This window comes from Acinetobacter sp. CIP 102129 (assembly GCF_000368305.1).
Taxonomy (GTDB): Bacteria; Pseudomonadota; Gammaproteobacteria; order Pseudomonadales; family Moraxellaceae; genus Acinetobacter; species Acinetobacter parvus.
The window spans coordinates 226,945-283,661 of the sequence record NZ_KB849341.1 but is presented as its reverse complement, the minus strand read 5'-3'; the positions used below and the strand labels follow the sequence as shown (position 1 = coordinate 283,661).

Here is a 56,717-nt window from a genome sequence, read left to right as displayed (position 1 = left end):
CCATTTCAGGCAATAATTTTAAAGGTTGATCTGGCACAAACTCGGTTGATTCGTCACACATTTGACCCAACTGCCAGCGGCGATGACCATGTCCTTGTACCAGAAAAACATCATAAAAGTCGAAGTGTTTGCCAACTGATCCGCCTTTGGGTGCGTAGGACACCATAATGTCATCACGTCGCCATTGCGGAATAAAAGGAAACTTTTTCCAAAGCTCTGAAATATCAAAGGAATAGTGATCAATCGCTTGAACTAAAATTGTCCATAAATTTGGCAGTTTTTGAAAATCACCTCTGGTTAAAGGTGAGGATTTAACGTGCCATTCATTTGGGTTCTTGTTTTTTTGACGGATCAAACGTGCGCTGACGTGCTCTTCCAATGCCAGTTCCTTAACATCATCAGGTTCAATCAGCCCAACAATTTCGGGCATTGCGTTACGCACCAGCAGTGGTTTTTTTTGCCAGTATTCAGTTAAAAATTGTTCTGCGGTAATACCGCCCAATACCGTTAAAGGTTGTGACATGATGATGAAGCCGAAAATAAATCAATAACGTGTATTGTCCCTTGAGTTGAAAGGCGGTGCAAGCCTTGTATCACAGCCAACAAACCCTAATTTTGATCAATCAGTTCGGGATTCATTCACAGCTTCTTAAAAACACAGTATGCTAAAGCGGCTATAAGGAGTATCCATGTATCAAGTATTGGCAAGAAAATACCGTCCACGTAATTTCAATGAGTTAGTGGGGCAGAATCATGTCTCCCGTGCGTTGACCAGCGCATTGGAGCGTGGAAGATTGCATCATGCTTATTTATTTACAGGGACGCGTGGTGTGGGTAAAACCACAATTGCCCGTATTTTAGCCAAATGCCTGAACTGTGAAACAGGTGTGACCTCAACCCCATGTGAAGTTTGTGCCACCTGTAAGGCCGTGAATGAAGGGCGTTTCATTGATTTAATCGAGATTGATGCTGCGTCACGTACCAAAGTTGAAGATACCCGTGAGTTACTGGACAATGTTCCTTATGCACCAACTCAGGGTCGCTTCAAAGTCTACCTGATTGACGAAGTGCACATGCTTTCAACGCATTCATTTAATGCTTTATTAAAAACGCTGGAAGAACCGCCAGAGCATGTGAAGTTCTTGTTTGCAACCACCGATCCACAGAAATTACCCATTACGGTGATTTCTCGTTGTTTGCAGTTTACCCTGCGTCCTTTGGCTGTTGATGAAATTACCACGCATTTAACCGCTATTTTAAATAAAGAACATATTGAAGCTGATCAGGATGCGATCTGGCAAATTGCTGAATCGGCACAGGGTTCATTACGTGATGCGCTGTCTTTAACGGATCAGGCCATTGCCTATGGTCAGGGAGCTGTACATCATCAAGATGTCAAAGACATGCTGGGGCTGATTGACCGAACCATTATTTATGACCTGATTTTAGCAATTCATCACAACCAACAAGCGCATGTCAGCCAGTTGTTGTTGCAGTTTAGGCAACAGGCTTTAGATGTTTCTCTGGTTCTGGATCAGTTGGTTTCAACCTTGCATGAGTTGGCGTTGTTGCAGTATCTGCCTGATCTTGCCTTGAAATACAGTGAAGAAATCAATCGAAAAATTCTACATTTGTCCAAACTGATTTCTGCTCAGGATTTGCAGCTTTACTATCAGATTGCATGTAAGGGACGATCTGATCTGCAACTTGCAGTCACGCAAGAGCAAGGTTTTGAAATGTGTGTCTTGCGTTTGCTCGCATTTAGACCGTTATCTGCTGGTGAAATTACTGTTGGGGGCACAAACCCACAAAATATTGTAGTTTCTCATCAGCAAGTCGTTTCAACTGAGCCAAGTCCAGCAGAAATTCAGCAATTGCAGCAAGTTACTATTGTTGAAGAACAGCTTGTGGTTCAGCAGGAAATGGTTGGTGTTGAACCTGAACGCATCATTCAGAATGAAAATGTTATGGTTTTTGATGCAGCGGATGGGCAACTGATTGGGTTGGATCATTCAGCTATCCATCAGCAAAATGCTCATTCCAGTGAATTTACAGAATCAGATGAGGTATTGATTTTTCCCGTAGAAGAACAAACTGAAGTTACACAAATCATCAATCAAGCACCTGAGCCAAACGTTAAGGCTGAACCTGAATTGTTTGAAGAAACATTTATTGCTACGGAACAGCAAATTGACAACCAATTTGCCATGCCTGTGGTTGATGTAGTTCAACAGGTTGAAACGATGCATTTGGCAGACCAAGCTAATCTCATGCCTCAAGATATTCTTAAACTTCGTGAACAGGTTTTGGAGGGTGAGTGGAATCTGGATAAATGGGAATACTGGTTTAGAAATAGTGAACTTTCGCCAGCCGTCCAGGAGTTGGCACAGCATGGCATCATGCAGGGGCATATTAATGGCTCATCTGTGTTTCATATTCCGCAGAAATACGAGGGCATGTTGTCACAATTAAGGCAGGCGTTGGAAGATGCACTTAAGTCACAGTGGCCGAATACGCAGTTTAATGTGCAATATCAAGATATTGATTCGATAACACCTTTTACCATGCAGGTCATGCGTAAGGAAAAGGCGTTTCATCGGGCTGTTGAGTTATTACAGCAGGAACCTGCCATTAAAAGTTTAATTGAAACCTTTGATGGTGAGTTACAGAATATTCAACTCAAGTCCTGATGCTTGAGTCCCCTTAAATTTAATATTTGGCTTGTGGTTTCTATCTAACTGCTTGTTGCAAATACTTATTAAACATACAGAATTGTCTATTTATTTTAAGTAATTAAGGGCTGGTGCATAGTAGAACCAAAAAAATTATGTTAAAAAAAGAAAGCGAATAATATACTGAAAATAAGGAAAAATAATAATGCGTCGTTTGCCTGTTTATATTTTATTGGATACTTCGGGGTCAATGCGAGGAGAGCCAATTCATTCCGTGAATGTTGGATTGCAGTCGATGCTTAGTGCATTACGGCAAGACCCTTATGCACTGGAAAGTGTGCATTTAAGTATCATTACCTTTGATTTAGAGGCAAAGGTCTATTTGCCACTGACCCCACTCGATCAGGTTCAATTGAACAATATTGATGTGCCAAGTGCAGGGGCAACCTTTATGGGCGCTGCTCTGGAGTTGTTGGCACAACAAGTGAGCCAGCAAATTCAAAAAAGTAGCGATGAGATTAAAGGGGACTGGAGACCTTTATTATTTGTCATGACAGATGGCTCACCCTCAGATGTGTATGCATATCAGCAAGCAGTTTCTGTGATTCAGCAATTAAACTTTGCCAGTATTGTTGCCTGTGCGGCAGGGCCCAAAGCCAAAACTGAACATTTATTGCAACTGACAGATAAAGTTGTGGTATTGGATACCATGGATGCTGCATCATTTTCAGGATTCTTCAAATGGGTATCGGCAAGTGTGGTGGCAGGCAGCAGCAGTGCAGGCATTTCAAACTCGATTTCATTGCCACCACCACCGCCTGAAGTGCAACTGGTTTTATAGATAACAGTATAAATTATTAAGGATATTCAGTTAGATGCGCCGTTTACCTGTTTTTTTTGTGTTGGATTGTTCTGAATCCATGGTGGGGAAAAATATTGAGCAGATGCAGCAGGGTATTCAACTCATCATGCAGCAGTTACGCAAAGACCCTTATGCCCTGGAAACAGTATATGTGTCAATGATTGCCTTTGCGGGAATTGTGCGTACCTTGGTGCCTTTGGTGGAAGTGTTTGCTTATTATCCAGTGAAATTACCTTTGGGCGGTGGTACACATTTAGGCAAAGCATTGGAACATTTAATGAATGAGTTTGATCGTCATTTGATTAAGACCACAACAGAAACCAAAGGTGACTGGAAGCCAGTCGTATATTTATTTACAGATGGGCGACCAACCGATGAATGCAAGGATGCAATTTATCGCTGGCAAAAAAAGTATGCCCGACGTTGTACACTGATTGCACTGGGAATGGGGAAAAATGTCGATTATCACACTTTAAAGCAACTGACGGAACACTGTATAGCCTTTGATGAGTTGAATGAAAAAGATTTCCAAAAGTTCTTCCAATGGATCAGTGCCTCAGTCGTCGCGCAAAGTAAAAGTGTGGGAGATGGAGAACAGCAGCAACATCTACCGCCTTTGGATGAGCGCTATATGCGCCTGGTTAAAGATGTTCAGCCACGAACTTTGCTGGATGAGCAGTGTGCAACTTTTGTTGGGCGTTGTGGAAAGTTAAATCGCCCTTATTTGATGAAATTTGAACGTGAAATTCAGTATCAGGCCCCTAAAGACTTAGATATTAACCTCAATTTGTATCACTACCAACTGAAAGAGTGCTGCAAAATTGATGAGGATTATTTTACATGGTCAGATCAAAGCCAGCACCAACAGCAAATCAATACCACTTTGCTTGAAGGCGCGCCTGAGTGCCCACATTGTTTGGCAGAAACCGCATTTGCCATGTGTGGCTGTGGTCAATTGATGTGTTATGACGGTTTTAGTGAAGAAGTCAGTTGTCCGTGGTGCCGCCGTCAGGTGAGTTTTGGTTATGGCGGTTCGGATGGGTTTGATGTGCAGCGTGGGCGAGGCTAAGACATTTGTCTTAAAGGTAAAAGGAAATTTTGTTTATGCTTCAGCCATTAACACCAGAATTACAACAGGCCCTTGCTGATACATTGGCACAACTTTTAAATCATAAAACCCAGCCATCGACTCAGATGCAAGATCAGGAGTGGTGGCAGAAATGTGTGCAAAATAAGCGTCTTTATAATGCCTACCATGATTTGGCAGAACAGCTTTATGATGTGCTGGGGTTCCAACTGGAACAATTGCCAGACTTTCAGGGATGTTTGTTGCAACAGATATTGCAACAGGGGCGCTTGGCGATTTATGCGCCTATGCAAAATAGCCTATGTGAAAAGCATGGGGTGTCAAAAAATGCTGTAGAATCTCTGGGCTTTTATCCACAGCCTGATACCGTTCAAGCAGAATCTGTGCACCTTGAATCAGAACAGAAACAACCTTTGACACCACCAAATAATGACAATCAATCCATATTATCCGAAATCACAGATTTGTCTGAATCTAATTCGGTTGAGCCTACACATTTACCGTTGGCCGTAACGACTCCAATCATTGAAAAACAATCCAGCCCTATTCCAGACAATACCTCAACACCCCTGCAAACTGGGGTAAAAACGGTGAAAAAAATGCCTCACTTTCAGATTCCCAACGCTAGAGTGGGACAGGACTATCAAGCCAGCATTCAAATGCAATATCCCGTGAAACAGGATGTGCAGATTCATCATGAAAGTGTCAGGATTCCTGAAAATCTGGGTATTTGTTTTGATGCGGTGACACAGCAACTTTCAGGCATACCCACACAGGCAGGTGAATTTAAACTCATTTTTCAATATAAAACGGCAAATGAGCAGGCAGGATGGTTGTCAGGGGAAGTCACGTTTATTGTCACGGCTGACCCACGTAGTTTATGGCAGGTGAATGAGCCTGATCCAAATGCGATGTATTGGAAAGCAAATAATCGTTGTCAATTGATTAAGGCGGCAGATTTTAATATTGCTGCGTGTAGTCAGCGAGGACGTTCACATGAACATGCAGGAACATTCCGTGATGATGATTTTTTTGTTGCTCAGGTCGCGGATAGTAATTGGTCGGTATTGGTTGTGGCAGATGGTGCAGGAAGTGCCGAATTTTCCCGTGAGGGGTCGAGGGTTGCGGTGAATACTGTTGGTGAGTATTTAAAAGCTTTCATGCAAAAACAATCAGGTGAATCTGACCGATTGCTGGCACAGTGGCAAATCGGAGCCAATGATGATCCTGAAACCAAAAATGCAGCGCATCAGTTAGGCAATCAATTTAGTGATGCGTTTTATTCAGCCGTAACACAAGCCATTGAACAAATTGAACATGAAGCCACTCGACAAGGTGTTGCTTCTAAATTGTTTGCTACAACATTATTGTTTGCAGTGGTACGGCAACAAGACAATAAAACCTTTATAAGTAGTTTTTGGGTCGGTGATGGAGCGATTGCAGTTTATGGTAAGGACCGCGTGCGGTTAATGGGTAAACCTGATGGGGGGGAATTTGCAGGACAAACCCGCTTTTTAGATTATGGTTGTTTGCTGCGAGATTTTAAACAGCGAGTCCATATTGGCTATTTTGATGACGCTCAGGCAGTAATTCTCATGACTGATGGGATTTCTGATCCGCGTTTTGAAACGGATGCAGGGCTGGAAAATCAACAAAAATGGCAGGCACTTTGGCAAGAAATTGAACCACACTTACAACAGGAAAAACCTGAACAGGCTTTACTGGAATGGTCAAAATTCTTTAGTGCAGGACATCATGATGATCGAACATTGGCGATTTTATGGCAAATGCTACAAGATGATCAAATAAGTAATATGACTGTACCAGATGACTCAGTAGGGGTGCTAGATGAGTAAAGTCATTCAATGTCAAACGCTCGATGGCCGTCCAATCGCTTTTGTAGATGAAGTGATTGGTTCGGGTGCGATGAAAGATGTCTATTTTTCGCCTGATAAATCTTACGTTGTATGTTTTTTTAGCAAGGAAAAAAACCATTTTTATCAGTCTCAGGCTGAACTGGAACGGCAGAAAGATCGGTTAAAAGAAATTGTGGGCAATAAATGGCAAGGTATTTTTAACGGTGCGGGTGGTGATTACTGGAAAAATGTGTTTTGCTGGCCTGATGGCTTGGTGGAATACAATGGTTTGCTTGGGATTACAGCACCTACCTATCAAAAACCATTTTTCTTTGAGTTTGGTTCTAAAAATAATGATTTTTTGGGGATTAAAGGGAAAGAAAAAGAGGGAAAATGGTTTGCCAGTGCCAATAACCAGAACCGCTTTCTGGATGAACGAGAAAAAGGCACATGGCTGAACTATCTCAAGATTTGTATTTTAATTGCGCGTGCAGTGCGCCGTATGCATGCGGCTGGTTTGGCCCACTCCGATTTGTCCTATAAAAATATTTTGATTGACCCTGTCATGGGGCGTGCTTGCGTTATTGATGTTGATGGTTTGGTTGTGCCAGGCAAATATCCGCCTGATGTGGTGGGAACACCAGATTTTATTGCGCCTGAAGTGGTGATGACCAACCATCTTAAAAAAGATGATCCCCAACGGCATTTGCCCAATATCATGACGGATCGTCATGCTTTGGCTGTGCTGATTTATATGTATTTGCTCTATCGCCATCCATTACGTGGTGGCAAAGTACATGATGTCAATGACCCACAAAAAGATGAAAATCTGGCAATGGGTGAAAAAGCATTATTTATTGAACACCCAACGGATGCAGGTAATCGGGTTAAAGTGGCGCAGGTTCGTCCGAGTGCCTTGCCATGGGCAGATCCCGAAAAAATTCCATTTACGGTGACAGGGCCGTATTTAAAGGAACTCTTTCTACAGAGTTTTGTTACAGGTTTACATCAACCGCAGCAGCGTCCATCTGCCAATGACTGGGAAACGGCGTTGGTGAAAACGGTTGATTTAATGCAGCCATGCCTAAATTCAGATTGTGGTCAAAAATGGTATGTATTTGACAACAGCACCAAACCTGTATGCCCATTTTGTGGCACGGCATTTCACGGCAAATTGCCTGTATTAAACCTATATTCGGCACGCAGAGAGGGTAACTTTAGGCCTGATAATCACCGTTTGATGGTCTGGACAGGCCAATCAATTTATCAATGGCATGCCAATAACTTAATTGCGCCAAATGAACGTTTAAGTGTAGAGCAAACCAAACGGGTGGGTTATTTTATTTTCCATCAACAGCAATGGTGGCTGGTTAATGAGAATTTACCTGAACTGATGGACGTGGCAAGCAAAGAGATTATTCCGATAGGTGGAAAAATTGAATTGACCGATGGCAAGCAGATTTTATTGTCACGCCAAGATGGCGGACGCTTAGTGGTTGTACAAATGGTGCAATGTGAATGAATGCAACTTTACAAGTGATGGGAACAAATACAGAAATGAATATCGTTGAAAACTCTATTGGAATCTGGTTTACCCAGGCCCATTCCTGTCAGCGAGATTTAATTTTTGCAGCAAAACATACACCTTTTAATCTGCCTATTCATGTGGTGGCCTCCCATCCCGATTGGCGGCCTGAAATCACGTCTGTTGCAGATATTGCGTTACAGGAACCTGCTTTAGCTGAGCGAGTGGAATGGGTGCTACAACAGGCACAGCGCCTAAAGGTAAAGCTAATTATTGCAGGGCGTTTTGGACGAATTTATCTGGAACAGAAACACCGTTTTGAGGCTTTGGGCATTCGGATTATGGCTGGCTGCGATCACATGGAGCAGATTGCCCAATTACATGATAAATCAGTATTTACCCAAACCTGTTTAGACCATCAGATTGCGGTTGTCCCTGCCACCACTGTATATCATGCTGAAGAGTTGCAAGCCGCCTATGAAAGCTGGTCGAAGAAAGGTGAAGTATGTGTAAAGCCTGTGACAGGTGTATTTGCATCAGGTTTTTGGCATCTGGATACAAAGGCGACATCATTTGATATGTTTGCCAATAGTCAGAATTTTAGGGCGCATCCACAAACATTTATTGAAAGTTATCGACAATCACCCAATCCGCCTGCCTATTTGGTGATGCCATTTTTATCGGGTCAGGAATGTTCAGTGGATATGTTTTGTGTGCATGGGCAAGTCCGATGTGCGGTTGTCCGTTGTAAACAGCGCGGTGGCTATCAGCAACTGAAACTCGAAGATGAGGCCATTGAACTGGCTAGACAGGTTGCTGAATTGTTTGGCTGTGATGGTTTGGTGAATATGCAGGCCCGTTATAATGATCGTGGGCAATTATTTATTTTGGAAGTTAATCCTCGCCCTTCGGGTGGAATAGGGCACACATTCTATAGTGGTGTCAATCTGGTACACGCTGCTATTGCAGAAACATTCGGATTGGATTATCAGCCTGAAAAAATTGAAAATACTGTCATGGTTCGACATATTAGCCAAAGTGTTTGTGTGGTATAAAGAACGGTATAAATATAATTTTTAAGCTAGATTTAAGATAAATATGGTTGAGATTGAATTACAGAGGGGAGTATTAAGCTTACAACCCAATGACAATAGCCACTGGAAATGGCAGGATTTATTGGGTTTTGCCGAGCGCATTAATCCAAAGCGTGCATTCTTATTTGTATCAAAAGTATTAGGGCGGCATATTCCCGTCAGTCCTCACATTATGCGCCATGCCTTTACTGATTTGGCTGAGCTGGTTCCTGATGATTTACCTGAACCTGTGTTGGTTATTGGCATGGCGGAAACGGCGGTTGGGCTGGGCGCAGGCGTTCATCAGGTGTTGCAGCAACGTTATCCTGAAGCGATTTATGTGACAACAACACGCCATCCAGTACATGGTGCGCCATTACTGGCACGTTTTTTAGAAGAACATAGCCATGCACAGGATCAATTGTTATATGGTTCACCTGATGCAGAGCTTCAACAACAGATTCTAAACAGCAAAAGCATTGTACTGGTAGACGATGAAGCATCAACTGGCAAGACCTTTGTCAATTTAATCCATGCTTTACAACAGGCAGGGCTGAATCAAATTTCTCATGTGGTGACTGCCACGCTGGCAGATTGGTCATCAGGCATTCATATTGCCGATCTAAACTGTCAGTCTGTGGCATTAATGACAGGCAAATGGCAATGGCGTGATGCTGAGCATCCAATCCAGATCAATATGCCAAAGGTCGATACAGTTGCTTTTGGCGCGTTTGCTACTTTAGCAGAACCGACTTGGGGACGTTTACCCATTCAGGACAGTGGCGCGCATATTCGGTTGGCGGTACAGCCTGATGAACGTATTTTGGTGCTGGGCAGTGGCGAGTATGTCTGGTCTTCTTTCTTGTTGGCAGAGTATTTGCAGCAGCAAGGCGCAGATGTGAAATTTAGTGCAATTACCCGTTCACCGATTGCTGTGGGACATGCCATTCAGTCTGCTCTGGCATTTTCGGATAACTATGGTTTAGGTATTCAGAATTTTGTCTACAACATCAATCCACAGGATTATGACCGAGTGTTGATTACTGTCGAAACCGCAACACATTCAGTCGCGAAAAGCCTACTTGAAGCGTTGCCAAATGCCGAAGTGATCAGTGCTGTGGACTATCCTCATCAAAATTTTAACTTGTGTGTTGTAAATGACTGATTTTTTATTTGACTCCAGTGAAATTCGTACACCCTTAATGCTGGTGGATCTGGATGACACGTTGTTCCAGACCCATCGCCGCATTACACCTGAAGCTGACTTTAAAATGGTCACCACAGATAAACAGGGACAAGCTCTGGCCTATATGAACCCGATACAACAGCATTTTGTACAGTGGCTATTTCATAGTACCCATGTGATTCCAGTGACTGCACGCTGTGCCGAGGCTTTATCCCGAGTTCATTTACCCTTTCAGTATGGGGCGGTCTGTTCTCATGGTGGAACAGTGCTGAATGCGGACCTTAGTGTCAATGCTGAATGGCATGGAGAGATGCAACAGGCTTTACAACCCTATCAGACACGTCAGGAAGCCCTGATTGAAGCTGTGCAGCAGCATTCCAGACATTTTGGTTCAATTCGGACATGGGTGGTTGAGGATCAGGGATTGGGGTTGTATGTTGTGGCAAAGCAAAATACAGAAAATGACAATCCCTATGCACCGAATTTTTTGCCCCAGTTGCTCAATAGCCTTGATGTGAATTTATTGTCAGGTTTTTACTTCCATTTAAATGGCAATAACCTGGCATTGATTCCACAGCCTGTGAGTAAGGCCAATGCGGCCAGGTTTCTTTTGCAGCAACTTGGCGCACAACAACGCCCAATTTTAGGCTATGGCGACAGTTTGTCGGATGTTGAGTTCTTGAATTTATGTCACTGGTGGGGAATGCCAAACCATAGCCAGTTGAATCGTTGGGTAAAACACAATCTAACGCAGCAATATAAACAAGAAGGGTATTATGGCGATTACCAGTAAACCAAAAATTAGTAGGGAAAAAGCATCAGAACTCATTTTAACACAAGGGTTTAGTGGAAGTTATCAGCCTGAGCAAGTCACATTTTTATTAAAACGTACCCAAATTCGACCAACAGACACATTGGAAAAGGAACGCCTGATTCAATCAGGTGAAAAACATTATTCACAGATGATTGGTCAGGAGAATCCACCTACTGAACGTCATTTACAGTTATTTGAACAGGCAATGCAGTATGGGCAGCAACGTTTGGCAAAAGAAGTGCAGCAATTGGCACAAACACTGTCAGCAGAGTTTGCCGAATCCATTGTTCTGGTCAGTTTCGTACGTGCTGGTGTGCCATTAGGTGTACTACTTTATCATGCATTGCAGGATATGGGACGTGACTGTGTGCACTATGGCATCAGCATTATCAGGGATCGTGGTATAGATTTTGCCGCACTTGAAACGATTATTGCCAAGCATGGTCATCAATCTTTGGTTTTTGTGGATGGCTGGACTGGAAAGGGCGCCATTCAGAAAGAATTGCAGCGAAGTCTCGCAGATGACCCTCGTTTCATTGATCGACCTTTGCCCTTGGTGGTGTTGTCAGATATTGGTGGATGTGCTTGGTTGGCAGCCAGTGGTGAGGATTGGTTGATTCCATCAGGTGTTTTAGGCTCAACTATTTCAGGATTAATTTCCCGTAGTATTTGTGAGAATGAGGCTTTGCAATTCAACGAGGTTGAGGAAAGTAATCTTGGTCAGTGGCATGGCTGTATTGAATATACGCATTTAAACAGCTTTGATATGTCACAATCATTTGTTGGACAAATCAATCAGATACGCCGAAAAATTAAATCAGAACAAAATGCTGTTTGGACAAGCGCCCAACAGCAATTACAAAAACGGCAGAGCCAAGCTGTGGTTAAACAGTTGGCAGAACAGTATCAAATTACCAATATCAATCGGATTAAGCCAAGCATTGCTGAAGCAACACGGGCGATTTTAAGGCGTGTACCTGATCTGGTTCTGTTAAGGGATGCGAATGACGCTGACACGGCATTATTACGTCATTTAACCGAAGTGACACAGACACCAGTCAAGGTGGTCGGTGATCAAATCGCACCTTATCGGGCAATTACCCTTATTCAGAAACTGGGAGCAGGTTGATGTTATCGGCATTATCTTTAGGTGCAACACTTTATATGCCTGCGACCAGACCCGATTTATGGCAAGTGGTGAATGGGGAAAAGTACCCTGAGTTACGTTCTCTGGTCATCTGTCTGGAAGATGCGGTTTCCGAACATGAGGTTGAGGCTGCAAAAGTCAACTTAAGGCAGTTGTTGCGACAGGTTCAGGATCAACCACGTCAAGCACAACATCCTAAAATCTTCATACGCCCTCGCCATATTGCAATGGCGGAAGAATTGGCACAGTGGCCAGAACTGATCATGGCGGATGGCATGGTATTGCCTAAATTCTGCTTAAATCAATTACGACAATGGCAGCAGATATTGCCTGACTTTATTCAGGTGATGCCAACGCTTGAAGACGCAGAAACCTTTGATATGGGTGCTATGCGTGAGTTACGTCAGGCATTGCAACAGGACTTTCGTCAGGTTCTGGTGCTGCGAATAGGCGGCAATGATTTACTCAACTGTCTGGCTGTGCGCCGTCCAAGTGATTTGACCCTGTATCAAACGCCTATTGGGGCATTAATTGCAAATCTGGTGGGGCAGTTTTTACCTTATGGCTTTGCACTGAGTGCGCCTGTCTGTGAGCATTTTACTCAGGTGAAGTTATTGCAGGACGAGTTATATCTGGATTTACAACATGGTTTATCTGGAAAAACCATTATTCACCCTGCACAGATTGCGATTGTGCATCAGGCCTATCAAGTCAATGAGATTGAATTGAAACAAGCTCAGGATATTTTAAGAGATTCTGGTCAGGCTGTATTCGCCTGTCATGGAAGTATGTTGGAGCCTGCCACACATCGCCGTTGGGCAGAACGTATATTAGAGCGATCACAAATATTTGGCATGAAGCAATAACACTAAAAAAAGAGGATAATGAATAATGCAACAATTGACTGCGGGTGCAAATCTGGTACTGGCACAACCTCAGTGTCAGATTAAAATCAAAACTGCATTACCTGCACATATTGATTTAGATGTAAGTGCATATTTACTCAATGCCCAAAACAAGGTTCGTGGTGATGCGGACATGATTTTTTATGGACAGAAACACACTCTAAACCGTAGTGTTGAGTTAATTGAGGCAAATGCTAAAACACCTTATTTGGCGCAATTCAATTTAAATACCCAATTGCTGGATCTGGAACTGAATAAGATCGCTTTGTGTGCCACCATTGATGGACAGAGTGCAATCAATGCGCTTCAGAATATTGAGGTTGAGTTATGGCAAAATGGACAATTAAGTGCCACAGCGATTGTCAATAGTGCTGAAAAGACTGAAAAGGCCCTCATTTTGGCAGAAGTATATCGTTATAAGGATCAATGGAAATTCCGCTTTGTCAGTCAGGGTTTTAATGGTGGATTAAAACCCCTTGCCGAATATTTTGGTGTTGAAATCAACGATCAACCCAACACGCCGCCGCCAGCACCTGTTGCTACACCGCCTCAGTCTAAAATAAACCTCAGTAAAATTACGCTGGACAAAGGCAACAGTCGAATTAATTTAACCAAACAGACACAGGGTTTTGGTGAGATTAAAATTAATCTCAACTGGAATCAGCGTTCTATACAGCCCCAATCGGCAGGCTTCTTTAAAAAACTGCTCAACCAGAATCAGGGAATTGATCTGGATTTAGGCTGTCTATTTGAAATGCAGGATGGTACCAAGTCGGTGATACAGGCTCTGGGCAATCGCTTTGGGGATTTTAACGGTTTTCCATTTATTCAGCTTTCTGCGGACGACCGTACTGGTGCATTACAAGGTGGTGAGTGGCTGAGGATCAATGGGCAATATTGGCAAGAGATTCGCCGTGTCGTGTTATTCGCATTTATTTACGAGGGTGTGCCCAATTGGGCTGCAACAGATGCTGTGGTCACCATTTTTGTGCCAGACCAGCCTCCCATTGAAATTCGTTTAACTGAGGGACAGCCCTTGGGTATGTGTGGCATTGTTGAACTGACCAATCAGGCTGGCAATATTCAGGTGCAGCGACATGTTCGTTATGTACCTGGTCATAAAGAACTGGATCAGGCTTTTGGTTTTGGCTTGCGCTGGGTAGCAGGTAGTAAATAAAAACCTATTGACTTTTAACTCCAATTAAATTTCTATCATGATGCAATGAGGGAGAAAAAATATGGCAATTAGCTTAAATAAAGGGGGAAATCTCTCCCTAAGTAAAACAGATCCAACTTTAGTTCGTATTTTAATTGGTTTGGGGTGGGACGAACGTGCAACTGATGGCGCATCTTTTGATTTGGATGCCAGTGCGTTTTTATTAACCGCCTCAGGCAAGGTGCGTGGCGACCATGATTTTATTTTCTACAACCAGTTAAAATCACAGGATGGCTCGGTTGAGCATACGGGTGACAACCGTTCAGGTCAGGGCGATGGTGATGATGAGTCTTTAGTGGTTGATTTATCTAAAGTTTCTCCTGAAATTGAAAAGATTGCCATTACGGTCACCATTCATGATGCCCAAAGTCGTGGACAGAATTTTGGACAAATTGCCAACGCTTTTATCCGTGTCGTCAATCAGGATTCAGGCATAGAAATTGTTCGTTTTGATTTGGCTGAGGATTATTCAACCGAAACCGCCATGGTATTTGGTGAGGTCTATCGTCATAATGGCGAATGGAAATTTAGAGCAGTCGGTCAGGGCTATGCGGGCGGACTTGCTGCAATGTGTCAACAATATGGTATTCAAGTTGGCTAAAACCGATATCTCAAAGCAGACAAGATGTATGTTTTGAGATTTTTTTTGAAAGGGTAACAATGAAACATTTTCGTTTCTCAATTATTTTTACCGTGATTTGTCTGGCGTTATCTGCATGGTGGGGCTTCAGTCATGGACCAGAGGCAGGGGTGCAGGCAATGCTTCGGGTATTGCTGATCACTACGATTTTGGCTGTGATGGAAGTGTCGCTATCTTTTGATAATGCTGTGGTCAACGCATCAATATTGCGTCACTGGGATGAATTCTGGAAAAAAATCTTTTTAACTGTCGGGATTCTGATTGCCGTTTTTGGTATGCGCCTGATTTTCCCAATTGTAATTGTGGCCATAACCGCAGATATGGGAATGGTCGAAGTTGTCCAGATGGCACTCAACGATCCAGTTCAGTATTCTGAAAAGTTATTGGCACATCACGCGGAAATTGCTGCCTTTGGGGGCATGTTCCTGCTTTTGGTTTTCCTTAACTTCCTGTTTGATGATGGTAAGGACACGCATTGGTTTCATTGGCTGGAATCACGTTTAGCAAATTTAGCGAATGTTCCTGCCATGTCAGTTTTCGTTGCAATGATCGCCCTTCTCATTATGGTGGGTTTTGTTGCGCCAGAGACGAAATTGGTGGTGGCGATTGCAGGCATCTGGGGTATTGTGGTTTATGTGGGTGTTCAGGCACTTGGGCATTTACTTGAAAGCAGCCAGTCAGAAGAGGCAGAGGAACCACAGGAAAGCGTAACTAAAGGTGCATCAAGTACGGTTGTCAAGGCTGGTATTGGTGGTTTCCTTTATCTGGAAGTGCTGGATGCATCATTCAGTTTTGATGGTGTGATTGGTGCTTTTGCAATTACAACTGATGTTGTTGTGATTATGCTTGGTCTTGCGATTGGTGCAATGTTTGTACGTTCCATGACCATTTATCTGGTGGAAAAAGGCACATTGGAAGCCTTTATTTATCTGGAGCATGGTGCAATGTATGCAATTGGAATGCTGGCAGCAATTATGCTATACACAGGTACAGGTGGGCATGTGCCAGAAGTGGTAACAGGCCTGATTGGAGTGGCGTTCATTATATGGGCAGTTCTCTCATCAATTGCCTATGAAAAAAGACAGACACAATCTTGATAAAATCCTGGGATATAACAAAACTGTTATATCCATAAAATATAATTTAGCAATGAGATAAGGAGAATAACTCATGGCAATTAGCTTAACTAAAGGTGGCAATGTTAGCTTGACTAAAGAAGCGCCAGGAATCACTAAAACAACAGTCGGTTTAGGCTGGAACCCTCGCGTGACAGATGGTCAGGCGTTTGACCTTGATGCGATTGCATTCCTTGTTGGAGAAAATGGTAAGGTACGTGCAGATACTGACTTTATTTTCTTCAATAATTTGACTTCATCTGACGGTTCAGTAAAACACAATGGTGACAACCGCACAGGTGAAGGCGATGGCGATGATGAAACTTTAAGCGTTGATTTAAGCAAAGTTCCTGCTGATGTGAGCAAGGTGATTTTTGCAGTGACGATTTATGATGGTCAGACACGCAACCAAAACTTTGGTCAGGTTGGTAATGCTTATATCCGTGTGATCAATGACGCAGGCGGTAGCGAAATTGCACGTTATGACTTATCGGAAGATAGCAGCACTGAGACAGCAATGATCTTTGGTGAGCTTTATAAAAATGGCAGCGAATGGAAATTCCGCGCCATTGGTCAGGGTTTTGCAGGTGGTTTGGGGCCTTTAGCAGCCTCTTATGGCGTAGCAGTTTAAGTCGGCAAACCTGCTTGGGAAAAATAGTGTTTAGGCACTATTTTTCCTTACCTGAAAAAATAATGATAAAATAGGCTATTAAAAGAAATGCTGAATTTAATTCGTGGACAAAAAATAAAATTAAATGATTTATTGCAGGGCCAAAACGCTTTTTATATTCAGATTCAATATCAAGCCAGCTTTATACTTGACCTTGCCAGTTTTGGTCTGGATGCTCAATATAAATTGAGTGATGAGCGTTATATGACGTTTTATAACCAGCCTAAAACACCGTGTCAGGCGGTACAGTTACTCGATAATCAGCTACAACAGAGTCGTTTCCTGATCAATCTTGATCAGTTGCCAAACACCATTCAATATCTTGTCTTAACTGCTGCAATTGACGGGCAGGCAGTAATGTCACAGTTGCAACATGCTACGATTCAAATTTTAAATTTACAATTACAGCCGATTGCTGAATTGAAATTAGACGGGCAGCTCTTTGCTCAGGAACGGGCTACGATTTTGGTTGAAATTTATCGTAAAGATAATATTTGGCGTTTGGCTGCAATTGGGCAAGGATTCAATGCAGGTTTGGCTGCATTGATTCAACATTTTGGCGGTCAAGTGGCGGAAGAAAATAGTACGCCACTTGCTGCACCATCACCACAGCCAACTGTAGCACCAACGGCTGTCACTTCCCAGTTGGACTTAAAGAAAAAACTTTCGCTGGAAAAAGCTGAAAAAACAGGCAATGCCTCAATTATTGATCTGACTAAAAAGTCTCTGGTTCAATTAGAAAAGAAAAACTTATTGGGTTTGACAGCACGAGTGGCATTGGTACTCGATGCCTCGGGTTCGATGGACGGACAATACCGCCGTGGTGACGTGCAAAAAGTGGTGAATCGTCTCATGCCACTGGCAATTCATTTTGATGATGATGGTTGTTTTGAATGTTGGGCATTTGCACAAAAAACCACACAACTGGATAATGTCACCCTAAATAATGTCAATGACTTTATCAACACCACCCAGCGTGGCTGGAAAAACTGGCAGGTCGGTGCCCGTTATAATGAGGAAATTCCTGCCATTGAGGCCGTGATTGCGTATTTCCAAAAAATGAAAGACCAGATCCCAACCTATGTGCTCTTTATTTCAGATGGTGGTGTGGGCAGCCGCCGACAAATGCAAAAATTATTAACGAAAGCAGCCGAACTGCCGATTTTTTGGCAATTTGTTGGCATCGGTGGTCGAGATTATGGCGCATTGGAAAAACTGGACGAAATGTCAGGGCGTATTGTCGATAACTGCAATTTCTTCAGCCTTGACCGAATTGAAAGTGTTTCTGACGAGCGTTTATATGAATTGTTATTGGAAGAATTTCCCGATTGGCTTAAAGTAGCTCAGCAAAAAAATATTGTTCAGAACTGAAGGAATAGAGAAATGGCACAATTTAGTCTGGTTGGTTCACCTGAACCATTTTTACATGTGGCAATGCGTCGTGGTGATAAAATCTATTGTGAAAGTAATGCGATGGTCATGATGGAAGCTCCTTTAGAACTGAAAGGACGTTTACAAGGTGGTTTAATGCAGTCATTATTGCGACGTTTTGCCAATGAGGAATCATTATTTCAACAGCATATTGAAGCAGTGCGTGGTGATGGTGATTGTCTGCTTTCTGCTGCACTGGATGGTGATATGCAGATTCTTGATGTTGGCGCAACACAATATATTTTAAGTGATGGGGCATTTGTAGCAGCACATGATTCCGTAGAAATCAAGGCACGTTTAAACAGCAGTATTGGCGGTGCTTTTTTTGGAAATACAGGCGGATTTCTGGTCATGGAAAGCAGTGGGCAGGGACAGGTGGTAGTTGCGGGTTGCGGTACATTGTTCGAACTGGAAGTGGAACCAAATAAAGAGGTTGTGATTGATAACGGTCATGTGGTGTGCTGGGACTCACGCTTAAACTATAATTTATCTGTTTCCACCTCACAAAGTAGTGGTTTGTTGGGAAACCTGATGAATAGCGTCATGAGTGGCGAGGGTATGGTGTTACGTTTTTCAGGTAAGGGTAAAGTCATTATCTGTTCACGTAATCGTCAGAACTTTCTGGCATGGTTACAAAGTAAGTTAGGTCCATCACGTTCAGGTCAGTAATTTTTTATAATGAATGATAAATCATTGAAAACGTTTATTTCACAAAGAGGAGAAAACAATGGCGATTAATCTGGAAAAAGGTCAGAAAATTAATCTTGAAAAAGCGGATGGAAGCAGCTTACAACAAATTTTTCTGGGTGTAGGCTGGGATGTTGCCAAAAGCAAGGGTTTATTTGGCTTTGGTGGTGGCAGTGGAGACATTGATTTAGATGCGTCCGTCATTCTGTTTGATGAAAATAAACAGGTTGTAGATGTGGTTTATTTTGGCCAGTTACGCAGTAAGGATGGCAGTATCGTACACTCAGGTGATAACTTGACTGGTGTAGGCGATGGTGATGATGAAGTGATTCGGGTGAATTTGAATCAAGTTCCAAGTCATGTCAAGTCATTAGCATTTACTGTAAGTAGCTTCCGTGGGCAGACTTTTGAAAAAGTGGAAAACGCATTCTGCCGTTTGGTTGATCAAAGCAGTAATCAGGTGATCGCAAGTTATAAACTATCTTCACAAGGCGCACATACTGGCTTGATTATTGCCAAAATTTACCGCCATAATGGCGCATGGAAAATGCATGCGATTGGTGAAAATGTGAATGGACGTACCTTTCAGGAAATTGTTCCTCATGTGTTACCGTACGTTTAATAATTAAGCAACCCACTTTTCCGAGTCATAATCTGGAAAAGTGGGTTTGATTTACGCCATCAGCATATAGGCGTGTAACACTTCACGCATATATTGTGGAATTGCTGTACTTTTTCTGGTTTGTCGATCTACAAACACATGCACAAAATGCCCTTGAGCGGCTGCTTGTGTTTGACTTTGTTTAAAAATTGCCAGCTCATAACGCAGTGAAGAGTTGCCAATTTTTCCAATGGCTACACCAACTTCAACCATTTCAGGAAAGGAGAGTTCCTGTAAGAAACTACAGGCTGAATCCACCACCAAGCCAATGATCTCACTGTTGTGAATGTTAAATCCCGTTTTTTGGATCAGTAACGAATTAGCCGCGGTATCAAAGTAACTATAGTAAGTGACATTGTTGACATGGCCGTAAATATCATTATCCGCCCATCGGGTCTGAATTGGTAAAAAGAACTTAAACTGTTCGCGTGTTTTTAAATTGGGTTTACTCATGCATAAATCGCCTGATAAATTTGTAAAGCATCTTGTTCGGTCATTTCTCTTGGATTGTTCTGCAACAGTCGGGTTTGCAGCATGGCATCCTTTGCCAACTGTGGTAATTTTGCCTCGGCAATATCCAGTTCCTTGAGTTTCAGGGTAAGACCACTTTGATCCAGATGGTTTTGCATGTGGTCAATGAATAAATCACACAGGCCATCGGTACAGCCTGTACTGCGAGGGTCTAATAGCTGCATTAAATCTGCATAGTGCTGTTTTGCTTTTGGTGCATTGAATTTTAGCACTTCAACCAGCACCAGTGCATTGCTATGCCCATGTGACAGATGGAAATGCCCACCGAGTGGATAGGCCAAGGCATGAACCGCACCCACAGGCGCATTGGCAAAAGCCTGACCTGCCAACATTGAACCGACCAGCATATTTTGCCGTGCATCCAGATCAGCGCCATTTTTTAACACCTTGGCAAGGTTATGGTTAAGCAGTTGCAAGGCATTTTTCGCCAGCATATCGGCATAAAAATTCTTCTTGATATTGGAGGTATAGGCCTCAATCGCATGTACCATCGCATCAATAGCTGTTGCGGCAGTAATATGTGCAGGTAAACCCTGGGTGAACGTTGCATCTAGGATGGCAACATCGGCATAAAGGATAGGAGAGACCACCCCCATCTTGGTGGTTGCACCAGTGGTGACAATCGAAATTGGCGTGACTTCTGAACCCGTTCCAGCCGTTGTTGGAATCAGAATAAGCGGTAAGCGGGGAGCCTTGGCCTGATTAACCCCATAAATCTCACTGAGGTTTTGTTTTTGTTCAGGATGAGCAAGTAGGGCAATGATTTTGGCCACATCCATGGAACTACCGCCGCCAAAACCGATGATGACATCAATTTTTTCCTGTTTGGCGAAATCAACCGCTTCTAAAACAATATGTTCAGGTGGGTCAGCCTGAATATCAGAATAAATGATAGGCTTGAGGCCAACCTGATCCAGAATTTCCAGAATGGGTAAATGAAGCTGGTGCTGAATCATGCCTGCATCAGTGACCAGAAGCACTTTTTTATAATCATGTTGTGACAAGATGGTTTTAAGTTCTTGTATTGAGCCTAAACCCCCAATAATGTTGGGAACGGTCTGGAACTGAAACTGGTTCATACATACATCCTTATTTCTATCTTTTGATAAATCATTGTCCATACCTGACCTATGTCGCAATCCTAGAAAAAATGCCAACAAATTCTAATAAATACAACATTTTTATATAAGGCAACTATAGGTTTCAGTGCACAAATAAATTACCATAAGATGCTCTAAAAAGTGTAGTTTTGAGGTGATTATGCCATCCCCAACGCCCTATAAGGTGTTATGTGTCTGTTTAGGAAATATATGCCGTTCACCCACAGCGGAAGCAATTCTCAGACATTATTGTGATGTGCATGGTTTAAATGTATGGGTCGATTCGGCAGGGACCAGCAATTATCACCCAAACAAGGCACCTGATGCGCGAAGCCAAAAACATGCGCTACAGCGTGGTTATGATTTATCGGGCTTACGTGCCAGACAAATTCGTCTTGAAGATTTTATTGAATTTGACCTGATTCTTGCAATGGACTATGAGAATTTTGATGATATTCAGTCACTTCTGTCGAAAGCGCTACGCCAGTTTGGTGCTGAACAGATTCGTGCCAAAATTGCATTGATGAGTGAGCATGATCCTCATTTTAACCAGCAGGCGGTTCCTGATCCTTACTATGGTGAGGCAGATGGTTTTGATCGGGTTCTGGATCAATGCGAATCAAGCAGTCAGGCATGGATCAACATTCTTAAAAAGCAAATGCAGGCAGGGCAATAGGATTTTTCAACATGCATGTACAACAGCAGGTTCAACTCAAAAGTTTAAACACGCTCAATTTAAATGCCACTGTTTCGCATTATGCCCAGATCAATCATCCTGATGATGTGGTTGAGGCATTGGCATTTGCTGAACAACAGCAGCTCAATGTCATGATTTTATCGGGTGGAAGCAACCTGTTATTACCACAGCATATTCAGGCATTGGCAATTCATTTAAATATTCAGGGCATTGAAGTCCTTGCTCAGGATGACCAAACCATTACAGTTAAAGTAGGTGCGGGGCAGGTCTGGCATGATTTTGTTTTATACAGCACCCAGCAGAACTGGTTCGGTCTGCAAAATCTGGCCCTAATCCCAGGTTTGGTTGGAGCATCACCTGTACAGAATATTGGTGCCTATGGTGTTGAGGTGTGCGAGTTTATTGAGTCGATACAGGTGTATGACCGTGAACTGAAATGCTTTGACTCCATTTTAGCTCAGGATTGTCATTTTGCTTACCGTCATAGTATTTTTAAAGACTTTCCTGATCGTTACATCATCATTAGTGTAACCTTTAAGCTGTTAAAACATGCCAGTTTAAAACTGAGTTATGGTGATTTAAAGCAGGCGGTTGGAGATGAACAAACGGCTGAGAACCTGCAAAATCAGGTGATACAGATTCGTCAAAGTAAATTGCCTGATCCCAGAGCGTTTCCGAATGTGGGCAGTTTCTTTAAAAATCCCGTTCTGACTCAGGCTGAATTTGAAAAACTTTCTCAACACTTTCCCAACATTCCGCATTATCCCCAAGCCAACGACAATGTTAAGGTGGCTGCTGGATGGTTGATTGATCAGGCGGGCTGGAAAGGTAAACAATTAGGCTGTGTCGGCATGTTTCATAAACAGGCACTGGTTTTGGTCAATTATGCCGATGCAACGCTGGAAGATGTGAAAAACACCTATACTGCTGTACAAAATGATGTAAAACAAAAGTTTAGTATTCAGCTTGAACCTGAACCTGTGTTATATAGTGAGCAAGGTTTGATTCAACCCCATACTGTATAAGGAGTGATATGGCACAAGTACACTGGATGGTTAGTTTAGTGCGGATAGTCACCATACTATTTGTGCTATTCGGCTGCTTTGTGCTTTTTTTATATTCTCCATTTTACTCACAGCTTGTGGTGAAAGGGTTAAATTATTTTGTACCTGTTGATGTCAATGAGGTGGCCGCTGAAAGCCAGAAAGCAGCGGCTTTAAGTGAGCATGAGAATCTGGAACCTGGTTCCAACTTATGGATTGCGCGTCAGGCCTATTTAAAGTTGATGGAAAAAACCTTTGAGTCAGAAAAGCCTGAAGATTTAAGGTTGATACAGGCACGCTATAAATTGCTGCAACAAACCATTATTGATGAACAGGAAAAGGAAGAGCAAAAAGAGAAGAAAAACAATATTCCATTATTAAATCAAAAAGCCGAGCAGGATCAGGACAGTTCAGCAGTCGTGATCAGTTCTCCAACAGATTTCTTACAAGGCAATACACCTGATAATCAGGCGCTCATGGGCAAGTATCTGGCATTTTTAGAAACCTATCCTGTTGCATTGCCTGTAAATGAGGATGAAAAGGACGAGACCAATAAAGACCTGGTTGAACTTAAAAAGAATAAAGATGATGGTTTCGAGCCTAAAAATACCTCACAGCCTTATGCAATTGTGGTGCTCGGTGGAGGGTTAACCCTTGCTGAAAATGGTAAAGATATTGTGGTGAACAACTACACACGCTTACGTCTGGAAAAGACCTTGAGTGTGGAAAAAAAGTATAACTTGCCAATTGTGTTAAGTGGTGTGGAAGCACCGTATATGCATGCATGGTTAAAAGAGCGTGGTATTGAGGCTAAGCTGCTTGAGAATAGAAGCATGAATACCTGTGAGAATTCCAGATTCAGCTCTTTGCTTCTGCAAAAGAAAGGTGGTGCACCTACCGTGATCCTGATTACCGATGAGTATCATATGCCACGGACACGCCGTTTATTTGCCTTGAATGGTATAGAAACCGTTCCTGTGTTTGCACCCATGCCAACCAGCTTGACCCGTTGGCGCCCTAGCCAACAAAATTATGACCATAGTCGCCGTGCCAATTATGAAATGCTGGCTACGGTTCGTGATATGTTATTTGGCTCTAGTGATTGTCGGGAGATACCATAATGTCCAATATTCCTTTTTTAAATCCGACAATACTCAAACAACTGGATTTACCTGTTCCGAATCGTGAAACCACACCACAGGTTTTGGAACCACTGGATTTATCAACCACAACTGAACCCTCTAAACCTTTACAGGCCTATCGCAAGCTTTATGGCTTACACTTGCTTGATTGTGAGCATTGGCAGGGTTATGTGGAAATGCCGTTGTTCCGTTTGCATGTACAGGTATTTCAGCCAAGACAACAAAAGATTCAGGGGACAGTCTGCCTGCTGCATGGCTATTTGGAACACAGTGGAATCTATCAGCCGATTATCCAGGAAATCCTGGATCAGGGATTTAGTGTGATTACCTATGATCTTCCTGGGCACGGACTAAGTAATGGTTCACCTGCCAGTATCCAGAATTTTGATCATTACCAACAGGTTTTACATGCAGTATATGAAGCGGTCTGTGGGGCTAAACAGTTGCCTAGACCGTGGCTGGGCATTGGCCAAAGTACAGGTGGTGCAATCTGGATGCATCATTTATTGGAGTTTGCAGAACGCCGTGAAGATCCAATTGTTGATCGGGTTCTGTTGCTGTCACCACTGATTCGTCCCGCTAAAACCGCCTGGTGGCACAACTCAGTTGGTTTGGGTATTATTCGGCGCATTAAAACCCAAGTGCCACGACATTTTCGCCGTAATAACCATAACCCTGAATTTTTGCGTTTTGTGCGTTTAAAAGATCCATTACAACCGCGTATGATGGGTATGGACTGGATTCTGGCCATGTCGAAATGGATGCTGGAAATGGAACAGCGTCCAGCCTGTCGTATTCCTGTGTGGTTAGCGCAAGGCGCACTCGATCAAACAGTCGATTGGCGCTATAACATTGAATATATTCGCCGTAAATTTAGGTTGCAGACTTTATTGATGCTGGAAGAAGGATCACATCAATTGATCAATGAACGTGCTGATATACGTGCTGCACTGACAGGTTTGATTCCTGCTTTTTTACATGCGAAGCCAAATCACCACTATTATTAGTGGTGATTTGTTATTTAAATTCTTCTGTTAAAACCGATCCGCATCTGCCAGTTTCCACATCCGATAATAAAAGTTTTCATCATCATCCAAATTATTTTGTAGTAATTCATTTTCCTTGAGGAAAAAATGAATCTGGGCATAATTTTTAATTTCACGATCATTCAAACGCTGCGCCAAATGATGCGCCTTAATATCTGAAGGATGACGTAAACCCGCGGCGGCGATCATTTCAGAAAGCGCATGCAGTGTATTTTTATGAAAATTAAAAACACGTTCCGCCTTGCTGGGTACATCAATGGCTTTCTGACGGTCTTTATCCTGTGTCGCAACCCCTACAGGGCATTGATTGGTATGGCAACTTTGTGCCTGAATACAACCTACAGCGAACATAAATCCCCGTGCGGAATTGACCCAATCCGCGCCAAGTGCAAATGTACTGGCAATGTCAAACGCGCTGATAATCTTTCCACTGGCGCCGATCTTGACCTGACCGCGTAATCCTGCACCCACCAAAGTGTTATGGACAAAACGTAAACCCTCCCGTAAGGGAGTGCCAATGTAGTCACTAAATTCAATGGGTGCAGCGCCCGTTCCACCTTCAGAACCATCCACCACCACAAAGTCAGGAATGATCCCAGTTGCGAGCATAGCCTTGACGATACTCATAAATTGCCAGGGCTGCCCAATACACAGTTTAAAGCCAACAGGTTTGCCACCAGACAGGTCCCTCAGTTTTTGAATGAAATGCATCATTTCAATGGGAGTGTTAAAGCTTGGGTGACGAGAGGGAGAAATACAGTCGTGGTCTCTGGAAATGCCACGGATACGGGCAATCTCCTCAGAGATTTTATGTTTGGGTAAAATGCCACCATGACCTGGTTTGGCACCCTGTGAAAGCTTAAGCTCGATCATTTTAATTTTTGGATTTTGCGCCTGTAGGGTAAATTTCTCAGGATCAAATAATCCCTCAGGTGTACGACAACCAAAATAACCACTGGCAATTTGCCAGACAATGTCGCCACCATTTTCCAGATGGTAAGGGCTTAAACTACCTTCACCCGTATCGTGGTAAAAGTTGCCCAATTGGGCACCCTTGTTTAAAGCCCGAATCGCATTGGCGCTTAGGCTGCCAAAACTCATGGCCGAGATATTCATGATTGAGGCGCTATAAGGCTGGCTACATTGCGCATTGCCAATCAGAACCCGAAAAGTGGATGGATCGGCAGGTGGGCAGGGTGTCATCGAATGCACAATAAAACGATAGTTGGCTTGATAGACATCAATGATTGAACCAAAGGGTTTGTCTGCATTTTCATTTTTTGCACGCTGATAAACCAAGCTGCGTTGCATTCTGGAAAAGGGCAATGCATCCTGATCGGCCTCAATAAAATACTGGCGAATTTCGGGGCGCACATCCTCAAAAATAAAACGGAAATGTCCCAGAATTGGATAATTTCTTAAAATTGCATGCTTTTTCTGGAGCAGGTCATACAAGCCAAGCACACTGAGCAGGCTTGTCACAAGCCAAAGCCCATTCAATAAAGTGTCGGAAATAAAATAATAAATACTATGTGGCGTATAAATGGTCTTGAACCAGCTAATAGTCAGCGTGATCAGGATACAAAGGAACCAAACCGAATGTCTTGAAAAGAAAGTATTGAGTAGTTTATGTCTTATAGCTTGTGCAGGGCTAGCCATAGGCAGGAGATTCCTATAATTAAGCAATCCACAAACCATGCCAAGAACAGTCTCTAACCACAAGTAATGAATTGTTAGACTTGAGAATTATTCTCTTAAATCAGCTAAAATTCAGTTCAACCTATCTGAATAAATTTTCCGATTTTTTTCAATATACATTTGTTGATAAGGCCCTTAATTTGTTGCACTCCCTGAATATCCAGACCCGTTTGGGTGGTTTCTACCTGTTCTATAATACTACTGTGGATTTGTTTAATTTTATAATTTAATAAATAACAATTAGTTGTTTTGTTTTTTGATAGGATTTTATTAGATAAAAGATGCACCTGTAGACTATTTGTAGACTGTTGAGAAACATGGTTAAATCTAAGTTCGCTAAAACTTTTCTAAACCACCTTAAATGGTGGTAAACGGATTTAAACATGAAACTCAACAAATCTAATGTTGATGCTATTCCATTGGTGGAAAAAGGTCAAAAAATATATCGTGATTCTGAACTTATTGGGTTCGCAGTCAGAGTTACCAATAAAAGCAAAACTTATATAGTTGAGCGTAGGCATGAGGGGGAATTATTTAGGGTCACAATAGGAAAGACAACTGATCTGCCTGCAACAAATGCACGTGCCAAAGCGCAGATGATCCTGGCAAAGATTTCAAACAATGAGTATGAAAAACCGACTAAGTTAAAAAAAATTAACAATCCATTGGATATAACGGTTAATGAAGCTCTCCAGATTTATTTGGATAGGAATGACTTTAAGCCAAAGACCATACGGCAATATAAGAAATATTTTGATCTTTACCTTGGATGGGGTAATAGAAAGCTTTTTGAAATAACTAAGCAAGAGGTATTGGATAGATTTATTGAGGTCTCTAATATCAGTGAATCATCAGCGAATGGCTCCGTATCGTTGTTGGGGACACTATGGAAATATATCCATGTGCTTTACTCAACAGATGAGGAGCCAATACTTAAATCAAACCCTGTAGATATTATTTCCGTTACCAAAGGATGGAATCGCATCAAAAGTAGACAGAGGCACCTACATAAAGATGTGATCCATAAGTATTATCAAGCTGTAATCAACTATCAGGACGAACTTAATTTAGAAAATACTGCACGCTCAAATACTCATCGAGATATGGTTCTGATGTGTATGTATACAGGTTGCCGTAGGCAAGAAGCGTGTCAATTGAAATGGGAAGATGTAAATTTCAAAACAGGTAGTTTGACTTTTCGTGATACAAAAAATGGTACTGATCATCATTTTCCGATTGGCGATCATTTAATTAGTGTATTAAAAGAAAGATGGATGTTGAAAGAAAATGATTGGGTTTTTCCAGCAACCAAGATGCCTACTTCCTGGAATATGCATGCAACCAAGGTAGATACCCTGATAAATAGAGTGGGAGAGCAAGTCGGATATTATGTATCAATGCACGATTTTAGACGAACATTCGCGACGATCTGTAACCTATTGAGATTTAATATTTATGTCACAAAACGACTTCTTAACCATACAGCCCGCCCAAGGATTGATGTAACTGGTGGCTATGTTCAAATACCTGATGAAGAATTACGTGCTTCTATGAATATGATTGAAGCTGTATATCAAGGGAAAATTGATTGTTTTAATTACCAGTCCGTATGGGATGAGCGTCTAAAAGAAATAAAGGCGGGGTAACCGCCTTATACTGTGGCAAGCTGTGCAGTATTTAGCACAGTCTTGCTTTTTTCATATTGCAAGACATCTTTCTTTTTATATGAAACACGTCTACCAATTTTATAGAAAGGCATGGTTGATTGATCACAGCGCATTCTAGCAAGAGTCCAGGGTGAGCAGTCTAAATATAGAGCAACAACTTCCTGGGGAAAATTTTGTTCGTCATTAGCCCGAATAAATCTATCCAAGTGTTCTTGCTGTTCTGCTTCTGTCAAATTTCTAAGGTCTTTTAGCATTCATACCTCCGCGTTAATAAATGCAGATTCGTTCACTAGCAACATAACTTCAAGCCACCAGATAACCCATTCCATGTGATTCACCTTTAACAATATGCAGAATTTCCTTTTCTGCTTTTGCTGTACAAGTCTGTTCAGGTGCACGAAGATGGTTTTCAAATTCAGCCCCAAGCTCATAAGCTGCTTGATTACCTGAAAGGTCTGAGCCAACACGCACATAATGATGTGACTTTTTATATGCTCGTTGTGCTTCTCGACTTTTTGCTCGTGCCACAAAACCACCATCTAACTGCTTCACCTCATACCCCAGTTTTTCTAACCAGATTTTGAAGCCTAAGAAGTTTTTCTGTTTTACTACTGGACGCATAAGGCATTTACCTCAGCTTGGGTGTTATATCCGATAGCTTTAAACAGTGGGTTCAATGCAGAAATATCTAACTGCTTTTTAGCTCGAGTAGCAGCAACATATAAAAGTCGAGCTTCATCTTCGGTTAGGATTTTTTCACCTGGTTCAACTGATTCTTTATAGAAAAAGTCACCACCAAGTTTGACCTTGTTAAACTCCAAGCCTTTAGACTTATGAGCTGTGGTCACAATGCAGTCATAATCACTAGAATTACTTTTTAGTAATGAGCTGATTAGAGCTTCTTCACCCACTTTATTGATTAGGCTAACAAGTGCTTTTAAGTCATTTCCAGAGACTTCATTTGTGTATTCAATGACTTCTTCCCAATTGCTAAAGCCTTCAAATACACTTCCATCGTGGACTTTTATTCCAGATTTAACTTTTTTGGCATCTTCAATGTTTTTGATTAAGGTTTGGGTGTCAACTTCCAGTCTTGGCTCACGCCCAATTTTCACCAACTCGACCATATTGGAAAGTGCGGCCGCATTGGTACGGAAAATGAAAGCATCGGTGATGCTGTCAGGAATTTCGCATACTTGTGAATCAATTTTTTCAAAGCCACGCAAGGGGATTTCCTCATCGAGCACATTGAATAAAATGTTGTTTGCCAGATCAGCAATACCTTGTCCAAAACGAAATGACTGACTTAAACGTGTTTCAGCAATTTCAAGTGACTGCATGGCATTGACCGCACCACGGAATGCATAGATTTGTTGGTGACGATCCCCAACATATATTACCTGTGCACGTTGATTGTTGAGTACATTCAACATGATTGGGTCCGCATCCTGCGCTTCATCAAATAAAATAAAGTCAGTATTGATTACTGGATTGCTCAATGCCCAATATTTTAGGTAATGGTCATGTTCGAGACGGTTAATGCCAGCAGGATTTAAAATGTCATTCCAGTAATCATGTGCCTTAGGTAAAAGAATATTTGCCAATTCAGCACGATATGTATCATCCATCCAATCAGGTAAAGCAGCATAAACTTGTGATAGTTGAATTTCGCTGTAATTAGAACGGCAGAAATAACCAATTGCATTGATCAATGAGGTTGCCATACGGTTTGAACCAAAAAGGCGTTTCTGGTCATCCTCACCACGTTGTTTTGTCAATGCTACAGGCACTTGGTATGACTCAAGATCATGACGATTAGCAATCTGGCTTGGCATCAAGCGACGATTTTTTAATTTATTGGTCAGCCAGCGTGGAACAGAGTTATAAGCTAGGCTGTGAAATGTTTTGCACTTCACATTATGGTTAAATTTAGACTGTGCTTCTGTTGCAATAGCCTTGTTAAATGCCAAGTACATTCCATGTTGGTGATGCTTTGCATTACCAATCAGTTTAAGGGTAGAGGTCTTACCAGCACCAGCGTATGCGGTCACTTTACAAGAATGTCCATGTAATGCCATATCAATGGCATGTTGTTGTTCAATAGTTGGATTCATATTTCTATCTCACTATTGGCACCCTCATGTGTGAGGGCACCACATGCCATTAGTTAAGGTGTAAGTTCTGCTGATTTACGTTCAAATAGTGCGCTAACTTCATCAATCTGTGCATCAGTCAAGAATGATGTATTTGGTTCAAATTGTTTTTCCATGATTGAGTTGATAGCTTCAATTGAAGTTGCTACCTCTAAATCATTAATCAATTGAAGGTAGAATTTCTGGTTTGCGTAAGCCTTTTTAATGTCAGTTTCCGCTGGTTCACCTAAATCTGTTGGGAACGTCTTAGCTAGTGTTTTTAGTTCATCAAGTGAGGTAACTACATTGATTTGATTAATGAGCCCTTCAACATCAAAATTAGGAGCCATATCAATAACTGTTTCTTGAGATTGCTCACGCTCAGCCATTTGAGCTTTAAGCCCACTTGCACCTTGATGTTTTTTTGCCGTTGATTGAGCTGGAGTAACATCCATTTCCTCACGCTCAAGAAGCTCATCAGGCGAATACACACCTAAAATTACATCTGGACAGTACAAACGTGCCCAACGTTTAACTGCCAAGTAAGCTAACTGTTGTTTAGGATCATCAACCCACAATGTACTATTACGAGTACGAGCTTGAGATAACATGATAGTTAATTCACGTGGATTATCTTCACCACGCAAGGTTGCCCACACTTTAACACCTAATGGACGCTCATCATTAATATGCCATTTAGGAACACGGTATTTAGCTGGATTGCCATGTTCATCATTTTTTTTGGTGCTGGTTTTTTCCTCAAAGTTCCCAATAACTTTGTCCCATTGTTCTTGTGTGCCAACCCATTCAAATTGTAAACGCTCTTTAATTGGGGCACGTGCAGTAATGACGGCATTGATTAATTGGGCTTCATAACCTAACACACCCTTGATGCTAAAAGTTTTCTGAGCGACGGCAAAAGGGTTCATGCCCCACTGCATTGACTGCATTACAATAGCCATACAGTCACCCTCATTACCTGCAATATGTGCAGGAACAGTTCCTCGAGCTTTAGCCATTTTTGCTGCGAATCGCTCAATTTTTTCTAGCGCATCAAAATCAAGGATGAGATCAGTAGTTTGGGTTGAGTGCGGTACTTGTAAATCAGTTGATGCGTTCATAATAAAATTCCTTAAATTGTTTCTTTAAATTTGTTTGAAATACGGAAAACACGGGTACTGGATGTTTTGCTGTATTTCGTGAATAAATCAGGTTCTTCTTTTTTCAACAGCGTACTGTCGATACGAGTAGAAGATTGTTCTTTGTAGGTGCAGATGGACTTGCCCTGGCTAATCATCATTTCCGCATCTTGCATCGTTGAGACAATCTTTAACTTGATTTCATCTTCACGAGCCTTATCTGCTTTTAGACGACCTTGAACAGTGATAAGTTCTTCAGCGAGTTTGATATGTTCAAAATCAGCTTCGACTTGTTTACCCACAACATGGTTTGACCAGCGATGTAAAACATCATCAAAACAAGTAGGATCGGGTGGCACATCAGCAATGACATGATTGAACCAAAATGCTTTCACCTGATTGAAAATGGATTGAATTAAATCTTCATCACGTTCAATGCGATACATACGGAATTTGTTGCCACCAATGAGAACGGCAAGATCAATAACTTTGCATCCTGTAATCAGCAGGTACCATAAGCATTGGGTAAGGTAGTAATCAGGGACTTGATCAGAACCTTCTTCACCAAAAAGTTTACTCATGTACTCAGATGCAGTTTTACATTCAAGTAGGCGATCTGTTGTTAAAGCACCATCTTTGAAACGCACATTTCCAGCAATATCAGGATTGATAACTGCGCGGTCTATGTTGCCAAGTGCCCAAGGATGTTCCTCTAAAAATAACTGTTGAGTAACACGTTGAACTTTTACACCTGCACGACGAGAGAACTCTTTAGCAACAACGTCTTCAAGTAGGTTGCCGAAATGGGCAGACTCATTTTGTGATTCTTTACGTTCACTGCGATCAGTTTTGTCTAACCACAATTGGTATGGTGATTTGTATGGGCTGAAACCAAGGATTGCAGCAACGTCTGAACCACCGATACCTTTTTTACGACCTGCAAGAAACTGGTCACGATTAACTTGAGTGTTCATGGATTAAACTCCTAATTTTTCACTGATTGCACTTTCAAGCGCATCATTGATGTTTGAGATTTCGATGCGATCAAGATATGCGTTGATTTCACCCTCATCACCATGAACCGCTTTTGGTTCTATGCGTGTGACTTCAATCGCTTGCCAACTGTGACCTGCGCCATTGCTATCTCTATAGCCCGTATAATCGAACTCGACATCAATCGCATACTGATCATTTTCAGTCCAAACCCGTGCTGTGCAATCAAAACGGCAGTCGTTGTAATGGCCTAAATCAAGGTCGGTAACTGTGTACTCTGGCGAATGGATTTCAATTGGCTGCACAGGCTGCCCAACATTGATTGACGCAAGCGCAAAACTCATTGTTAAAATCATCATTGTTATTCCACCGATTAAATACGATGTAAAACCAGCAGCAGGGTGCTCAATTAACTGCGCTGAGCAAGCCTTAATCTGTTTTGTTTGCTGATTCTGGATCAGCTTGCGTATCAACCATCGTTGCCCCTCGATGTGTTGACTTTGAATATCGTTTTGTTCCATACTGAACCTCATGTGTAGTGGGAAGCCCTGTTTGATGTGAGAGTCGGCAGGGCTTTTTGCTGTGTATGAGGCAAATATTAGGTAAACCTAATTAATTAGTCAATAGGTATTCCTAATTTATTTTTAGGTTTGCCTAATTTTTTGTTTTTGATAAAAGAAAACCTGCATAGAGCAGGTTGAGTGGAGTTTTTTGGAATTTTATTAGATCATTAAGATAGGTGGATTGCCAAATTTGTAATATTAATTTCCCCATTTCTCCCAGTCACGATAGCCAGTTAAGCCATGGTTCAAAATTTTTATAGATGAGTCTTTTTTCATTATTTCTAAGCTTTTTTCATATTGGCTACAGTATTTAAAATATTCGAAAGTTTGGTGTCCTCTTATTACATATTCGATATGATAATTACCAAAACCCTTAACTGTTAAATTGGGGTGCGTGACTCTTTGTAAGTGATTTCTGAGTAAATCAAGTTCACTTGGCTTATTTCTGCGATCAAGCCAAAAAACGATATAAAAAAATATAATTATTAAACCAATAATGCCCAAGTTATATATAAAGTCATGCATTTTTAAATACCTAAATTATAATTATTTAATTTTTTCTTACTCGTTTGGGCTTAAAACACTTATACCTTCAGGTGTTACCATTTTTCCAATTTCGCAATCTGCCAAACCCAACCAATAATTTCAAATTGTTGAGAGATTCTTTCTTCTGCTGTTAGTTCAATTTCTTTATATTCTTCTGAATTATCAGATAACAATCGGATTCCACCAAAGGGTAGGTTATATAAACGTTTGCAGTAATGAAGCCCACCTATACAAATCACATAGATACGACCATCTTTAACCTCTTTGCGACCAAGATCGATGTGAATTGTATCGCCATCATTAATGGTTGGTGTCATTGAGTCACCTGATGCAGTTGCTGCAACAGCATTAGATTCTGTGATTGCTAAATTGCGTAAAGTAGCTTTGGACATTCTTAATTTACGTCTTTCATTAGCAATAGCTTCATTAAATGAACCACCGCCACAAGCAAAAGAAAAATCCTTGAAAAATGGGATTTCTACTTCGTCATCATCTACTGGAGTATTGCTATCCCATTCATTTACTTGGGTGAATTGAGGATTAATTTCACCATCTGGTTTAGGTGAGCCTTTACCAGTCGCCAGCCAAATAGGGTTCACATTCAAGTGATGTGAAGCTCGTAGAAGATTTTCACCTTCCATTGTTTTTGATTTACCAGAAAGCCAGTCACTTACAGATGGTGGCTTAACACCAACAGCACGAGCAAGTTCTACACCCTTGATTTTTTTTGGTGGTAAAACTTCCATTGCATATTTTAGTCTTTCAGCAAGTGTCTTCATAAATAACTCTCAAACCATTAGGAAATCCTAACACGAATAAAATTAGGTATGCCTATTGATTATTTATAAGGAATGCCTAATAATTGCTTTTGTTATAGGAGAGCAACATGAATGACAACCAACTTATAGAAGCCCTTGGTGGATGTAATGCAGTTGCACGGCTTTTAGGTATTACAGGACCTTCAGTGAGTGGTTGGAAAGCTATTCCAACTGACAGAAAAATCCGCCTAGCTGTGATTGCAGAAGATCGTGGAATCTGCACACGCAAAGACCTTTTCCCAGAAGATTATCAGGACATTTGGATTGAACTAAGAGAGCCTGAACAAATTCAATAGGTGAACCTATGGAAACAAAAATAATGTTCGTTTTCAGCAAAAAACTGTTGGCACCCATGTCAACACGTGTACCGCTGGAAGTCCAAGAGATCATTGATACTTTGGCTGAAAGCCAAGGCAGTGATCGTGCGAAATGGTTAAGAGATGCCATAGATAAAAAGATCGAACTGGAGACAGGTCAATCATCATCTGAGCACATAGAAAAATCAAAGAATACAACGTCTACCAGTGTATTCAAGAATGTATGCAGAAATTTAAAAAGTTTTTGGCAGGCATTAAAAAAGCCCGACGTTGCAGGTCGAGCTTCTAGTACAGCAATTCATAATCATTCAGGAAAATGAACATGAATAATTTAACAGAACATAAGTGCGCTGGCAAATGTCCAGAGTTTAAAGGGGAACAGTGCCATCACTGTTTGATACCTGGTAATTCGGAAATTTCAAATGGTTCGGATTTTATTATGGGTGATGACGCTCATATCGAAAACCACATTTCTCCAAAGTGTAAAACCATTTCCAATGATGTGCAGATCCATTTGAGTAATGCATTGGCAGCTCAAAAGGAGGTTTCATGAATCTCGACCCACGCAAATCAGAGCACAGTCTCGCTTCATATTCACCCGTGAAACACAACCAAAGCCAAGCCTTGAAAGATGAAGTTGAAGCATTTTTAGCACAGGGTGGTCAGATTTCAAATCAGACCCATGGTGATTTTGTTAGTCCTTGCTTTGATAAGTCGAAAGAAAGCCTTGCAGCGACTGCAAGGAAAGCTAAACGCCGCTTATTCCTGTTTCACTGTCACCAGCACGGTATTTCGCAGCATCGGGTCAAAGATTTGGCATGTGTGCGCTGCATCAAAGCAAATGCAAAAGGGGGACGGTCATGATTATAGGAGTTGCTGTAAAAGCAGGTGATCTTATGGTCGCTCTACCAAAACCTAATCGCCATGCAGATTGTACCAATATCATTCTGTCACTTGGTTTGGTACCAGATATTCAAAATCAATGGGGGAAATCTGCACATCAGGGTTTCTATTGTGAAAATGGGAAGTTCTATACACGTCCACAAGCATTTTTACATGCAGTTGAATGTGGTCAGTTGGAATTTTGTGCAAATCAACTTGAATTGATAGCCCTTGGTGAGATGGAATTTTCTCGCCTTGGGTTATGTAGTGAAGATTTGTGGTGAGGTGAAATTTATGAATCATCCTCTTATTCGATACCATGGTGGTAAGTTTCGGCTTTCAGACTGGATTATTAGCCATTTCCCTCCTCATGAGACATATGTTGAACCATTTGGTGGTGGAGCATCTGTTCTTTTGTCAAAACTACCAAGCCGTATGGAAGTTTATAACGATCTTGATAGTGATGTCGTAAATTTCTTTGAAGTTATACGTGATCCAAATCTTTCAATTGAATTGGCGAAACAAATTGAGCTCACGCCATATTCACGCACTGAGTTTTTAAATGCTCGAGCTGATACCACATGCAAGGTTGAGCAAGCTAGACGTTTGGTGATACGTGCACAAATGGGATTTGGAAGTGCAGGAGCAACAAAAGGAAATACTGGTTTTCGTTTAGACACAGCTCGAGGTGGTAGTGACATCGTAACGATTTGGCAAAGACAACCAGAAGTAATTCTTCAAGCTGCTGCACGCTTAAAAAATGTTCTTATTGAAAATCGTGATGCTGTCAAAGTTATTCAAGACCATGACAGAGAAAACACGCTTTTCTTTGTGGACCCACCATATGTTTTAGACACAAGAAATATGGGGGGGAAAGCATACCGACATGAAATGACTAATGCAGACCATGAACAGCTTGTAAGCGTATTACAACACTGCAAAGGCATGGTGATTTTATGTGGATATGAACATCCGATATATGAAGCCTTAAAATGGAAAAAAATTAAAAAATCTGTTGCAGCTGCTGGTCAATCAGGTTCGGTTCTACGTGAAGAAGTGCTTTGGATTAATCCACAAGCTGAAAATCAACATGATTTATTCAGTGAGGTGGTATGAGCTACGCAATAACTGACCAGATTCGCAAATTAAAAGTGGGTAATCCGACAGCAAAGGCGGTACTTCTTCGCCATGCTGATTGTACCAATATTATTCTGTCACTTGGTTTGGTACCAGATATTCAAAATCAATGGGGGAAATCTGCACATCAGGGTTTCTACTGTGAAAATGGGAAGTTCTATACACGTCCACAAGCATTTTTACATGCAGTTGAATGTGGCCAACAAGAATGGACTGCAAACCAATTAGAGCTAATAGCCTTAGGTGAGATGGAATTTTCTCGCCTTGGGTTATGTAGTGAAGATTTGTGGTGAGGTGCACTGTGGAGAAACCATTTCACATAATTTTAGGAGACTGTCTCGAGCGCATGAAAGAAATCGAGAGCGGTACTGTCGATATGATTCTTTGCGACTTACCATATGGGACAACGTGCTGCAGTTGGGATGCGGTAATTCCATTTGAACCACTGTGGGCAGAGTATGAGCGTGTAATAAAGCCGAATGGTGCAATTGTATTATTCAGTGCGCAACCATTTACAGCAGTACTTGCAACATCAAATCTAAAGCTATTTCGTTATGAGTGGATATGGGAGAAACCTGCCGCTACTGGATTCTTTAATGCACATTTCCAGCCGTTACGTGCTCATGAAAACATCCTCGTTTTTTACAAGGCTAAACCAACATTCAATCCGATCAAAACGTTTGGACATGAACGCAAGACAGCGAAGCGTAAAGACATTGGGTCAGAGCACTACGGCAAACAGGTAAACATTAAATCTTATGACTCAACAGAGCGGTACCCACGTTCAGTTCAATTATTCAGTAGTGATAAGCAGAAATCGAACTTTCATCCAACGCAAAAGCCAGTTGCTCTTTGTGAGTACTTGATTCGTACATACACAAATGAAGGTGAAACAGTACTCGATAACACAATGGGAAGTGGAACAACAGGAGTAGCTAGTATTAACACTGGGCGACGATTCATCGGTATTGAAAAAGATACAGGCTATTTTGCAACTGCCAAAATTCGCCTTGATGAAGCTGTGACATTCCATCAACAAAAGCTATTCAGTGAGGCAGTATGAGTAACCAAGACGTTGATATTTGGATGCCTATATATATAGGTGACATGCTTGCTAAAACTACACGAATGACCACCGAGCAAATCGGTGCGTCATTTTTGTTGATGATGGATTACTGGCGTAATGGCGCAATACCAGATGACAATAATGTAATTGCCAGCGTAATTCGTTTAAATATTGCTAAAGCAAAGGCATTAAAAAATGCCTTAATAAATTGCAATTTATTTGAAGTGATTGACGGTCAATTAACATCACAATATTTAGATGGGTTAAAGGCACAAGCTGAAAGCAATAAGTCTGCAAAGTCAGACAGAGCCAAGAAAGCAGCCGAAGCACGATGGGGCAACAAGCAAGAATCTAGCAATACTAATGCAAATAACGAGCATGACCCAAGCAATGCTAATGCATATGCACAAGCAATGCAAAACGAATGCACAAGCAATGCTAAAAGTATGCTTGATGAATGCCCGTCATCGTCACCTTCATCTATTAATAACACTCACTCTAATACACGCGAGGAAAATTCTCTCGACGATGATCTGAATCTCTGGAAACCACAACTCGACCAGATCAACGCTTGGCGACAGCGAGCAGGTCTGCCTGTCACGACACAACAAGAATTTGATCAAACCATGATTACGTTCTTGCCGTACTACGCACCACAAATCCGAACGAGTCGAATGACTGAAAACCAGATTTACTCAAAATACATCGCATGGGTGAAGCGTGATAACTCGAATGACAAACCCAAAACAGGTGCGAAGTCTAAACCAGAAAAACCAAAGCAAACAGGCCTGAATGTCAACGATGATTGGAAAGGCCAGCCACGCAACGACGATGAGCCTTTTGACGGGGTGATTGAAATCCCAAGGAGTCTCCTATGAACAGCATGACAAGATTTTCACACGGTTTTAAACAGGCGGATGAGATTTGCTCAGTACATCGGGTTGCAAAGGTTCAGGCAGGTCCGTATCAGATTTGCCCTCAGTGCGCAGTTGAGCAAAACATGGAGACGGAAGAGACTCGAAAAGCTGATCAGGCGCGTGTTGATCGGATGGTTCGTGAAAAACATTTTGGTGGTGCAATGCTTCCTGAACGTCATGCTGAATCTGATTTTATAAATTACAAGGCAACCCACACTGGACAGGCCAATGCGATTAACCAGTGCATGGGTTATGCGGAAGCACTGATCCAGAACCGCTCAAAATTTAAATCCAATTTCATCATGGTTGGTTTCACTGGCACGGGTAAAACTCATCTGGCTTGCTCCATGGCAAAGGCATTGCTCAAAAACGGGTTGTGTGCACGCTACATTACCAGTGAAGAACTGGCGCAGCGCATTATGAACGCCTGGGACAAGGACACGAAAGATCAATCGGAAGCATCCGTGATTTATGAGTTTACCCAATACGATTTACTCATTCTCGATGAGTATGGTTTACATGACCGCGATAAGCGCCTTGAGTTGGTCCATAAGGTTTTAACCGCCCGCTATGACCGTAAAAAACCAACCATGCTCATTTCAAATTTCACCTTAAAAAAACTGCATGATGATTTGGGCGATCGACTCTGGTCACGAATCCAGCATGATGGGCTTACCGTTGTTGAGTGTAATTGGCAGGATTTGCGGATGAGCAGTCAATGAAAAGAAAAATGAAACAGCGCATCACACAGCAACGACGTCAACAGAGAAGCAATGCTTCCATGTTGAAAAAAACAAATTGCCCACATGGTTTTGATATTGCCTGTTTATTTTGTGGTTTTGGCGAGAAAGATGGGAAACGTGTTTGGCACGATTGGACGAATAAAGAAAAGGATGTGGCATGACAAATTATTTATCACAATCTCAAATCAAAAGACTTGTTCATCAACGTGACAAAAAGCCTAAACAGCCTAAGTATGGAAATCACAAGGTGTTGATTGACGGTAAAAAAGTTGCTGATTCAAAACACGAGTATAGCCGCTTGTGTGAATTGAAAGTTTTGCAGCGTGCAGGGGAAATAAAAGAGCTGCATACGCAAGTACGTTACAACCTGATCCCATCTCAGAAAATTTGTGGTGAGAAAGTGCGTGGTACAGATTACATCGCAGATTTTGTTTACTGGACCAAAGATAACCAGTTCATTTGTGAAGATGCCAAAGGCCACAAGACTGCGGATTACATCATCAAACGTAAATTGATGAAATTAATTCACAATATTGACGTAGTTGAAGTTTAAAAACGATTTAGGGGAGTATGACAATGAAGTCTAACGCTGAAACAATTCTTGAGGCGATTGAGGATTTACATAATCAAGAGCAGATCGTTACTAGAGAAACTTTGTCACAATTGACAGGCTTAAAATTATCTATCGTTGATGATCGTTTAAGTTATTTGGTCGATAGTGGCCAGATTATTCGGGTTCAGCGTGGTGTATTCATTCCAGCCCCTAAACATCGTGTAGCACGTTTGATGTCTAAAATGGTTCTACCTGATGGTACCGTTAAAATTGAAATTGGTGATGATCAGATTTTGACATTAACACCACGTGAAGCACGCAACCTTGGCAATCTTATGGTTGCTGAAGCAATGCAATATGCAAATATTGAAATGGGCCATCATATGGCAATACTTCAGAGTGAAGTTTCAGGTCAAGTACGTAAATTATCGAAGCAAGTAGGGGATTTATTGGATATAGGCAAGCAAGGAGAGCTGTTGTAATTTATCAAAACGGCTTCACCCCCCTCTAAGGTTAGACCTCCCCCACATATATACATGATCATTAAACCAATATGAGGTTTCTTGCGGAATATATTCCTCACATGGCTGAAAAAAAAGTAATTGATTGGGAAAAAATTGAACTCGATTATCGGGCTGGTATTAAGTCATTACGTGAAATTGCAACCGACCATGAAATTTCAGAGGGTGCAATTCGTAAGCGTGCCAAGCGTGAAGATTGGGTTCGTGATCTATCTGCAAAAATCAAAGCTAAAGCAGAGGATTTGGTACGCAAAGATTTAGTACGCAGTGAAGTACGCACCCAAAACACTATTTCAGAAAAAGAAACTATTGATGCCAATGCACACCAACAGGCAGCAGTACGATTGTCCCAACGTAAGGATATTCAGCGTTCCCGTTCAATCACAATGAAGCTATTTGATGAACTGGAGCATCAAGTCGGTGTGGAAAATGCTGAACTACTGGAACAGCTTGGCGAGATCATGCGAGATGAGGATGAGAAAGGTCAGGATAAATTAAACGATATTTACCACAAAATCATTTCATTGCCAGGTCGTGTGAAAGCAGCCAAAGATTTAAGTGATGCTCTTAGCACATTGATTCGTTTGGAACGTCAGGCATTTGATCTTGATGATAAGAACAATACAACGATAGACCCACTTCAAGCACTACTTGATCGTATCTCTCAGGGTAATAGTTCAGCACTGTCACCAGTTGCACAGGACAAAGACTATGAGAATTAATGCCGTGTACGTGAATATCACGATGATTGACCCACATCAAAATTATTCTATTCACGTACACGCGTTTATTTTGCCTAAATTTATACAAAATGAGGTGAAATGACGTGTTTAATGCTGCTCTGAAGCCTCTACCAACAAATAAGGAAGAACTGGAACGCTGCCTTGCAGACCCTATTTGGCGTATTTTTTCAGGTTGCCTGTATAAGATTAAAATTAAAGGTGATGATTTTAGGGATGAATATGGCGTATTGCAGGTAGCAGAATCCTTTGAAATGCCATTTAAGCCGAATGAAGCCCAGATTAGGTTTATGGATCGGCTTTGGTACCGCAACATTATTTTAAAAGCCCGTCAGCTTGGCTTTACGACACTGATATGTGTACTTTGGCTTGACCACGCACTTTTTAACGCAAACCAGAACTGCGGTATTATCGCTCAGGATTTACCAACGGTTTATAACATCTTCAAAGATAAGATTAAGTTTGCCTACGATAATTTACCGCCAGAGATACGTGAGCGTTTTCCACTCAAAACCTGTAATAAGTCAGAAATGGAGTTTGCCCATAATGGCTCAACCATTCGTGTAGCAACTTCTTTCCGTTCAGGAACCATTCACCGCTTACATATTTCCGAGTTCGGTAAAATCTGTGCAACAGATCCTGCCAAAGATGATGAAGTTATTGAGGGTTCAATTCCAACCGTACCAACCAACGGTGTTCTTGTTATTGAATCAACAGCAGAGGGCCGTAATGGTTCTTTCTATGAAATGGTGCAGATTGCACAGAAAAACTACGCTTTACGCAAAATACTAAATAGTAAGGAATATCGCTTTCATTTTTATGCTTGGTGGCAAGAACCTAAATATCGCCTTGATGCGTCAGCTATTTTTATTTCACCAGAAGATCATGCTTATTTTGATGAAATTCAAATAAAAGTCAAAGAGGTCATGAACATTGATTGCCGTATCGATCCTGATCAACGGGCATGGTATGTCTTAACACGTGACAATGACCTACGTGGTGATCAATCGAAGATGTGGCAAGAATATCCATCATTTCCTGATGAGGCATTCCAGGTTGCCAAAGATGGAAACTATTATGCCAAGGATATGCTGGCACTTAGAAGACGTGGCGGTGTATGTGAGGTTGAAGTCCTTGATATGCCTGTAAACACTTTTTGGGATATTGGAAATAGTGATGGCTGTTTTATTTGGTATCACCAGTCAATGAACCAACAGGACCGTTTTGTTAATTGTTATGAAGCCCACGGTGAGAACCTACAGCATTATGTTGCAGAGCTAACCAGTCATGGTTATGTATTTGGTACACATTATTTACCCCATGATGCAGCACATCGACGTTTAGGTGATTTCAACAAATCCACACTGGAACAATTAGAGGATTTATTACCTGGGCATAATTTTGTAATCGTACCTCGCATTACCTTGTTGAATACAGGCATTCAATTAACCCGTAAATGTATGAAAAATTACTGGTTTGATAAAAAACGATGCAAATTAGGTATAGAACGGATTGAGGGTTATCAAAAGAAATTTTCCCAGACTGAAAAACGCTTTATTGATGTACCAAACAAGGCCAATGGTTGTAGTGAGGGTGCAGATGCTCTACGACAGCATGCACAGGCAAAGGAATCAGGTTTGTTGGGTGATTATGCGTACACACAAAGCCGTGTAGGTTTAGGTGAAAGTGAAAAAAGACAGGATGATATGCACGATACATATCACGATGAGCCGACAGACTGGCGGCTAGTGTAGAAATATGGAGCTATGAACATGACAGACAATACGCCAGCCGATGACGAGCTTGTACTAAATTTACATGAAGTCCAAGAGATAAACTACGAGATTGAGCACCAGCCGCTTTGGCGTAGTACCGCAGACAAGGAAATGGACTATGCCGATGGTAATCAATTGGATAGTGACCTGCTTAAACGCATGAAAGAGATTGGCATACCGCCTGCAGTGGAGAATTTAATTGGTCCAGCGATACGGGCCATTGAGGGTTTTGAGACAAGCACACGTACAGATTGGCGTGTGACAGCGAATGGTGAGCCAGATGGACATGATGTTGCAGATGCCCTTAACTATAAATTGAATCAGGCTGAACGTCAGTCAAAGGCTGACAAGGCCTGTACTGACGCATTTAGACCGATGATATGTTGTGGCCTAGGTTGGGTGGAAGTTAAGCGAGAATCTGATCCACTGGCTTACCCGTATCGCTGTCTAGCAGTGCACCGTAATGAAATACATTGGGATATGAAAGCCCAGGAATATGATTTAAGTGATGCACGCTGGCTTAGACGTAAGCGTTGGGTGCACCCACAACGTTTGAAAGTTGCATTTTCACAGCATAAAGAACTGATTGAACGTATTGCACAGCATGGTTCATCATGGTGGGAACAGGATGGAGTGCTAGATGGTGGACAGAGCACAAATTTAAGCAATGCTTGGGTGAATCAACGCGCTTGGTCGCTGGAAGAACAGTATTGGTACAATCCATCGTCTAAAGAGATTCTGGTATGTGAATACTGGTATAGACGTTGGGTTGAAGTCATTATGTTGCGATTCAACGATGGTCGCATCGTTGAGTTTGATGATAACAATCCTGCCCATTTATTTGCAGCAGCGAATGGCCATGCAATACCAGAACGTGCAACAGTCGCCCGTGTACGTCGTGCTTACTGGATTGGTCCACATCAGTTGCATGATTCACCGTCACCATATCCGCATAAACACTTTCCATACGTGCCGTTCTTTGCATTTCGAGAGGATAATACACGTGTGCCGTTTGGTTTTATCCGTGACATGAAGTATCCGCAGGACTTGGTAAATAGTACACAAGCCAAGTTGCGATGGGGTATGAGTAGTGTCCGAGTAACAGCAACAAAAGGAGCTACTAATTTAACACCAATGCAAGTACGGCAACAAATCGCTCGCCCTGACAGTTACATTGAATTAAATCAAGCACACATGCAGAAGCAAGGTGCACGCTTTGATGTAGATCGAGACTTTGAATTAAACCAGCATCAATTCCAGTTATTGAATGATGGTCGACAGGCAATTGAACGTACCAGTAGCATTACGTCAGGATTTCAGGGCAAGCAGGGTACAGCAACGTCAGGCAAGCAGGAAGCCATTCAGGTTGAACAGTCTGATCGCTCAATGCAAAAGGTGATGGATAACTTTAGGGAATCACGTACATTGGTTGGCGAGCAACTGATCGCCCTGATCATTGAGGACCTTGGGCAGAAAGAGGAAGTGGTCATCATCGAGGGTGATGCAGTCACGGAAGAACGTCGAGTGCATATCAATAAACCCGAAGTGGACGAGCTGGGGTACTCATATCTTTCCAATGATGTGCAACGCACAAGGCTTATGGTTGCATTGTCCGATGTTCCGAGTTCAAAAAGCTTTATGGAACAACAAATGAATGCGTTGTCAGAGATTACCAAGTCATTACCAGCGAATATTCAGGTTGCTGTATTGCCTTATGTTATTGCGCTTACTGATACCCCGTTCAAGAAAGATGTTATTCAAGCCATTAAGGACGCATCTCAAGCCGCTACACCAGAGCAAATCCAGCAACAAATTCAGGATGCCGTTAAACAGGCCTTGGCTGATGCAGGTAATGAGATTAAATTGCGTGAACTGGAGTTGAAAGAGCGTAAAGCAGCAAGTGAAATTAAGGAAATAGACGCACGTTCAGTACAAATTGGTGTGCAAGCTGCATATTCAGCAATGCAAGGAGGTTCACAGGTAGCAATGATGCCACAGATCGCACCTATTGCTGACGAGATTATGAAAGGTGCAGGCTATCAGCGGCCGAATCCGATTGGTGATGATCCTAATTTCCCGACAGCAGAGCAGACAGCAGCCCGTGATGTGCGTTCACCATATATTGAGGGTGAGGGCGCTCAGCTTGGCAGTGAGGGATTAGCAGAGGTTCAACAGAATACTAGCCCGATGAATCCACCAGTACCACAACAAGGCTCAACAGGAATGCAGGGAATTGAGACTCTACGAACCAGTGATAATTTGTGGTAATATAAGTTATTGGACTAATCCTGAATCTGTAGGCGATGCAGTGTAGCGTAGTGATCGACAGCACAATTGATGCGTATCACAAGTGGGAGATCGCAACCCACCAGGATGTCCAATCCCCACCCCTGTAAGGCAAGAGTAATTTTTATTGTTCGCAGATAATAAGGCAGTCAAATCGACTGTCTTTTTATTGAGGATTAAGCGAATGCCTAATAACAACCAACAACATTGTATGACCTTTAAAATAAATGAAGATGGCAGCCACAACGCTGCTGAGATTGCAGATTTTGTTAAAGCAGATTCATGGGATGTTAATGGTGATAAATTAACATTATTTAATTTAGTTTTAGTGGGTAAAGCACAATTCTCAGTAATAGCTGGCGAAGATATTATTATTTCTGGTCTGAATACTGAACAGCAAATTGAGCAAGAAATTCAATCTAAAAACTTAAATGCGCCACGTTTAACGCCTAATCATATTGATGCGGTGATTGTTGAAGAGCATTATTTTACAGCCGAAGATGGCGCAACAAACTCACCTCCCGAAATGTGTAATCGTGGAGAATTTCCACATTTAGCACAGCTCACATTTTGCGTATTAGTTCTTAAAAATGGATTTACAGTCACAGGTGAATCAGCGTGTGCAAGTCCTGAAAACTTTGATCCTGAAATTGGCAAAAAGGTTGCTCGTGAAAATGCTCGCAACAAAGTATGGATGCTTGAGGGTTATTTGCTGAAAGAAAAATTAAACCATCAAATTAAAATCCAAGAACATTTTGCAAGTCAAGGTGTGGATGTTGGGAAGTTGCAAGACAGCCCTATAGTTTCTGAATTGCCTGAATTAGAAATTAAATATAGTGATGCTGTTAAATCCACCAATCCTACAAATGATAACCAAGCATGTGTCAGTGGTAGTGTTGGTGAATGCATTCATCGAACTAAACTTTTAAATAATCGTGAAAATGCATACTTGCTTACTCAATTATTGAGTTTACCAAATATCAATAATGATTTACGCAAAAAAGCTGAAACCAAAATGACTGCATTATTAGATGAGTTGATTTAAATTTATCGAATAGACTTTTAAACCAGCATCAATATGCTGGTTTTTTATTTCTTGATTTTCCATTCAACGGCATGATTTCCATTGTCGCAATCATGGCTCACACATTCACCTTTGTGATTCACCTGAATTACACCACAACCTTCACAAATAACATTTGCTAGATAGTTCGGCTTACATTCATTGATAAACCCATTACTCATTCCATATTGCTTGGCGCATTGAGCACAATATTCTGCCATTTCTGTACCCCCTGTAAGGCTAACGCCATCATATCTAATTCATTGAAACTTGTCTCATGTTGAGCAATCAGCAGCTAAACGCTAGATAACTCTAGCCATTCAGACCTTAGCGGCTACAGCGATAAGTAGTAGGAACGACATGGACATTACAGAGCAACAACAAGAGTTGATTGAATCAGGTGACATTACACCAGAACTTGCATCGCAACTATTAAGTCAGTCGATGAATGATGGCGATACCGCAGCGCAAGCTGCGGAAATTGGTAGTGAGCCAGACACTACCCAAGCTGGAAATGACAAAACTGATACAGCAGGCGGTACGCAACAGGCACAACAGCAGCAACCAACGGTCGATGAAAGCCAGTTGAATGCTGAAAATGCAGTGATTGTTGCCAGAGATGGTAAGCACACCATTCCTTATGAAAAGTTAGTGGAAGCACGAAACGGTGAAAAGGAATGGAAGCAAAAGTTTGATACTGCACAGCAGCAGCTTGCAGAGCTTCAAACCAGTGCACAGGAACGTAAAGATAACGGTGTAGCCCCAACCGTACAGGATAACCAAGCGAATATCGTTCAACAGGCGATTGATGAGGGTGTAGACCCTGCAATATTTGGTGATTTTGACGAAAAAGGTTTAGCCGATGGTATTCAGAAACTTGTTGATATGCGTGTATCAGCAATGGTGCAGCAGAAATTAGAAACTGCTTTAGCACCAATGCAACAGCAACAACAGGTGAGTGCGGAACAAGCGCATTTTAATGAAATCTTTACAGCACATCCTGATGCTGAATCCATCGTGGAGTCCAAGGAATTTAGTGCATGGCTGGATAATCAGCCGAGCATTACCAAGGATGCGTACAACACAGTTTTAAATAAAGGTTCAGCTTCACAAGTTGTTGAACTCTTGGGACTGTATAAGTCTGGAACACAATCAACTCAGGCTGCACAACAGCAAAATGATGCTGTACGTGTGGCAGCGATGCAAGCTGTGAACAAAGCTCCAACAAACGTTCCGCATAGCGTGACGGATTTTCCTGCTGGCAATCCCACAGGACAATCCAATGATGAGCGTCTAGCTAACCTATCTGGTCCTGAATTACTTGCAGAGATGAGTAAATGGACACCAGAGCAGATCGACGCTTATTACGCACGCAATGCTTAATTACATTGTTGTGGAGAAATAAATCATGCCAGGTAAAACAAATGCCGCTTATGGCGACAAAACAAATGCTGTGCAACAGTCGGTAGGACTATTTGCAAAAAGCTTACGTCGTAAAAGCCTAATCAATAACATGGTAGGCAAAATGCAAAATGGCGAGTCAAGCGCGGCAAGCCAAATTAAAAATGAAACTTCGACTCATATGCCTATCCTTCGTGTGATGGATTTGGGTAAGCAGAAAGGCGATGAAGTTACTTATAACTTGATTCAACCTGTAAATGCATACCCGATCATGGGTAGCGAATATGCAGAGGGCCGTGGTACAGGCATGTCGATTGTGGAAGATCGATTACGAGTAGATCAGGCACGTTTCCCAATTGATCTTGGTAACGTGATGACTTCAATTCGCTCACCAGTTGATTTTCGTCGTATTGGTCGACCAATTGCTCAGGATCTGATGGATCGTTATTCTGATTTATCAACACTGGTACATTTATGCGGTGCACGTGGTTACCAGAATAGTGCTGAATGGGCTGTGCCGCTTACTTCACATCCAAAGTTTAAACAGATCATGGTCAATGATGTTAAGGCACCGACCAAGAATCGGCACTTTATTGTTGCTGGGGATGCAGTTCAACCTTTCAAAGTGAATGCTGGTGAAGCTGATTTTGCAACAACCGACCTGTTCACAATGGATACCGTGGATAGTATGCGTTCAGTTATGGATGACATGGTTTTACCACCTCCATGTGTTCAGGTTGAGGGTGATGAGGCTGCAACCGATGAACCATTGCGTTTATGGATTGTGTCACCTGCACAGTACCGTTGGTTTGCCAAACAGCAGGGCTTCCGTACATTGATCAGTAATGCAGTGGCACGTTCTTCCAATGCGAAAAACCATCCATTGTTCCGTGGCGAAGTTGGTTTGTGGAACAACTTCTTAATCCGCAAGATGTCCCATGCGATTCGCTTTAACCCAGGTGACCCGATTCGCTATTCAACAAGCTATACCAGTGAATCAGAAGCGGATGCTTTAGTTCCTGCTTTGGGTGCTGGTTATGCGGTGGATCGTTCAATTATCTTGGGTGGTCAGGCATTGGCAGAAGCATTTGCCGCACATAAAGGTACAGGCGTTTCGTATTTCTGGTCTGAAAAAGAACTGGATCATGGTGATAAAGCCGAGTTGCTGGTGGGTGCAATTCGTGGTGTGAAGAAAATCCGCTTCAATGTCGATGTAAATGGCGATGGTAGCGAGTTCCAATACACCGATCACGGCATTGTTACGGTTGATACCGTGGTGAAACTGCAAGGTTCTTAATTTACAGGCTGTATGGTCGAAGTGACTGTACAGCCTTTCTTTAATTTTTTGGAGTATTTCAATCATGGCAACAATTAAATGCAAGCGTAATCCGCTTATGTTTGGTGGCGCAGCACCGTTTGGTAACTTAACTGCATTGGCATTTACTTTAGCGACAACCGCAGCAGGCGCAGTAATTGATTCAAATTCTACAGCTGCAGTTGCATCAGGGGATGTCATTGAACTTGGGTTATTACCAGGTGGTATGCGTTTAGATGATGCTCAAGTGATTATCACCACTGCAATGTCTGCAACAGTCACAGGTTCATTAGGCTTTAAATATGCTGATGGCGTTGATTCTACGGAAGCACCGCAGGATGCAGCATATTTTATCAATGCTGGCGCTTTATCTAGTGCAGCGCGATTACGAGCAAATGGAACGAAGCTGGTCACATTACCCAAGGATGCCATTTTGACCTTAACCACTGGTGGTGCTGCCAACGCAAAGGCATCCGATATTAAGGTGGTAGTGTCTGGTGAATTAACTGGTCCTCGTTAATAGGTTCCAGTGGATAAATTATAGGGATAGGTGACTTTTAGATTATCTATCCCTTTGTTTTATTTGGAGAGTTAAAATGAAAATTAGTTTGATTGCAGCAATCGCATACAGTATTAATGTCGCCTACTGTGCATCTATGGGTGATGAACAGCTTGCTTGGGATGATGCGCTAGATTGGCAGCGTAACAGTGCGATTGCTGGTGTAGAAATGCATCTTGCAAATCCTGATGCAACACCTGAACAATCACATGAAGAATGGTTGAAAGACAAGGAAGCAAATGGCTGGGTATATGGTGAAGTCAAAGACTTGGCGAATAAAACCCATCCAAATATTTTACCTTATGCAGAATTGACACCTGAGCAGCGAGCAAAGGACCATCTACTTAAAACCGTAGTTCATTTGCTTAAAGACTTGCCTGATCCAGATGATTATTTAGGGCTAAGTGGCCAATTGGTTAAACTGCAAAAACAGATTTTGGATAGTCAGAAGTCTACTGCGGTACTTACTAAAAAACAGATTGTTGGTGTAGGTGTTCGATATATTCACAAAACACGTGAGCGCTTCAAGGACCATTTGTACGGCACAGGTCTTACTTTTGAGCGTGGAGAAACAGTCGTTCTGCCAGAAGATACTGCATTGAAGTTTTTAGCGCATACCGAGTTTGAACGTGTCGATGCTGGGTCAGAGAATACTGCATTAGTTGAGGATGCGGTTGCTAAAACTTTAGAGCAAAAACAGAAAGAAGAACGTCAGCAAGAAGATAAGATTTTTGATGAAATCGAAGCCATCAAGGGTATGCGAACTAAGGATTCTGTAAAAGAATACATCAAGGCTCGTTATGGTGATGATATTCAGGAAAATCTGAAACTTGCCGACCTACAGGCTATCGCTATTGAGAAAGTACATAGCTTTGGAGTGGTCTGATGGTATTAAGTGAATTGCTACGTCGTTTTCGTGTAGATGCCAATGATAAGGTAGAACCTTATTTCAATGAAGATATTGATGTTATTGCATGGCTAAATGATGCAGTCAATGAAGCATGTATACGTTCACGACTATTGCATGAAAGTCAGAGTCCAGATGTATGTAAAATCGCTGTAACGGCAAGTAGTTCACAATATCAATTACACCCATCACTTTATGAATTAACGCAAGTTTGGTTTGAACCAGATAACGGATTTCGTGGCTCTAGCTTATCTCTTGTTTCTCCAGAATATTTAGATCAGCGATATGGTCCTGAAAATTGGAGGCGTTTAAATGGGATGCCACAGTTTGCTATTCAGGATGATACAACGATTAGGCTTGTCCCTACTCCCGATGTGTCGGGTGAATTGCAGTTAGAGGGCTATCGTGTTCCGTTCTCACCCATGCAGAATGATACCGATATTCCAGAAATTAACCAGATTCATCATGTGCATTTAATCAATTGGGCGTTGTATCGGGCATTTAGCGTACCTGATTCTGAGTTCTTTGACCCGAACCGAGCAGCAATTGCAGAGCAGGCCTTTACTGATTATTTTGGTCCACGCCCTGATAGCGATCTGCGTCGAATGACCCGTGAAGATGTTCCACACGTGGTGCAACCATTTTTTCCATAATTATTTTAACCCCTGTAAGGCGTGAGCATTTAAATATTCCCCTCCATACTTAGCCCATGTTGTTATGAAGATGCACAAGATGGGCAAACTCAACCTAGATATAAAAATTGGCGATACGCTGCATATAGGCGAGACAAAAGTTCAGCTACTTGAAAAATCTGGACGTTTGGCTCGAATTTGTGTTGAAGCAGATAATCATATTGAAATTAAACATGAGCGCATGAGTGCTTCAGATTCAGCTACGGAGACTCAAGCACATGGCAAACACACTATTTGACTTTGCACGGCAGCGTTTTTTAGAGGCACAAATTAACTGGATGACCGACACAATTAAGGTCATCTTGGTTGATACAGGTGCATATACACCACAAACAGCGGTTCACCAATACTTGTCTGATATTCCAACATCGGCACGTATTGCAGGTCCAGTTACTTTGACTGCTAAAGCTACTACTGGCGGTGCAGCTGATGGAGCTGATGTGACATTTACAGCAGTATCAGGTGCATCAATTGAAGCAATTGTGATTTATGCTGATACAGGTACAGAAAGCACAAGTCCGTTGATTGCTTATATTGACACTGCGACAGGCTTAAATTCGGTGAGCCTCTATCAAGTAATTGATAGCAATCGTTTGGCAGCGTGACCGATTACGCCAAACGGTGGGGATAAACGTATTATGTCCCCATAAAACTGGGTGAAATGCTGGAAACCCTTTAGAGCCTTACGACCAAAGCGGAATTTGAAAAGATAAACGTCATGGTTTTAAAAACGGTAAGGATTAGGCAATCAGCAGGTAAGCGTCTAAGTTGCTATTGCAATATGATGAAACCTCAACGACTAGAGTTTTACTCGTAGTGCCAAGCGGCACGAAGCGCCCAGCCCCTAACTTAGGGTGATGATATAGTCTGAACTTATGTGAAAGCATAAGCGGTTCTGAAAGGAACGGGTATAACGTAGCGAACTATACTGAATGCTGTTGATAATCGTAACTTGGGATAATGGTGAAGTTTGCGCCACTTTGTTAAGTGATTAACATTGAAAACTTGGTGAAATGCTGGAAAGCCCTTAGAGCCTTAACCCTACAACGTAGCTAGAAATGGCAAGCGTGAATGGTTGAAAAGTTTAAGGATTGGGTAATCAGCAGGCAAGCACCGTACAGGTGAAGCCTCAACGACTAGCCGCAAGGCGTAGGATTAAGTAATCCGAAGTGCCAAGCCCTCATTAGAGGTGAAGATATAGTCTAATCTGCAATGAAAGTTGCAGCAGCCCTAAAGGCGGTTTGAGCGTAACGAACTCAAGCGAATACAGATGACAAATAAGATTTTTAAGGTTTAAAAGCAGAATCCGCACAAGTCCCATGTTGTTATGTTCGCACAGCAACATGGGAGATTCATTATACCTTGTGAACATTTGGCAGGTTATATACAGCAGCATGAATTGCTTTTAGTACAAAAGGCTTTGGAGGATAAGTTGCATGAGTTTTATATTCAATCAAGTTAAAACCTTGCTGATAAAAAAAAGACTTAACCTAGAGAGCGATAGAATCTGCGCTGTCTTATTAAATGGTTATTTTACGCCAGATAAAGACAATAAATTTTTATCTGAGATACCCAAAATAAATATTTCAAGTGAGCCAGTAGAGCTTAAAAATAAGTCATTTGAAGATTACGTGTTTGATGCTGACGATATTTCCTTTCCTTGCGTTTCTGGAAACGACATAACAGGAATTTTAATTTATCAAGACTGTAAAAAGCATCATCTTATCGGGTTTATCGACAAAGCAGTTTCTTTACCTGTCACCCCAAATGGCGGCAACATTGACGTTACGTGGGATAATTCCGCAAGAAAAATCTTTGAAATGAAAGGGGATTTCATTGATCTTAAAGATGATATAGGTGGTGTAGAAGTATGAGTGAAATTATAAAACCACCTACACAATCCGTAGGTGTCGCAGGTTTTAAGGCTGATTTATATGCCAGTGATATTAAAAAAATCGACTGGCATATTTTGATTCATCTACCCAAGTTTCAAATGTATACAGTAGAGGTTGCAGGTCGCCAATATGGTCATGTTGGTAATGTCATGGAATGGATTATGGGTTATGTGCAAGACCGTATTCACTCTTATGGGGAACAAAACTTTTTTGATGAATATGTAAAATGGCATGATCAAAAAGGCTATTGGAAGAATGAAACCATTTATGGGGAACTGATTGAAAGTCAGTAATTCCGACCAAGCATAGCATCAAAATCATGTCAAACATTAAACCTTTTGTGGAGTAAGTAATGGGAACTGTAAGTACGTTCTTTTATTCAAAAGCTCGCAGTACATTGACCGCTTTGGACATTGCGACTGCGGGCAATACTATATTCGACGCTATTGAAGGCTCAGGGATGATTAAGGTGTCTAATGTCATCATACCTGGTCAATGTAATCGACTTGTTGTTGCAGCCTCTGAAGACCCTTTGGATGTTGTTGTGACAGCTAAAACTCAGAACACGGCTACTCAGCAAAGCTATGAGGTAGGGTATAAGGTTTTTCGCCACCCCCAGCTAAATTTCTATTTAAAAGTTAGTGTTCTGGAGACAGGGGATACACCTAATAGAAGTTGTGTTTTGGCTCGCTTTCAATATGCTCAAGATATTGATGTATACGGTGGTTTTTTAAACCCTATAACACTGAATCCCAAGAACGATAATTGGGGGGGTTATTGGGATGCTTCTTACGGAGGTATTCGCACAGGTGTACAGCTAACTTTACGGGTAAGTTGTTCGTCAGATCATTTCGTTTTTTGTACTACTTCGGACTCTATGAGTTTGGACGCAATACAAAACGGCAATGCTTCTATCGCCCATAAGACAGGTATTTCCACATCGAATATAGCGATCTTCAAATTGAGTGACGCATACAACATTGTGTTCTTACCACGCAATATGAACGCCAATGGGTCATACCTTCAGGAGGTAGGAAACATGTACTTAAATATCGACAGTATGGGGTTACAGCGTAAGTGGTTAATAAACACTGTAGACGGTACATGGGTTTATATGGGTGCGGGTCAAAGCGTCAGTGCTGCTACTGAGTCGGGCGTTGTTTCGGATAAATATGGTGTGCGTGTAGCTCAATTGCTTACCACAGTCGAAGGTGAACGCTTACCTATACCTGCGGGATGTGTCCATGCAGGTGCTGTCGGTGATATGGGTATTGTCACTGTAAATCTTGACGGTAACGGTGATCGACAATATTTCGCATCTTATGGTTTCGGAACAACCAATTGGTTACCAGGTGTAACACCCATAGAAAAAATCCCTGTCATGCTTCTACCTTGGGGTGACTAATGAGCGAGCAAACGTTTTCAGTTGTACCCCCTAACGCTTTCGCATATATCGGCTTTAATCGTCGATATACCCCCTTCATACCCAAAGGCGGTAATGGTTACTTTAGTAGTAGCTTTCCCGACTATTTAATCATTGTTGAGGGGCGACCTTCGGTTGGGGAAATCAGAGTTCTATTGAGAACAGCTACAGTACCTCAGGGTGACGGGGTGTTAGTGGCTAAAACAATGTCAGACAATACGGGCCAGTGGCGCATCGACGGCTTGAACCTGAGCTATCGGTACGATGTGGTTTGTCGTGTGGAGGGTTATAACGATATTATTTTCTCCAATGTAAAACCTAAAGTGTAAGGTCAACCCCCACATGGCTAAGTATGTGCCGAACAATGAAAAATTTACCTTTGAATTTGATACTCGGTACGCTTCGCCTGAGGGTAATCGTTTGGGGTTCAAGTTTAAGACTGTACGTTATACACCTCCCGCAGGCGATAATTTAGGTTTTAACTTTACCGAACCTTATCTACCTTCGGATGGTAATCGCCTTAGTTTTAAATTTAGTGCTAAACCATACACTCCACCAAAAGGGGATGAGTTAGGTTTTCAATTCACAGAACGCTATACACCGCCATCAGGTGATGCAATTGGTTTTCATTTTGAAAGCGAAGAAGGTGAAATTGCACCACCAGCACGTAATACGCAATACGTTTACCCGGAACATTTTGAAAGCAAAACCTTTGGTGATGATGGTGTATTCATTCGCCTGGGTTATCGTCGTGTCAGCGTAAATGGTTTTGCCGATTTCGGTATCGGGGTGCCAGGTGTCCGTAACGATACCCAATATTTAAAACCTTATGGCTTTGATGCACTAGGATTTAGCAATCCTAGAATTTACAACCTACGACAATATATTCAAAATGTTGGCGGTTATGACGCTGCATCTTTTGGCGCTGCTTATGTCTGGAACTTTAATAGAGAAATTAAAGTTAGTGGGTTTAGTGCGTTATCGGTTGGAACTCCATCAAAAGTCTACAACCTGCGACAGTATATTCGTGCTGCTGCATTCACGCCATCACGATACGGTAATGCCTATCTACAAGGTGGCGTAAAATATGTCACAGGTCGAGGATTTAATTCGGAAGTCTTCGGTCAATCAAACGTTTTAAATACGCGTGCTGATCAGTATGTTGATCTACGCTCTCCATCACTTGGTATTGCACCTCCAGTAATACTAGGTCCAAACGTATCACCACGTATTATCTATACATTCGGCATATCACCTGCACCATTTGGCACAGCATGGGTACAACGTAATCCATCTCCTAAAGGTTTTGATGCATCATCTTATGGCGTGGCATGGATTTCACATAGTCCACGCTATATTCAGCCTGCTAAAGTTGAAGCATTTATATCGGGCTATCCGAAAGTATTTGACCCTACTCAAAAAATATATGTAACTGGTGTAAATACAGTAATTGCTGGCGGTGTTTTTGGTGACATTTCGGCAAAAAATACTAGAAGAATAATTAAAGCATCAGGGTTTTATTCGCAAGCATTCAGTGATTGGGGTGTTGTTGAAAGCACTCGACGCACTATTGAAGTAAAGGGTTTTGATTCAAGAAGTTTTGGCATAACCGACATTTACAACAAAACACCGTCTATTACACCGATTGGAATTTATTCTCTTGATGGTTTAAATTCTGCCATTGGTTATCGCATTCGCACCATTAAGCCAAGTGGTTGGTATCAACCAAAACTTGGCACACATACACTTATCAAGACTCCTGAGTTAAAGCCTAGCGGATTTAATCAAAGCACCTTTGGCTCCACATGGGTTTCAAACAAAACTCGTTCTATTTATGCAGGACTTGGACGTGATTCTCTTGCC

64 protein-coding genes (2 of these 64 only partly in view) are annotated in these 56,717 nt (G+C 41.8%); 51 read left to right on the top strand and 13 right to left on the bottom strand.

The window, feature by feature from the left end; translation table 11 throughout:
* A protein-coding gene (locus F973_RS09435) for a ribosomal protein uL16 3-hydroxylase (protein ID WP_004761447.1) crosses the window boundary here: on the bottom strand, nt 1-523 show its start. 638 nt of this gene lie to the left of the window's left edge; only the first 523 of its 1,161 coding nucleotides appear in the window; it begins with the start codon at nt 521-523; its stop codon lies off the left edge, out of view.
* Between the two features lie 166 nt (nt 524-689).
* Between F973_RS09435 and dnaX the strand changes: the two genes are divergently transcribed.
* From dnaX to F973_RS09350, 17 genes are all read left to right on the top strand, one after another.
* Nucleotides 690-2,690 (top strand): DNA polymerase III subunit gamma/tau, encoded by a 2,001-nt coding sequence (dnaX, locus tag F973_RS09430; protein WP_004761445.1) that lies wholly within the window; start codon nt 690-692, stop codon nt 2,688-2,690.
* Between the two features lie 187 nt (nt 2,691-2,877).
* Entirely contained in the window at nt 2,878-3,513 is a 636-nt protein-coding gene (locus F973_RS09425) for a vWA domain-containing protein (RefSeq protein ID WP_004761444.1), read from the top strand.
* Between the two features lie 34 nt (nt 3,514-3,547).
* Nucleotides 3,548-4,603: a TerY-C metal binding domain-containing protein gene (locus tag F973_RS09420; RefSeq protein WP_004761443.1), complete on the top strand. Its 1,056-nt coding sequence runs from the start codon at nt 3,548-3,550 to the stop codon at nt 4,601-4,603.
* A 35-nt stretch (nt 4,604-4,638) separates the two neighbouring features.
* Nucleotides 4,639-6,477, top strand: a complete 1,839-nt coding sequence (locus F973_RS09415) for a PP2C family serine/threonine-protein phosphatase (protein ID WP_004761442.1) — start codon at nt 4,639-4,641, stop codon at nt 6,475-6,477.
* The gene (locus tag F973_RS09410) at nt 6,470-7,999 is read left to right on the top strand and encodes a helix-hairpin-helix domain-containing protein (protein WP_004761441.1); all 1,530 of its coding nucleotides are present in this window, start codon (nt 6,470-6,472) and stop codon (nt 7,997-7,999) included. Before F973_RS09415 ends, F973_RS09410 begins: the two co-directional genes overlap by 8 nt.
* Nucleotides 7,996-9,057, top strand: coding sequence for an ATP-grasp domain-containing protein (locus tag F973_RS09405; protein ID WP_004761440.1), 1,062 nt, complete (start codon nt 7,996-7,998; stop codon nt 9,055-9,057). Before F973_RS09410 ends, F973_RS09405 begins: the two co-directional genes overlap by 4 nt.
* Before the next feature lie 43 nt (nt 9,058-9,100).
* Nucleotides 9,101-10,240 (top strand): phosphoribosyltransferase domain-containing protein, encoded by a 1,140-nt coding sequence (locus tag F973_RS09400; protein WP_004761439.1) that lies wholly within the window; start codon nt 9,101-9,103, stop codon nt 10,238-10,240.
* Nucleotides 10,233-11,054, top strand: coding sequence for an HAD hydrolase family protein (locus tag F973_RS09395; protein ID WP_004761438.1), 822 nt, complete (start codon nt 10,233-10,235; stop codon nt 11,052-11,054). The genes F973_RS09400 and F973_RS09395 overlap by 8 nt, the downstream gene beginning before the upstream one ends.
* Nucleotides 11,038-12,204 carry a cysteine protease StiP gene (gene stiP, locus F973_RS09390; protein ID WP_004761437.1) on the top strand — a complete coding sequence of 389 codons (1,167 nt, stop codon included), beginning with the start codon at nt 11,038-11,040 and terminating at the stop codon, nt 12,202-12,204. The genes F973_RS09395 and stiP overlap by 17 nt, the downstream gene beginning before the upstream one ends.
* Nucleotides 12,204-13,088, top strand: a complete 885-nt coding sequence (locus F973_RS09385; protein ID WP_004761435.1) for an HpcH/HpaI aldolase/citrate lyase family protein — start codon at nt 12,204-12,206, stop codon at nt 13,086-13,088. Before stiP ends, F973_RS09385 begins: the two co-directional genes overlap by 1 nt.
* Before the next feature lie 25 nt (nt 13,089-13,113).
* Nucleotides 13,114-14,304: a TerD family protein gene (locus tag F973_RS09380; RefSeq protein ID WP_004761434.1), complete on the top strand. Its 1,191-nt coding sequence runs from the start codon at nt 13,114-13,116 to the stop codon at nt 14,302-14,304.
* Nucleotides 14,305-14,365: 61 nt separating this feature from the next.
* Complete coding sequence (locus tag F973_RS09375; protein ID WP_004757810.1) at nt 14,366-14,944, top strand: TerD family protein; 579 nt, start codon at nt 14,366-14,368, stop codon at nt 14,942-14,944.
* A 59-nt stretch (nt 14,945-15,003) separates the two neighbouring features.
* Nucleotides 15,004-16,080: a DUF475 domain-containing protein gene (locus tag F973_RS09370; protein WP_004679771.1), complete on the top strand. Its 1,077-nt coding sequence runs from the start codon at nt 15,004-15,006 to the stop codon at nt 16,078-16,080.
* Nucleotides 16,081-16,153: 73 nt separating this feature from the next.
* Entirely contained in the window at nt 16,154-16,729 is a 576-nt protein-coding gene (locus tag F973_RS09365) for a TerD family protein (protein WP_004757812.1), read from the top strand.
* Between the two features lie 87 nt (nt 16,730-16,816).
* On the top strand, nt 16,817-18,139 hold the full coding sequence (locus tag F973_RS09360; RefSeq protein WP_004761433.1) for a VWA domain-containing protein: 1,323 nt from the start codon (nt 16,817-16,819) through the stop codon (nt 18,137-18,139).
* Nucleotides 18,140-18,151: 12 nt separating this feature from the next.
* Nucleotides 18,152-18,868: a TIGR00266 family protein gene (locus F973_RS09355; protein WP_004761432.1), complete on the top strand. Its 717-nt coding sequence runs from the start codon at nt 18,152-18,154 to the stop codon at nt 18,866-18,868.
* Nucleotides 18,869-18,926: 58 nt separating this feature from the next.
* Complete coding sequence (locus F973_RS09350) at nt 18,927-19,508, top strand: TerD family protein (protein WP_004761431.1); 582 nt, start codon at nt 18,927-18,929, stop codon at nt 19,506-19,508.
* A 51-nt stretch (nt 19,509-19,559) separates the two neighbouring features.
* On the opposite strand, the gene F973_RS09345 is transcribed toward F973_RS09350, so the two are convergent.
* Both F973_RS09345 and F973_RS09340 read right to left on the bottom strand, forming a co-directional pair.
* The gene (locus tag F973_RS09345) at nt 19,560-20,000 is read right to left on the bottom strand and encodes an acyl-CoA thioesterase (RefSeq protein WP_004761429.1); all 441 of its coding nucleotides are present in this window, start codon (nt 19,998-20,000) and stop codon (nt 19,560-19,562) included.
* The gene (locus F973_RS09340; RefSeq protein ID WP_034432593.1) at nt 19,997-21,157 is read right to left on the bottom strand and encodes an iron-containing alcohol dehydrogenase; all 1,161 of its coding nucleotides are present in this window, start codon (nt 21,155-21,157) and stop codon (nt 19,997-19,999) included. The genes F973_RS09345 and F973_RS09340 overlap by 4 nt, the downstream gene beginning before the upstream one ends.
* Before the next feature lie 181 nt (nt 21,158-21,338).
* Between F973_RS09340 and F973_RS09335 the strand changes: the two genes are divergently transcribed.
* Genes F973_RS09335 through F973_RS09320 form a run of 4 tightly spaced genes read left to right on the top strand, consistent with a single transcriptional unit; the run spans nt 21,339 to nt 25,067 of the window.
* Nucleotides 21,339-21,854, top strand: coding sequence for a low molecular weight protein-tyrosine-phosphatase (locus F973_RS09335; protein ID WP_004682396.1), 516 nt, complete (start codon nt 21,339-21,341; stop codon nt 21,852-21,854).
* Nucleotides 21,855-21,865: 11 nt separating this feature from the next.
* The gene (gene murB / locus F973_RS09330) at nt 21,866-22,900 is read left to right on the top strand and encodes a UDP-N-acetylmuramate dehydrogenase (RefSeq protein ID WP_004761426.1); all 1,035 of its coding nucleotides are present in this window, start codon (nt 21,866-21,868) and stop codon (nt 22,898-22,900) included.
* An 8-nt stretch (nt 22,901-22,908) separates the two neighbouring features.
* Entirely contained in the window at nt 22,909-24,039 is a 1,131-nt protein-coding gene (locus F973_RS09325) for a YdcF family protein (RefSeq protein ID WP_004757826.1), read from the top strand.
* Nucleotides 24,039-25,067, top strand: a complete 1,029-nt coding sequence (locus F973_RS09320) for an alpha/beta hydrolase (protein WP_004757828.1) — start codon at nt 24,039-24,041, stop codon at nt 25,065-25,067. Before F973_RS09325 ends, F973_RS09320 begins: the two co-directional genes overlap by 1 nt.
* Before the next feature lie 27 nt (nt 25,068-25,094).
* Here F973_RS09320 and F973_RS09315 read toward each other — a convergent pair whose 3' ends face one another.
* A complete protein-coding gene (locus F973_RS09315; protein WP_004761424.1) occupies nt 25,095-26,765 on the bottom strand; it encodes an FMN-binding glutamate synthase family protein in 1,671 nt (556 codons plus the stop codon).
* 422 nt (nt 26,766-27,187) lie between these two features.
* Between F973_RS09315 and F973_RS09310 the strand changes: the two genes are divergently transcribed.
* Nucleotides 27,188-28,450 (top strand): tyrosine-type recombinase/integrase, encoded by a 1,263-nt coding sequence (locus F973_RS09310; RefSeq protein ID WP_004761422.1) that lies wholly within the window; start codon nt 27,188-27,190, stop codon nt 28,448-28,450.
* A gap of 5 nt (nt 28,451-28,455) precedes the next feature.
* Here F973_RS09310 and F973_RS09305 read toward each other — a convergent pair whose 3' ends face one another.
* The 8 genes from F973_RS09305 to F973_RS09270 all read right to left on the bottom strand — a co-directional run bounded on the left by F973_RS09305 (nt 28,456) and on the right by F973_RS09270 (nt 34,623).
* The gene (locus tag F973_RS09305; RefSeq protein WP_004761420.1) at nt 28,456-28,725 is read right to left on the bottom strand and encodes a hypothetical protein; all 270 of its coding nucleotides are present in this window, start codon (nt 28,723-28,725) and stop codon (nt 28,456-28,458) included.
* Between the two features lie 49 nt (nt 28,726-28,774).
* A complete protein-coding gene (locus F973_RS09300) occupies nt 28,775-29,092 on the bottom strand; it encodes a hypothetical protein (protein ID WP_004761418.1) in 318 nt (105 codons plus the stop codon).
* Nucleotides 29,080-30,585, bottom strand: coding sequence for a 3'-5' exonuclease (locus F973_RS09295; RefSeq protein ID WP_004761416.1), 1,506 nt, complete (start codon nt 30,583-30,585; stop codon nt 29,080-29,082). Before F973_RS09295 ends, F973_RS09300 begins: the two co-directional genes overlap by 13 nt.
* Nucleotides 30,586-30,638: 53 nt before the next feature.
* The gene (locus tag F973_RS09290; protein WP_004761413.1) at nt 30,639-31,724 is read right to left on the bottom strand and encodes a RecT family recombinase; all 1,086 of its coding nucleotides are present in this window, start codon (nt 31,722-31,724) and stop codon (nt 30,639-30,641) included.
* An 11-nt stretch (nt 31,725-31,735) separates the two neighbouring features.
* The gene (locus F973_RS09285) at nt 31,736-32,716 is read right to left on the bottom strand and encodes a YqaJ viral recombinase family nuclease (protein WP_004761412.1); all 981 of its coding nucleotides are present in this window, start codon (nt 32,714-32,716) and stop codon (nt 31,736-31,738) included.
* Nucleotides 32,717-32,719: 3 nt separating this feature from the next.
* Nucleotides 32,720-33,256 carry a hypothetical protein gene (locus F973_RS09280; protein ID WP_004761410.1) on the bottom strand — a complete coding sequence of 179 codons (537 nt, stop codon included), beginning with the start codon at nt 33,254-33,256 and terminating at the stop codon, nt 32,720-32,722.
* A gap of 240 nt (nt 33,257-33,496) precedes the next feature.
* Nucleotides 33,497-33,823 carry a hypothetical protein gene (locus tag F973_RS09275; RefSeq protein ID WP_004761409.1) on the bottom strand — a complete coding sequence of 109 codons (327 nt, stop codon included), beginning with the start codon at nt 33,821-33,823 and terminating at the stop codon, nt 33,497-33,499.
* 74 nt (nt 33,824-33,897) lie between these two features.
* Nucleotides 33,898-34,623 (bottom strand): S24 family peptidase, encoded by a 726-nt coding sequence (locus F973_RS09270; RefSeq protein ID WP_004761407.1) that lies wholly within the window; start codon nt 34,621-34,623, stop codon nt 33,898-33,900.
* 107 nt (nt 34,624-34,730) lie between these two features.
* Between F973_RS09270 and F973_RS09265 the strand changes: the two genes are divergently transcribed.
* The 17 genes from F973_RS09265 to F973_RS09185 all read left to right on the top strand — a co-directional run bounded on the left by F973_RS09265 (nt 34,731) and on the right by F973_RS09185 (nt 46,644).
* Nucleotides 34,731-34,958 (top strand): Cro/CI family transcriptional regulator, encoded by a 228-nt coding sequence (locus F973_RS09265; RefSeq protein ID WP_004761406.1) that lies wholly within the window; start codon nt 34,731-34,733, stop codon nt 34,956-34,958.
* Between the two features lie 8 nt (nt 34,959-34,966).
* A complete protein-coding gene (locus tag F973_RS09260; RefSeq protein WP_004761404.1) occupies nt 34,967-35,299 on the top strand; it encodes a hypothetical protein in 333 nt (110 codons plus the stop codon).
* Nucleotides 35,300-35,301: 2 nt separating this feature from the next.
* On the top strand, nt 35,302-35,532 hold the full coding sequence (locus F973_RS09255; protein WP_004761402.1) for a hypothetical protein: 231 nt from the start codon (nt 35,302-35,304) through the stop codon (nt 35,530-35,532).
* Nucleotides 35,529-35,843 (top strand): hypothetical protein, encoded by a 315-nt coding sequence (locus F973_RS09250; protein ID WP_004761400.1) that lies wholly within the window; start codon nt 35,529-35,531, stop codon nt 35,841-35,843. Before F973_RS09255 ends, F973_RS09250 begins: the two co-directional genes overlap by 4 nt.
* Nucleotides 35,840-36,145, top strand: coding sequence for a Y16D family protein (locus tag F973_RS09245; protein ID WP_004761398.1), 306 nt, complete (start codon nt 35,840-35,842; stop codon nt 36,143-36,145). The genes F973_RS09250 and F973_RS09245 overlap by 4 nt, the downstream gene beginning before the upstream one ends.
* Before the next feature lie 10 nt (nt 36,146-36,155).
* A complete protein-coding gene (locus F973_RS09240; protein ID WP_004761396.1) occupies nt 36,156-36,977 on the top strand; it encodes a DNA adenine methylase in 822 nt (273 codons plus the stop codon).
* Nucleotides 36,974-37,291 (top strand): Y16D family protein, encoded by a 318-nt coding sequence (locus tag F973_RS09235; RefSeq protein ID WP_004761394.1) that lies wholly within the window; start codon nt 36,974-36,976, stop codon nt 37,289-37,291. Before F973_RS09240 ends, F973_RS09235 begins: the two co-directional genes overlap by 4 nt.
* Before the next feature lie 53 nt (nt 37,292-37,344).
* A complete protein-coding gene (locus F973_RS09230) occupies nt 37,345-38,061 on the top strand; it encodes a DNA-methyltransferase (RefSeq protein WP_051062114.1) in 717 nt (238 codons plus the stop codon).
* Entirely contained in the window at nt 38,058-38,942 is an 885-nt protein-coding gene (locus tag F973_RS09225) for a DUF1376 domain-containing protein (RefSeq protein WP_004761391.1), read from the top strand. The genes F973_RS09230 and F973_RS09225 overlap by 4 nt, the downstream gene beginning before the upstream one ends.
* Nucleotides 38,939-39,703 carry an ATP-binding protein gene (locus tag F973_RS09220; RefSeq protein ID WP_004761389.1) on the top strand — a complete coding sequence of 255 codons (765 nt, stop codon included), beginning with the start codon at nt 38,939-38,941 and terminating at the stop codon, nt 39,701-39,703. The genes F973_RS09225 and F973_RS09220 overlap by 4 nt, the downstream gene beginning before the upstream one ends.
* Nucleotides 39,700-39,885: a hypothetical protein gene (locus F973_RS09215; RefSeq protein WP_004761387.1), complete on the top strand. Its 186-nt coding sequence runs from the start codon at nt 39,700-39,702 to the stop codon at nt 39,883-39,885. Before F973_RS09220 ends, F973_RS09215 begins: the two co-directional genes overlap by 4 nt.
* Nucleotides 39,882-40,277: a DUF1064 domain-containing protein gene (locus F973_RS09210; protein ID WP_004761386.1), complete on the top strand. Its 396-nt coding sequence runs from the start codon at nt 39,882-39,884 to the stop codon at nt 40,275-40,277. Before F973_RS09215 ends, F973_RS09210 begins: the two co-directional genes overlap by 4 nt.
* A 23-nt stretch (nt 40,278-40,300) precedes the next feature.
* Nucleotides 40,301-40,759, top strand: a complete 459-nt coding sequence (locus F973_RS09205; protein WP_004761385.1) for a hypothetical protein — start codon at nt 40,301-40,303, stop codon at nt 40,757-40,759.
* 101 nt (nt 40,760-40,860) lie between these two features.
* The gene (locus F973_RS09200) at nt 40,861-41,520 is read left to right on the top strand and encodes a hypothetical protein (RefSeq protein WP_034432587.1); all 660 of its coding nucleotides are present in this window, start codon (nt 40,861-40,863) and stop codon (nt 41,518-41,520) included.
* A gap of 104 nt (nt 41,521-41,624) precedes the next feature.
* On the top strand, nt 41,625-43,292 hold the full coding sequence (locus tag F973_RS09195) for a terminase large subunit (protein ID WP_004761382.1): 1,668 nt from the start codon (nt 41,625-41,627) through the stop codon (nt 43,290-43,292).
* 18 nt (nt 43,293-43,310) lie between these two features.
* Nucleotides 43,311-45,581 carry a portal protein gene (locus F973_RS09190; protein WP_004761381.1) on the top strand — a complete coding sequence of 757 codons (2,271 nt, stop codon included), beginning with the start codon at nt 43,311-43,313 and terminating at the stop codon, nt 45,579-45,581.
* A gap of 202 nt (nt 45,582-45,783) precedes the next feature.
* Nucleotides 45,784-46,644 (top strand): Gp49 family protein, encoded by an 861-nt coding sequence (locus tag F973_RS09185; protein ID WP_004761379.1) that lies wholly within the window; start codon nt 45,784-45,786, stop codon nt 46,642-46,644.
* Between the two features lie 44 nt (nt 46,645-46,688).
* Here the strand turns inward: F973_RS09185 and F973_RS09180 are convergent, their stop codons facing one another.
* The gene (locus tag F973_RS09180) at nt 46,689-46,883 is read right to left on the bottom strand and encodes a hypothetical protein (RefSeq protein WP_004761378.1); all 195 of its coding nucleotides are present in this window, start codon (nt 46,881-46,883) and stop codon (nt 46,689-46,691) included.
* 139 nt (nt 46,884-47,022) lie between these two features.
* On the opposite strand from F973_RS09180, the gene F973_RS09175 reads away from it, so the two are divergent.
* The 12 genes from F973_RS09175 to F973_RS09120 all read left to right on the top strand — a co-directional run.
* A complete protein-coding gene (locus F973_RS09175) occupies nt 47,023-48,045 on the top strand; it encodes a hypothetical protein (RefSeq protein WP_004761377.1) in 1,023 nt (340 codons plus the stop codon).
* A 25-nt stretch (nt 48,046-48,070) separates the two neighbouring features.
* Entirely contained in the window at nt 48,071-49,360 is a 1,290-nt protein-coding gene (locus F973_RS09170) for a phage capsid family protein (protein ID WP_004761375.1), read from the top strand.
* A 64-nt stretch (nt 49,361-49,424) separates the two neighbouring features.
* Nucleotides 49,425-49,898, top strand: a complete 474-nt coding sequence (locus tag F973_RS09165; RefSeq protein WP_004761374.1) for a hypothetical protein — start codon at nt 49,425-49,427, stop codon at nt 49,896-49,898.
* Between the two features lie 76 nt (nt 49,899-49,974).
* Entirely contained in the window at nt 49,975-50,823 is an 849-nt protein-coding gene (locus F973_RS09160; protein WP_004761372.1) for a RyR domain-containing protein, read from the top strand.
* On the top strand, nt 50,823-51,497 hold the full coding sequence (locus tag F973_RS09155) for a phage adaptor protein (protein ID WP_004761371.1): 675 nt from the start codon (nt 50,823-50,825) through the stop codon (nt 51,495-51,497). Before F973_RS09160 ends, F973_RS09155 begins: the two co-directional genes overlap by 1 nt.
* A 79-nt stretch (nt 51,498-51,576) precedes the next feature.
* Nucleotides 51,577-51,774, top strand: a complete 198-nt coding sequence (locus F973_RS09150; RefSeq protein ID WP_228127461.1) for a hypothetical protein — start codon at nt 51,577-51,579, stop codon at nt 51,772-51,774.
* Nucleotides 51,755-52,141, top strand: coding sequence for a hypothetical protein (locus tag F973_RS09145; RefSeq protein ID WP_004761368.1), 387 nt, complete (start codon nt 51,755-51,757; stop codon nt 52,139-52,141). The genes F973_RS09150 and F973_RS09145 overlap by 20 nt, the downstream gene beginning before the upstream one ends.
* Nucleotides 52,142-52,972: 831 nt before the next feature.
* Entirely contained in the window at nt 52,973-53,410 is a 438-nt protein-coding gene (locus F973_RS14185) for a hypothetical protein (RefSeq protein WP_004761365.1), read from the top strand.
* The gene (locus tag F973_RS09135) at nt 53,407-53,724 is read left to right on the top strand and encodes a hypothetical protein (protein WP_004761364.1); all 318 of its coding nucleotides are present in this window, start codon (nt 53,407-53,409) and stop codon (nt 53,722-53,724) included. The genes F973_RS14185 and F973_RS09135 overlap by 4 nt, the downstream gene beginning before the upstream one ends.
* A 746-nt stretch (nt 53,725-54,470) precedes the next feature.
* A complete protein-coding gene (locus F973_RS15100) occupies nt 54,471-54,836 on the top strand; it encodes a hypothetical protein (protein ID WP_155756467.1) in 366 nt (121 codons plus the stop codon).
* Nucleotides 54,836-55,183 (top strand): hypothetical protein, encoded by a 348-nt coding sequence (locus tag F973_RS09125; RefSeq protein WP_004761360.1) that lies wholly within the window; start codon nt 54,836-54,838, stop codon nt 55,181-55,183. Before F973_RS15100 ends, F973_RS09125 begins: the two co-directional genes overlap by 1 nt.
* A gap of 13 nt (nt 55,184-55,196) precedes the next feature.
* Nucleotides 55,197-56,717 carry the 5' portion of a BamA/TamA family outer membrane protein gene (locus F973_RS09120; protein ID WP_004761359.1) on the top strand. Its footprint extends 2,415 nt past the window's final position, so the window shows 1,521 of its 3,936 coding nt (coding positions 1-1,521); the start codon lies at nt 55,197-55,199; its stop codon lies off the right edge, out of view.

What these genes read in the sequence shown, in the direction of transcription:
- dnaX (WP_004761445.1), top strand. Translation starts at nt 690, where the DNA reads ATGTATCAAGTATTGGCAAGAAAATACCGTCCACGTAATTTCAATGAG.
- F973_RS09425 (WP_004761444.1), top strand. Translation starts at nt 2,878, where the DNA reads ATGCGTCGTTTGCCTGTTTATATTTTATTGGATACTTCGGGGTCAATG.
- F973_RS09420 (WP_004761443.1), top strand. Translation starts at nt 3,548, where the DNA reads ATGCGCCGTTTACCTGTTTTTTTTGTGTTGGATTGTTCTGAATCCATG.
- F973_RS09415 (WP_004761442.1), top strand. Translation starts at nt 4,639, where the DNA reads ATGCTTCAGCCATTAACACCAGAATTACAACAGGCCCTTGCTGATACA.
- F973_RS09410 (WP_004761441.1), top strand. Translation starts at nt 6,470, where the DNA reads ATGAGTAAAGTCATTCAATGTCAAACGCTCGATGGCCGTCCAATCGCT.
- F973_RS09405 (WP_004761440.1), top strand. Translation starts at nt 7,996, where the DNA reads ATGAATGCAACTTTACAAGTGATGGGAACAAATACAGAAATGAATATC.
- F973_RS09400 (WP_004761439.1), top strand. Translation starts at nt 9,101, where the DNA reads ATGGTTGAGATTGAATTACAGAGGGGAGTATTAAGCTTACAACCCAAT.
- F973_RS09395 (WP_004761438.1), top strand. Translation starts at nt 10,233, where the DNA reads ATGACTGATTTTTTATTTGACTCCAGTGAAATTCGTACACCCTTAATG.
- stiP (WP_004761437.1), top strand. Translation starts at nt 11,038, where the DNA reads ATGGCGATTACCAGTAAACCAAAAATTAGTAGGGAAAAAGCATCAGAA.
- F973_RS09385 (WP_004761435.1), top strand. Translation starts at nt 12,204, where the DNA reads ATGTTATCGGCATTATCTTTAGGTGCAACACTTTATATGCCTGCGACC.
- F973_RS09380 (WP_004761434.1), top strand. Translation starts at nt 13,114, where the DNA reads ATGCAACAATTGACTGCGGGTGCAAATCTGGTACTGGCACAACCTCAG.
- F973_RS09375 (WP_004757810.1), top strand. Translation starts at nt 14,366, where the DNA reads ATGGCAATTAGCTTAAATAAAGGGGGAAATCTCTCCCTAAGTAAAACA.
- F973_RS09370 (WP_004679771.1), top strand. Translation starts at nt 15,004, where the DNA reads ATGAAACATTTTCGTTTCTCAATTATTTTTACCGTGATTTGTCTGGCG.
- F973_RS09365 (WP_004757812.1), top strand. Translation starts at nt 16,154, where the DNA reads ATGGCAATTAGCTTAACTAAAGGTGGCAATGTTAGCTTGACTAAAGAA.
- F973_RS09360 (WP_004761433.1), top strand. Translation starts at nt 16,817, where the DNA reads ATGCTGAATTTAATTCGTGGACAAAAAATAAAATTAAATGATTTATTG.
- F973_RS09355 (WP_004761432.1), top strand. Translation starts at nt 18,152, where the DNA reads ATGGCACAATTTAGTCTGGTTGGTTCACCTGAACCATTTTTACATGTG.
- F973_RS09350 (WP_004761431.1), top strand. Translation starts at nt 18,927, where the DNA reads ATGGCGATTAATCTGGAAAAAGGTCAGAAAATTAATCTTGAAAAAGCG.
- F973_RS09345 (WP_004761429.1), bottom strand. Translation starts at nt 20,000, where the DNA reads ATGAGTAAACCCAATTTAAAAACACGCGAACAGTTTAAGTTCTTTTTA.
- F973_RS09340 (WP_034432593.1), bottom strand. Translation starts at nt 21,157, where the DNA reads ATGAACCAGTTTCAGTTCCAGACCGTTCCCAACATTATTGGGGGTTTA.
- F973_RS09335 (WP_004682396.1), top strand. Translation starts at nt 21,339, where the DNA reads ATGCCATCCCCAACGCCCTATAAGGTGTTATGTGTCTGTTTAGGAAAT.
- murB (WP_004761426.1), top strand. Translation starts at nt 21,866, where the DNA reads ATGCATGTACAACAGCAGGTTCAACTCAAAAGTTTAAACACGCTCAAT.
- F973_RS09325 (WP_004757826.1), top strand. Translation starts at nt 22,909, where the DNA reads ATGGCACAAGTACACTGGATGGTTAGTTTAGTGCGGATAGTCACCATA.
- F973_RS09320 (WP_004757828.1), top strand. Translation starts at nt 24,039, where the DNA reads ATGTCCAATATTCCTTTTTTAAATCCGACAATACTCAAACAACTGGAT.
- F973_RS09315 (WP_004761424.1), bottom strand. Translation starts at nt 26,765, where the DNA reads ATGGCTAGCCCTGCACAAGCTATAAGACATAAACTACTCAATACTTTC.
- F973_RS09310 (WP_004761422.1), top strand. Translation starts at nt 27,188, where the DNA reads ATGAAACTCAACAAATCTAATGTTGATGCTATTCCATTGGTGGAAAAA.
- F973_RS09305 (WP_004761420.1), bottom strand. Translation starts at nt 28,725, where the DNA reads ATGCTAAAAGACCTTAGAAATTTGACAGAAGCAGAACAGCAAGAACAC.
- F973_RS09300 (WP_004761418.1), bottom strand. Translation starts at nt 29,092, where the DNA reads ATGCGTCCAGTAGTAAAACAGAAAAACTTCTTAGGCTTCAAAATCTGG.
- F973_RS09295 (WP_004761416.1), bottom strand. Translation starts at nt 30,585, where the DNA reads ATGAATCCAACTATTGAACAACAACATGCCATTGATATGGCATTACAT.
- F973_RS09290 (WP_004761413.1), bottom strand. Translation starts at nt 31,724, where the DNA reads ATGAACGCATCAACTGATTTACAAGTACCGCACTCAACCCAAACTACT.
- F973_RS09285 (WP_004761412.1), bottom strand. Translation starts at nt 32,716, where the DNA reads ATGAACACTCAAGTTAATCGTGACCAGTTTCTTGCAGGTCGTAAAAAA.
- F973_RS09280 (WP_004761410.1), bottom strand. Translation starts at nt 33,256, where the DNA reads ATGGAACAAAACGATATTCAAAGTCAACACATCGAGGGGCAACGATGG.
- F973_RS09275 (WP_004761409.1), bottom strand. Translation starts at nt 33,823, where the DNA reads ATGCATGACTTTATATATAACTTGGGCATTATTGGTTTAATAATTATA.
- F973_RS09270 (WP_004761407.1), bottom strand. Translation starts at nt 34,623, where the DNA reads ATGAAGACACTTGCTGAAAGACTAAAATATGCAATGGAAGTTTTACCA.
- F973_RS09265 (WP_004761406.1), top strand. Translation starts at nt 34,731, where the DNA reads ATGAATGACAACCAACTTATAGAAGCCCTTGGTGGATGTAATGCAGTT.
- F973_RS09260 (WP_004761404.1), top strand. Translation starts at nt 34,967, where the DNA reads ATGGAAACAAAAATAATGTTCGTTTTCAGCAAAAAACTGTTGGCACCC.
- F973_RS09255 (WP_004761402.1), top strand. Translation starts at nt 35,302, where the DNA reads ATGAATAATTTAACAGAACATAAGTGCGCTGGCAAATGTCCAGAGTTT.
- F973_RS09250 (WP_004761400.1), top strand. Translation starts at nt 35,529, where the DNA reads ATGAATCTCGACCCACGCAAATCAGAGCACAGTCTCGCTTCATATTCA.
- F973_RS09245 (WP_004761398.1), top strand. Translation starts at nt 35,840, where the DNA reads ATGATTATAGGAGTTGCTGTAAAAGCAGGTGATCTTATGGTCGCTCTA.
- F973_RS09240 (WP_004761396.1), top strand. Translation starts at nt 36,156, where the DNA reads ATGAATCATCCTCTTATTCGATACCATGGTGGTAAGTTTCGGCTTTCA.
- F973_RS09235 (WP_004761394.1), top strand. Translation starts at nt 36,974, where the DNA reads ATGAGCTACGCAATAACTGACCAGATTCGCAAATTAAAAGTGGGTAAT.
- F973_RS09230 (WP_051062114.1), top strand. Translation starts at nt 37,345, where the DNA reads ATGAAAGAAATCGAGAGCGGTACTGTCGATATGATTCTTTGCGACTTA.
- F973_RS09225 (WP_004761391.1), top strand. Translation starts at nt 38,058, where the DNA reads ATGAGTAACCAAGACGTTGATATTTGGATGCCTATATATATAGGTGAC.
- F973_RS09220 (WP_004761389.1), top strand. Translation starts at nt 38,939, where the DNA reads ATGAACAGCATGACAAGATTTTCACACGGTTTTAAACAGGCGGATGAG.
- F973_RS09215 (WP_004761387.1), top strand. Translation starts at nt 39,700, where the DNA reads ATGAAAAGAAAAATGAAACAGCGCATCACACAGCAACGACGTCAACAG.
- F973_RS09210 (WP_004761386.1), top strand. Translation starts at nt 39,882, where the DNA reads ATGACAAATTATTTATCACAATCTCAAATCAAAAGACTTGTTCATCAA.
- F973_RS09205 (WP_004761385.1), top strand. Translation starts at nt 40,301, where the DNA reads ATGAAGTCTAACGCTGAAACAATTCTTGAGGCGATTGAGGATTTACAT.
- F973_RS09200 (WP_034432587.1), top strand. Translation starts at nt 40,861, where the DNA reads ATGGCTGAAAAAAAAGTAATTGATTGGGAAAAAATTGAACTCGATTAT.
- F973_RS09190 (WP_004761381.1), top strand. Translation starts at nt 43,311, where the DNA reads ATGACAGACAATACGCCAGCCGATGACGAGCTTGTACTAAATTTACAT.
- F973_RS09185 (WP_004761379.1), top strand. Translation starts at nt 45,784, where the DNA reads ATGCCTAATAACAACCAACAACATTGTATGACCTTTAAAATAAATGAA.
- F973_RS09180 (WP_004761378.1), bottom strand. Translation starts at nt 46,883, where the DNA reads ATGGCAGAATATTGTGCTCAATGCGCCAAGCAATATGGAATGAGTAAT.
- F973_RS09175 (WP_004761377.1), top strand. Translation starts at nt 47,023, where the DNA reads ATGGACATTACAGAGCAACAACAAGAGTTGATTGAATCAGGTGACATT.
- F973_RS09170 (WP_004761375.1), top strand. Translation starts at nt 48,071, where the DNA reads ATGCCAGGTAAAACAAATGCCGCTTATGGCGACAAAACAAATGCTGTG.
- F973_RS09165 (WP_004761374.1), top strand. Translation starts at nt 49,425, where the DNA reads ATGGCAACAATTAAATGCAAGCGTAATCCGCTTATGTTTGGTGGCGCA.
- F973_RS09160 (WP_004761372.1), top strand. Translation starts at nt 49,975, where the DNA reads ATGAAAATTAGTTTGATTGCAGCAATCGCATACAGTATTAATGTCGCC.
- F973_RS09155 (WP_004761371.1), top strand. Translation starts at nt 50,823, where the DNA reads ATGGTATTAAGTGAATTGCTACGTCGTTTTCGTGTAGATGCCAATGAT.
- F973_RS09150 (WP_228127461.1), top strand. Translation starts at nt 51,577, where the DNA reads ATGGGCAAACTCAACCTAGATATAAAAATTGGCGATACGCTGCATATA.
- F973_RS09145 (WP_004761368.1), top strand. Translation starts at nt 51,755, where the DNA reads ATGGCAAACACACTATTTGACTTTGCACGGCAGCGTTTTTTAGAGGCA.
- F973_RS14185 (WP_004761365.1), top strand. Translation starts at nt 52,973, where the DNA reads ATGAGTTTTATATTCAATCAAGTTAAAACCTTGCTGATAAAAAAAAGA.
- F973_RS09135 (WP_004761364.1), top strand. Translation starts at nt 53,407, where the DNA reads ATGAGTGAAATTATAAAACCACCTACACAATCCGTAGGTGTCGCAGGT.
- F973_RS15100 (WP_155756467.1), top strand. Translation starts at nt 54,471, where the DNA reads ATGTACTTAAATATCGACAGTATGGGGTTACAGCGTAAGTGGTTAATA.
- F973_RS09125 (WP_004761360.1), top strand. Translation starts at nt 54,836, where the DNA reads ATGAGCGAGCAAACGTTTTCAGTTGTACCCCCTAACGCTTTCGCATAT.